This window comes from Oscillospiraceae bacterium (genome assembly GCA_015068525.1).
Lineage (GTDB): Bacteria > Bacillota > Clostridia > UMGS1840 > HGM11507 > SIG450.
Window position 1 is genome coordinate 1 of the sequence record SVKJ01000003.1, and the last position, 57,671, is coordinate 57,671.

Below are 57,671 nucleotides of genomic sequence, written 5' to 3' on the forward strand. Positions count from 1 at the left end.
TGTGGTTAGAGCCTTAAAAAAACCATCATGTGGTAGGAGAATTGAACTAATCCACAGTATCTAAAACAGTATAGCATATATCCGTAAAAACGGATATTTAAACTATAATTATATAATACAAGGAGAAAAATAAATGAAAATCGAAAAAATAAACAATCGAGTTAATTATATAAAAGTAAAAAACGATAAATTTAAAACATTTACTGTCAGTTTTTATTTTCACAATACGTTATCTAAAGAAACTGCCTCTTTAAATGCGCTGCTTCCTTATGTTATGAAAACAGGTTCAGGAAAATATAAAGATATGACTGAAATCTCAAATGCCCTTGAAGAATTATACGGCGGAATGTTTGATTGCAGTATCAGAAAAAAAGGCGAAGATCATATTATAGGTTTTAACTTTGAGTTTGTTTCTCATAAATATGTTAAAGAAGAGGGATATATCGATAAAGTCTTTGATTTTATTTTTGATGTTTTATTTAATCCTCTTACAGAAAACGGAGGATTTTCAAAAGACAACACCGAAAGGGAAAAAATTAATCTTATAAATTATATCGAAAGCCTTATTAACGATAAAAAAGAATATGCGTCATTAAGATGTACCGAAGAAATGTGTAAAGGCGATAACTATGCAGTATTTGAATACGGAGAGATTGACAGAATAAATAAAATAGATGAAAAGGGACTTTATAAGCATTATCTTGATGTGATAAAAAATTCAAGAATTGATATATTTGTAATGGGCAATATTGATTTTGACAGTATAGACGGTAAAATTTACAATATTCAATTTGAAGATGGTAATGTTTCCTATCCTTCATGCGACATTAAAAAAGAATCTAAAGATATAAAAGAGATTGAAGAATCGTTTGATGTTGCTCAGGGGAAAATCAGTATGGGATTTACAATTGGCGAATGTGACAGGTATGCACTTACAGTTTTTAACAGTGTTTACGGAAGCGGTGCTCATTCAAAACTATTTAATAATGTAAGAGAAAAATTAAGCCTTTGTTATTATGCTTATTCAAGAATTGATAATTTTAAAGGTATAATGAAAGTAAACTCAGGCGTTGAATTTAAAAACTTTAAAAAGGCTTATGATGAAATTTTACTTCAACTTGAAGATGTTAAAGACGGTAATATTTCGCCTGCACAACTTGATGCTTCCAAAAAATCAGTAATAAATTCACTTAAATCTTTAAATGACAGTTTGTTTTCAATGGAAAATTATATTTTAAACGGACTGATTAAAGGCGAAATAACGGAAATTTCTGAATATATAAAAGGTATAGAAAAAGTTACGGTTTCAGATATAGTAAAAGTAGCATCAAAAGTTAAACTTGATACAGTATATTATCTGACAGGTTCTAATGTTACGGGAGGCAAAAAATGAAATTTGAAAAAATAGAAAACTCATTTTTAAAAGAAACATTATATAAAGGCGTTCATAAGTCAGGGCTTAATGTTGCAGTTCTTCCTAAAAAAGGTTTTGATAAATATTATGCAGTTATTTCAACAAAGTACGGATCGGTAGATGTGTGCTTTAAAGATGATGAAAAAAATGAATTTAAAGAAGTTCCTGATGGCATTGCTCATTTTTTAGAACATAAAATGTTTGAGCAACCGGACGGAACAAATGCTTTTGATAAGTTTTCTTTATATGGTGCAAATGCAAATGCGTTTACATCTTTTAATAATACAGCATATCTTTTTCAGTCAACAGACTTTTTTTATGAAAATTTAGAGCATCTTTTAAATTATGTATTCTCCCCTTATTTTACAAAGGAAAATGTTGAAAAAGAGCAGGGGATTATAGGTCAGGAAATAAGAATGTATGATGATGATGCTGACTGGCGTGTTATGTTTAATATGTTGAAAGCGATGTATAATATACATCCTATAAGACGTGATATTGCAGGCACAGTTGAAAGCATAGCAGAAATTGATAAAGATTTACTTTATTATTGCTATAATATTTTTTATCATCCTGAAAATATGGTGCTTTTTGTAACAGGGGATATAGATATTGAAAGACTTCCTGAAATTTTGGACAAAAATGTTCCTGTAAAGGAAAAAGGCTTTAATGCTATTATTAAAGAATATAAAGAGCCTCATAACGTTTGCCAGAATGAAATTGAGGATAAATTAGAGGTTTCTATGCCTATTTTCTCAATGGGGTATAAAGATAACAGCGAGATTGTACTTGGAAAGGAACTTGCAAAGAAAAATCTTCTTACATCCATAATAGTAAAAATGTTTATAGGGGAAAGTTCTCCTCTTTACAAAGAACTGTATGATAAAGGGCTTATTAATGATACATTTTATGATGATATAACAATGAATAGAGATTATGCTTTTGTTCAGTTTTCAGGTGAATCAGAAGATCCGAAAAAAGTAAAAGAATATATATTAAAAGAAACTGAGAGAATAAAAAAAGAGGGACTTTGTAAAGACGCGTTTTTAAGAATAAAGAAAAATATGTATGGAAAGTATATTAAATCATTTAATAATATAGAATCCATAGGAAATTCATATAGCGCAAATTACTTCTTGGGAATTGAACTTTTTGATTTCCTTGATGTTTATGATGAAATAACTTATGAAGACGCTCAGGAAAGATTTAATGAACTGTTTGTTGATGATATGTTTGTTACGTCAATTGTAAGTCCGAAATAAATATCATTTAATAAGTGTCATAAGATTTGACACTTATTTTAATTATGTTGACATATAGTAAGACGCTTGGTATAATGTTTGTGTTCATTGTTTAATAGTAAAAAATGGAAATTGCAATATTGAATTATTTAATGTGTAAAAGAAATATAGAAAAGGGTTTAAGATATTTTGGGAGGTTATATACATATGAGTAATAAATCTAAAAACGGATATATGTTTATATTAGGTGTTGTAATTTGTGTAGGTGTATCAGTTCTGGCTATTATGATTGAAAAACTGATTCCGGGTGATATTCTTGGTGCCTCTATTATTGCATTGTTTTTGGGAACAATAATTAATAGTTTTTTTCATCCTGATTGGATAAAACCTGCTCTTAAATTTACATCCAAAAAGGTTTTGAAATTATCAATTATTTTGCTTGGCGCATCACTTTCAGTAAGTACCATTATGTCTGTCGGAAAAATGACTTTTTTCGTAATGCTTTTTACTTTTGCTATGTGTTTTGGCGGAGGATATTTTGTACGTAAATTATTTGGACTTAACTGGAAACTTAGTAATTTGATTTCTGCAGGAACAGGAATTTGCGGTGGCTCTGCTATTGCAGCAATTGCACCTGTTATTGATGCTGATGATAAAGATATAGCTTTTGCTTTGTCATCTACTTTTATATTTGATATGGTTATGGTTGCACTGTATCCGATTATGGGTAAACTTCTTGGAATGTCTGATATAGCTTATGGTATCTGGGCAGGAACTTCTGTAAATGATACAGCAAGTGTAGTTGCTTCAGGTTATGCATTTTCCGAACTTGCAGGTGACTTTGCAACAATGGTTAAACTTACACGTACTATTGCGATTATTCCTACTGTTTTGGTATTTGCATATATTGGTACACGTATAAAACAAAAAGAGTTGAAAAGTAAAAATAGTGACAAAAAGGTAAATATCATAAAGATTATTCCATGGTTTATCGGAGGATTTTTACTTCTTGCAATTTTAAACAGTATTGGATTTATTCCGGAAGAATTATCAGGTGTTATGAAGAATGTAAGTAAATTCCTGATGGTAACAGCACTTTCTGCTATCGGACTTGGAACCAGTATTACCGACTTTAAAAAAGCGGGACTTTCTCCAATGTTCTATGGTATAACTATTGATACATTAGTAACCTTGACAGCACTCGTTGTTATTTTCTTTATGGGACTTATGTGAATAGGAGTGTAAGGTTCGGCGTCCTTGACGAACCGCAAAACATATCGATTTTGTGATAACAAAAATATCGAGTAAACTTTAGTTTGCATATTGACATAACAGACTGGCATCCAGATTATACAGTCTATATATAAAGATTGTCGAAAGAGAGGATATATATGAATATTAAAATTGAACAATCGGACAATTTAAAGTATATAATTAGATTCCCGGATGGTTATAAGAATGGGGATAGGTTTCCTGTAATTATATTTCTTCATGGAGCAGGTAGCAGAGGAAATGATATTAATATTTTGAAAAACAATCCCTATTTTAATATTATTAATAAGCACGTGGAATTTCCGTTTATCACAGTTGCTCCCCAATGTTCACAGAATACATGGTTTGATATGTTTGAGCAACTAAAAAGATTTGTTTTTAAAATATATGATGAAAATTTTACTGACAAAAATAAAATTTATCTTATGGGAGCGAGTATGGGAGGATACGGAACATGGCAACTTGCTATGAGCTTACCGGAATTATTTGCAGCAATTGTTCCTATTTGTGGCGGTGGAATGTATTGGAATGCCTCCAGACTTGTAAATGTACCGGTTTGGGCGTTTCACGGAGCAAAAGATACTACTGTTTTTAAAGAAGAATCAATAAAGCTGATTGATGCCGTAAACGAATGTGGTGGAAAAGCTAAACTCACCATTTATCCTGAAAATGGACATGATGCATGGAGTGATACCTATAATAGTCATGAAGTTTTTCGCTGGTTGCTTTCAAATACAAATAAAAATAACGTACAGCTTATTGACAAGTACAAAGATGGTAATATATATGGGTAAAAATATTTTTTTAATTTGACACCAACTGTCGCTAAAAAATACTGGCATCAAGGTTATACAGTCTTTATATGCGGTGCGTTGCACCGCAGCGATATAAATCTCTTGCGAGATTTTCGATATATCATAAATGATTCGATATGTTGCAAGCAACTCGATATGTCGCTGAGGCGACGAGATTTATATCATATCGGGTTTTGCCGTAGGGTTCGACGATTTCCGACGAACCGTTAAACTGGTAAGACAATTAAAAAATCGAAATCAAAAAAACTTCCCCTTGAGGGGAAGGAGGGTTGCAAAGCAACTCGGATGAGGTGGCAAAATGGTAATATTAATTACAGGTGCATCGCATACCGGTAAAACAGTTCTGGCACAAAAACTACTTGAAAAATATAAATATCCTTATCTTTCAATAGATCATTTGAAAATGGGACTGATTCGCAGTGGCAACACTGAACTTACTGCAATGAGCGATGATACAAAACTTACCGGGTATTTATGGCCCATTGTTAAGGAGATAGTAAAAACTGTAATTGAAAACAATCAGAATTTGATTGTTGAGGGATGCTACATTCCTTTTGATTGGGAAAAAGATTTTGAAAATAGTTATCTTGAAAATATTAAATTTTATTGTCTTGTTATGAGTGAAAATTATATAAAAAACCATTTTGATGATATAAAAAAATATGCAAACGTGATTGAAAAGCGTCTTGATTACGAGTATGAAATGGAAAATGCTCTTAAAGAAAATTCTGATGTTTTGAAACTTGCAATAAAGCACAATTTGAACTATCTTTTTATTGATGATGAATATAGTGTCAATGCTGATTCGTAAAAAGGAGAAAAAATATGATTTTTGAAGTTAAAGGTAATCAGTTTTACAGGGATGGAAATCCTATAAAAATAATATCAGGTGCCGTTCATTATTTCCGTAATATGCCTGACACCTGGGGCGATATTTTCAAAAAAATGAAAGCGTTAGGTTGTAATTGTGTTGAAACATACTGCGTATGGAATATGCATGAAAAAAAGCAGGGGGAATTTGATTTTTCAGGCAACCTCAACATATCAGATTTTATCAAAAAAGCAGGGGAAGAAGGTCTTATGGTTATCGTACGCCCAGGACCGTATATCTGTGCAGAATGGGAATTCGGAGGATTGCCCTGGTGGATACAGACAAACGAAGAAATGGAAATACGTTGTTCCAATCCGCATTATATAAAGTGCTTTAGCAATTATCTTAAGCGTCTGTTTTATGAGATAAGACCATATCTTTGTACAAATGGCGGACCTGTTATAATGATGCAGTGTGAAAATGAATATGGTTACTATGGAGACGATAAGGAATATCTTAAATATTTGTATAATTTTTATCGAGAACAGGGAATAGATGTTCCGCTTTTTACTTCAGATGGAGTTTCAAAAGAAAATCTTTTAGACGGTATGATAGAAGGTTGCTTTACTACGCTTAATTTTGGAAGTCGTGTTGAAGAAAACTTTAAAGCACATGATGAACTTTTTCCTGATGCACCTAAAATGTGTATGGAAATGTGGTGTGGTTGGTTTGATGCATGGGGAGATGAAAAGCACCATTGCACATCTTACAAAGACTATGCAGAAACTGTTGATGCCATGCTTAAAAAAGGAAGCTTAAATATGTATATGTTCATAGGTGGAACGAATTTTGGTTTTACAAGTGGTGCCAATCATTGTGAAAAGTTTGCTCCTGACGTAACCAGCTATGATTATGATGCACTATTGTCTGAATGCGGAGATGTTACCAAAAAATATTATGCAGTTCGTGATGTAATAAAAAAATATGTCGATGGAAATCTTGCAGAAGTTCCTCCAAACAGACCAAAAAAAGCATACGGAAGAGTAAAACTTACAGAAAAAGCAGGTATCTTTGATAATCTTGAAAGACTTTCTACGCCAATACATTCAGAAGTTCCCAAATGTATGGAAAGTTACGGACAGGGATATGGATATATCGTCTATCGCACAAAGTTAAATCGTGATTATAACAGTGCAAAATTGGAGTTTGAAAGTCTTGGCGACAGAGCACAGATTTACATAAATAAAAAACTTACTGGAATTGTTTATATAAACGATGAAGAATTGAAAATTGAGATTACAGCCAAAAAAGGCGATGTGCTTACAGTTCTATGCGAAAATATGGGAAGAACAAATTTTGGACCAAAAATGAGTCGTAAGAAAGGTATAGCCGGTAGATGTATGTTAAATGATAAAATTCATTTTAACTGGGATGTGTATCCGTTGCCTATGGAAAATACAGATGAAGTTTTGTATTCTTCCAAAACCCCTGAAGAAGAATCTGCATTTTACAGGGGAACATTTGAAGTTGATAATCCTTGTGATACATTCTTAAATACGGAAAATTTTACTAAAGGCTTTGTATTGATAAATGGTTTTAATCTGGGAAGGTACTGGGATATAGGCCCTCAGAAAACATTGTATGTTCCTGCTTCATTGTTGAAACAGGGTGAAAATGAAATTGTTTTATTTGAATCAGATGGCATAAAAGGAGAACCGGAAATTTTATTTGTTGATAAACCTGATTTGGGTGATATATAAATAAATGTTATTTAAGTAATTCAACAGCAGATACATTTTTAAGTTTAACGATTATCATTATTGTCAATTATGATACTAAGAAGTTGTAAATATTTAAAATAAGGAGTTAATATGGAAAATATAGTTAAATTTCCTGCACTTAATCTTGAATTTAAAATAAGAAGAATTGCTTTTTCGTTGTTTAATATAGATATATATTGGTATGCGATTATTATTGCATGCGGAATTTTACTGGCTTTTATTTACTGTAGCAAAGAGGCAAAAAGGCAGGGAATGGATAACGAATTATTTATAGATATTCTACTTTGGGGAATTCCTTCCGGTGTTATTGGAGGACGGCTTTATTATGTTATTTTCAAATGGGAATACTACAGTAAGAATTTAGGTGAGATTTTTGCCATAAGAGATGGTGGACTTGCTATATACGGAGCAATAATATTTGCCGTTCTTGCGGTTTATATATATACGAAAAAAAACAAAATCAACACACTTAAAGTTTTTGATATCGGAGCAATAGGTCTTCTTATTGGTCAGGCTGTCGGAAGATGGGGAAATTTTTTTAATCAGGAGGCATTTGGCGGAAATACTTCTCTTTTATGGGGTATGACCAGCGAAAAAATTTGTGCATATCTTGAAATGCTTAAAAACAAAGGAATAAATGTTGACCCGACGCTTCCTGTCCATCCTACTTTTTTGTATGAGAGTTTGTGGAATTTAGCGGGAGTTATTATCTTTAATTATTTAATAAAAAGGAAAAAATTTGACGGTCAGATTTTCTTTTTATATATAATATGGTATGGTTTTGGGAGAATGTTAATAGAAGGGTTAAGAACTGACAGTTTATATTTTTTAGGCTTCAGGATTTCTCAAATAATAGGTGCTCTGTCAGTTGTATTTGGCACAGTACTTTACATTTTGCTTAGAAAAAAAGGTGTTAAAAATGGATAAACTTATATATTGGGTATGGTTATCACAAAGAGTAAGTCCGAATAATTTGTGTATAAGACAACTGATAAAAGAAGTTCCTGACCCTGAAATTATATATAATATGAATGAGGAGCATCTTTTGGTTTTACCATATCTTAATAAAGTGTCGATTCTTAAACTTTTAGATAAAGATTTGGAAGAAACTAAAAAAATTATTGAAAAATGTGAGAATAACAATTATAATATAATTTGTTATTCTGATGAATATTATCCTGAAAGGCTTAGAAATATTCCTGATTTTCCGATAGTTCTTTATCACAGAGGAGACAAATTTCTCTTCGATGAGTTATTATGTATATCCGTTGTTGGTACGAGAGAGCCTTCCGGTTATGGTATAAAAATGGCAAAGCAAATTGCAAGGGAACTTGCATATAATAATGCTCTTGTTATAAGTGGTATGGCATTTGGTATTGATGCCTCGGCACATCTTGGGGCAATGAGTGTTGATAAACCTACTGTTGCAGTGTTGGGCTCAGGGATAGATGATCCTACACCTAAAACAAATAAAAAACTTTATGAGTATATGCTCTATAATGGTTGTGTTATATCGGAATATCCGCCCGGTGCAAGAATATATCGATCAAATTATGCTGTAAGAAACAGAATAATAAGCGGTCTTTCTTTAGGAACTGTTGTTGTGGAAGCAGAAGAGATAAGTGGTTCTTTAATTACCGCAAGAAATGCTTTGAATCAGGGCAGAGATGTTTTTGCCGTTCCTAATCTGGCTGATAATAAAAAAGGTGACGGTACTAATAATCTTTTAAGAGATGGTGCAATACTTGTAACAAGTGCAAAGGATATTTTAGAAGAATATAAAGGCATGTTTGGAAGTATAGATATAATAAAATCATTTAACGAATCTTCGTATAATAAAAACTTCTTAAAAGAGGATTTTATTGATAAATTTGCTGATTTAGTGCCTATAGAAAAAGAAGTTGCACTTTCAGTTGAAGTTCAGCCTACAACAGCTGATGAAATTTCAAAAAAATCAAATATTCCTATGAATTATGTGTTGTCAACACTTACAATGCTTGAAATAAAAGGTGTTGTAAAATCAGTTGTAGGTAATAAATTTATGCTAAATATATAAAGAGGTGTAAAAATTGTCAAAAAATCTGGTTATTGTGGAATCTCCTGCGAAGGCTAAAACAATTGAAAAATATTTGGGGAAAGATTATAGTGTCCTTGCTTCTATGGGGCATTTAAGAGATTTGCCTGAAAAAACATTAGGGGTGGATGTAGAAAAGGATTTTACCCCTAAATATCAAACCATCAAAGGAAAAAGTGAACTTATAAAGAGTCTGAAAAAAGAAGCCCAGACTTGTAATAAAGTTTATCTTGCGACTGACCCTGACCGTGAAGGAGAAGCAATATCCTGGCATATTGCAAATATTTTAGGAATAAAAGAAGATGAAGTGTGCAGGGTAACCTTTAATGAGATAACCAAAAATGCAGTAACCGAAGCGATTGGCAATCCAAGAATAATAGATAAAGACCTTGTTGATGCACAACAGGCAAGGCGGGTTTTAGATAGAATTGTGGGATATAAGTTAAGTCCTCTTTTGTGGAAAAAAATAAGAAAAGGACTTAGCGCAGGACGTGTTCAGTCTGTTGCAACCAGAATTATATGTGACAGGGAGGAAGAAATTGAGAAATTTATTCCTGAAGAATACTGGACGATTAAAGCAGATTTAGAAACAACTGAAAAAAATATATTTACAGCAAAACTTGAAAAAAAAGACGGCAAGAAAATAACTGTAAACAATGAACAAGATGCAAGAGAAATATTGCAAAGTTTAAAAAATGCAGAATATTATGTAGAAAATATAAAGGAAACAAAAAAATTAAGAAAACCTTATCCTCCTTTTATAACAAGTACCTTGCAACAGGAAGCGTCAAGAAAACTTAACTTCACGTCTAAAAGAACAATGCAGACTGCTCAGAATTTGTACGAAGGTATAAATATTAAAGGAAGAGGTTTGGTTGGTCTTATAACATATATGAGAACTGACAGTTTGAGAATATCTGACGAGGCAAAAAAGAATGCAAAGAATTTCATACTTTCTAACTACGGGAGCGAATTTTGTCCAAAAGGGTATAATGAATATAAAATGAGAAAAGGGAATATTCAGGATGCCCACGAAGCAATAAGACCGTCAGATGTATATCTTACACCTGACCTTGTTAAAGACTCTTTGACAAACGACCAGTATAAACTTTATAAACTTATATGGGAAAGATTTGTTGCATCTCAAATGGTAAATGCAATATTTAACGCCACATCCGTTGATGTGAAGGCGGAAAACTTTACATTAAAAGCAACGGGTCTGCAAATGCTTTTTGAAGGATTTATGAAACTATATATTGAAAGTACAGACAGTGAAGACGAGGATGAAAATCAGAAACTGCCAAAACTTAACGAGGGTGAAAGTCTTAAACTTATAGAACTTAATGATAAGCAACATTTTACCAATCCTCCTTCGAGATACACAGAAGCGAGTTTAATTAAAACAATGGAAGAATATGGCATTGGAAGACCAAGTACCTATGCGCCTACTATCAGTACCATTCTTCAAAGAGAATATATAGTAAAAGAAGGTAAGTCCTTAGTACCTACCGAACTTGGAAAAGTTACAACCAATCTTATGAAAGATAATTTTAAAGATATAGTTGATGTTAAGTTTACGGCAGGTATGGAAGACAGTCTTGACAGTATAGAGCATGGAAATAATGACTGGGTACAGATTTTAAAAGAATTCTATAAAGACTTTGAAATATCTTTAACTAAAGCACAGGATATCGATAAGGTTAAAGTCAAAGAAGAAGAAACTGATGAAATTTGTGAAAAGTGTGGAAGAAAAATGGTAATTAAAACAGGTAAGTTCGGAAAATTTCTTGCTTGTCCCGGATTTCCTGAATGTAAAAATGCCAAACCGATAACAACCGAAGTTAAAGATATCAAATGTCCGTTGTGTCAGGGTAAAGTGCTCCAGAAAAAGAGTAAAAAAGGAAAAAAATACTTTGGTTGCGAAAACAATCCTGATTGTTCATTTATGACATGGGATGAACCTACCAATGAAAAATGTGAAAAATGCGGAAATGTTCTTGTGAAAAAGTATTATGGAAAAGGTTCAAAATTATATTGCTCAAATTCAGAGTGCGAAAATGCACCTAAAAAAAGAACAGTAAAAAAGAAATAGGTAAAAAGGAAAAAAGAATGAAAACAGTTAATGTTATAGGGGCAGGTCTTGCAGGATGCGAAGTAGCATACAGACTTGCAGAGCATAATGTAAAAGTTAATTTATATGAGCAAAAGCCTGAGAAAAAATCTCCTGCTCACTCTTCTGATAATTTTGCCGAACTTGTATGCAGTAATTCGCTAAGAGGGAATGTGCTTTCAAATGCAGTCGGGCTTTTAAAAGAAGAAATGAGAATGTTAGGTTCTCTTGTAATTGAAAGTGCATACGAAAACCAAGTTCCTGCTGGGGGAGCGTTAGCGGTTGACAGAGAAAAGTTTTCAAAATACATCACCGATAAAATAATAAATCATCCCAATATAAATGTTATAAACGAAGAATATACTGAAATTTCTGATGATGAATATACGGTTATTGCAACAGGGCCTTTAACAAGCGAAAAACTATTCGAAAATATTAAGAAACTTACAGGGGATGACGACTTGTATTTCTATGATGCAGCTGCACCTATTGTTTCTTATGACTCTATTGATATGACAAAAGCATTCAAAGCCTCAAGATATAATAAGGGTGATGCTGATTATATTAATTGCCCTATGACAAAAGAAGAGTATGATGCTTTTTATGATGCCCTTATAAATGCTGAATGTGCTAAAATGAAAGAATTTGAAGATGAAGTTGTTTTTGAAGGGTGTATGCCTGTTGAAACAATGGCAAAAAGAGGATATAATACTCTTTTGTTCGGACCATTAAAACCTGTCGGACTTCGAAGTGAGAGTATGGATAAAGATGCTTATGCAGTTGTCCAGTTGAGGCAGGATAACAAAGAGGGGACAATGTATAACATTGTTGGTTTTCAGACTCATCTTAAATTCGGAGAACAAAAAAGAGTATTTTCTATGATACCTGGTCTTTCAAATGCAGAGTTTTTAAGATACGGAGTTATGCATAGAAACACTTTTATAAATTCTCCTAAAGTTCTTAATAACCATTACAGATTAAAAAATAATGATAAAATATATTTTGCAGGTCAGATTACAGGGGTTGAAGGATATGTTGAGTCTGCAGCAAGCGGGCTTACTGTAGGAATTTATCTTTCAAAACTTTTAAACAAAGAGGAAATAAACGAATTTTCTAAAGATACGGCAATCGGTGCATTAGCCGCTTATGTATCTGACGAAACGGTTGAAAAATTCCAGCCTATGAATGTTAATTTTGGTATTATAAATCCTCTTGGTTACCGTGTGAAAGGTAAACAGGAAAAAAATCTTGAAATTGCCAAAAGAGCATTAAAAGAAATAGAGGAAAAATTCAAATAAAATATATAGACAGTTCGAAATCCATCCTGTCTTAAATCAAAACTAGGAGTGTTAAAAAAATGAAATTACAAAAGATTACTAAAACAGCAATTATTTCAGCGTTATATTGTGTGTTGACATTGGCGTTTGCACCTGTAAGTTACGGAGTAATTCAGTTAAGAGTTTCGGAGGTTTTGACAGTTTTACCCAAATTTTCAAAATCATCAATCTTAGGACTTACAATCGGATGTTTTCTTTCAAATTACATAGGTATGGCGTTTGTAGGAAGTACAGGAATTATTGATGTTGTATTCGGAACTCTGGCGACTTTTCTTGCAGGTATATGTTCTTATTTAACAAGAAAAAATAAATGGCTTGTTGCCTTGTTTCCTGTGCTTTTTAACGGTGTAATTGTAGGTGGTTATCTTCATTTTATTGCTTATACAAATATAAATATTTTTTTGTGTATGCTTTATGTAGCTATAGGGGAAGCGCTTGTAACATATGTACTGGGAATTCCTTTAATAAATTTTGTTTTAAAAACAAATAAAATAGGAGAAATACTTAATGATTAATATTGAAAAATACCTTGATAAAGTTGAAAAGCCGTCACGATACGTGGGCGGAGAATATAACAGTATAATTAAAGATAAAGAAAATGTGAATATAAGATTTGCATTCTGCTTTCCTGATACTTATGAAATCGGAATGTCGCATCTTGGATTAAGATGTATTTACCATACTCTTAATGAAATTTCTGATGTTTGGTGCGAAAGAAGTTTTATGCCATGGGTAGATATGGAAGAAATATTAAAGAGAAATAATATTCCTCTTTTTGCCTTGGAATCAAAAGATGCTCTTAATGAGTTTGATATGTTAGGCTTTACTTTGCAATATGAAATGAGTTATACTAATGTACTTGCAATGCTTGATATGTCAGGTATACCTTTTTTATCAAAAGAAAGAGATTATACTTGCCCGTTTATATGTGCAGGCGGTCCTTGTGCAGTTAATCCGGAACCTCTTTATGATATAATTGACTTTTTTATGATAGGCGAAGGGGAAGAAGTTCTTCCTGAAGTTATGGATGTTTACAGGGAATATAAAAAAAGCGGTTCTTGTAACAGAGATGATTTTTTATTTAAAGTGGCACAATTAAAAGGAGTATATGTTCCTAAATTCTATGATGTTTCCTATAATGAAGACGGAACAATTAAAGGAAGAACTCACGCTGACGGCGTTCCTGATACTATTGAGAAAAGAGTTATAGAAGATTTTGACAGTTTGCCTCATCCTGAAAAAATTATTGTACCCTATACTGAAATAGTGCATGACAGGGTTACGCTTGAAATATTCAGAGGATGCATAAGAGGATGCAGATTTTGTCAGGCAGGGTTTATATACCGTCCTGTAAGAGAAAGAACTCCTGATAAACTTGTTGATATTGCGGTTAAATCTTTAGAGGTAACAGGTTATGATGAAGTGTCATTATGTTCTTTAAGTACCAGTGACTATACACGTCTTAATGAACTTACCGATAAACTAATGGAATATACTATTGACAGGAAGATAAACTTTTGTCTGCCATCACTTCGAATTGATAATTTTAATTTACCTCTTGCCAACAAAGTGCAGAAAGTAAGAAAAACCTCTTTAACCTTTGCTCCTGAAGCGGGAACTCAAAGAATGAGAGATGTTATAAACAAAAATGTTTGTGAAGAAGATGTTTTAAAAACATCGCACCTTATTTTCACAAACGGATGGAACAGCGTTAAGTTTTATTTTATGATTGGCCTTCCTTATGAAACAAAGGAAGATGTTTTAGGTATTAAGGATTTAGCATTTAAAGTTCAGAATACTTATTATAAGATAGACAAGCCTTTAAGACCGAAAGGCGCAAGAATAACGGTGAGTACATCTTCATTTGTTCCTAAACCTTTTACACCGTTTATGTGGGCAAGGCAGGATACAATAGAAGAGTTAAGAGATAAACAAAATTTACTTAAAAATGAAATGAAATCCAAAATTATTAATTATAATTGGCATGATGCAGATTTGTCCATTTTGGAAGGTGTATTTGCAAGAGGGGACAGAAGACTTTCCAAAGTCCTTATTTCTGCGTATGATAAGGGATGCCGTCTTGATGGATGGAATGAACATTTTAAGTACGATAAATGGATGGAAGCATTTATAGAAAATAATATAGATTACACATTCTATACTCACAGAGAAAGAGAATATGAAGAAAATCTGCCATGGGATTTTATAGATGTGGGAGTAAGTAAAAAGTTTTTGATAAGCGAAAATGAAAAAGCAAAAATGGCGTCTACAACACCTAATTGCAGGCAAAATTGTGCGGGGTGTGGTATAACCAAGTTAGCAAAATGTAAGGAGCAGTTCAATGGAGTTAAGAGTTAAATTTAATAAAATAAGTGATGCGAAATATATTTCTCATCTTGATTTACTAAGGACTTTTAATCGAATGATAATGAGAAGCGATTTGAAACCTGCGTACTCACAAGGATATAACCCACATATTATAATGTCATTTTTGCAACCTTCTTCAGTGGGTATGGCAACTAAGTCAGATTGCCTTGATATAACTTTAGAAGGCGAATATGACCTTAATAAAGTTCTTTTAAACCTTCAGGAAGTTGCACCCAGAGGTATTGAGATAACAAGTGTGGAAGAAAATAACGGAAAGTTAAAGTTTAATACTCTTTCTTCGGCAGTGTATTCGGTTTTAATAGATACCAATGCGACTAAAGATGATATAATTAACTTTTTACGCCTTGATGAAATTTTTGTTGATAAAAAGACTAAAAAAGGGATAAAAGAAGTTGATATAAAACCTCTTCTTTTAAGTTATGAGGTGAAAGATGGCATAGAACTTATATTGCATTTAAAAGCAGGAAGCAGTGAAAACTTAAATCCATCGCTTTTACTGAAAGCAATGGAAAAATATATTGATAATATATACATAAACAATGTAAGAATTACAAGGGAATATTTGTTGTCGGAAAATGGCGAAATTTTCTAAATTTTGTATATTTTCAACAAAAAAATATAAGATTTATAATATTTTTTAATAAAAATAGAAAAAATGTTTGACAATATCATAACAAATGTGTATAATGATTGTATGGGTATTTTAAGTATTTGTTTGTAGGTGTTTAAGTGAAAGCATACGATATAAACGATGAAGAGATTATAAATGGTGCCAAAAGTGGAGATAATGATTGTCTCGAGATTATTTTTGATAGTTTCAGAGGATATATAAGAAGTCTCTCAAATAAGTATTATCTTGTTGGTGCTGATAAAGATGATCTTGTGCAGGAAGGAATGATCGGGCTTTTTAAAGCAATAAGAGATTATGACGAAAGCCAGGGCATTACTTTTGTTTCTTTTGCGTCAGTATGTATAAAAAGGCAGATTAAAACTGCGCTTAAACTATCTTTGAGAAAAAAGCATATACCTCTTAATTCTTCGGTGTCTTTGCAGGCGTCAATGTTTGATGATGAGAGTGACAGGGAACTCATCGAATATTTTGAAGATAAAAAAGAGATTAATCCCGAAGAGGTTTACATAAATAATGAAACCTTTACTCAACTTAATAAAATGCTTTATGAAACATTAAGTAAGTTGGAACTTAATATCCTTGTTTTATATAATCAGCATTTAAGTTATAAAGAAATTTCCGAAATTACGGGAAAAAGTGTTAAATCTATTGATAATGCCATTCAGAGAATTAAAAAGAAGATGGAGATTATCAAAAATCAATATATGTCCTTGTAGCTCATTGGCAGAGTGCTGTTTTTCGCGGGTATTTTTACTGTGTTTAATGGAGAAGACGGTTCGATTCCGGACGGTGGACTAATAATATTTCTATTTTTTAAGGAGAGAAAACTATGTACGAAGACAAAACACTTATCTGCAAAGATTGCGGAAACGAATTCATATTTACAGCAGGGGAACAAGAATTCTATGCTGAGAAAGGATTCGAAAACGAACCAGTTCGTTGCAAAGAATGCAGAGTGTCAAGAAAAGCAAGCATCCGCGAAAAGAGAGAACTTCATACTGCTGTATGTGCTGAATGCGGTCAGGAAGCAAAAGTTCCATTTATTCCAAGAGATGACAGACCTGTTTACTGTAGCGAATGTTTCAGTAAAAAAAGTGCTGAATAATTTTATATGAAATATAGCCCTGTCGGTAAATCCGTCAGGGCATTATTCTTTTTTATAATTAAAAAATAAAAATCTTGCATTTAGGGTGCAATATGTAGTATAATAATATATAATACATAAATGGAGTGATTTAAATGAAAATAACAAAAGATACAATTATTGCAGATGTTTTAAAAATAGATGCAGACTTAGCGCCTTTCTTTTTAGAAATCGGTATGCATTGTTTGGGTTGCCCTTCTGCCACAGGCGAAACAATTGCCGAAGCATGCGATGTTCACGGGGCGGATTGTGACCTTTTACTTGAAAAACTTAACAACTTCCTTGAAAAGGGGGAAAATTAAATTGCTTGAGAATATGATAACTTATAAAGAGAAACCGCTTTCAAGATGTGGTAATATGATATATTACGGAGATTTTTCGGATAAGTATATTTCTATTATTGAAGTACTTTCTGAAAAAGAGGAAAATGGAGCGGTAGTTCCTGATAAATTAAGTATAAAACTTAATCAGAATTGTGGTAATCTTAAATTTAAGCCAATTAAAAAAGCAGAACGAGAAAGTCTTTATGTTGCATTAGACCTTGCTGAATACTGGCTTAAAGAAGCATTGGAGATAGATCCGTGATAAGTCTTGATTATATTATAGGACTCCTTATATCACTTGTTGCTTTTTTCCTGTCGATATCCTGTCATGAATTTGCGCATGGTTATGTCGCTTATAAAATGGGAGATCCTACTGCAAAATTAAGCGGGCGTTTGACCTTAAATCCTGTGAAACACTTTGATTTGTTTTCAATACTTTTCTTTGTGATTTTTCACTTCGGGTGGGCAAAAGGTGTGCCTGTAGATTCAAGATATTTTAAAAATCAAAAGCACGGTATGGTATATACTGCTCTTGCAGGACCAGTTACAAATGTTTTATTGGCATTTATCTTTACCGTGATTTTAAATCTGTTATTTAAAATATCATTTAAAAGCGAACTCGTATTTGAAATTTTTACGTATATTGCAACTTTTTGTCAGTATATGATATCGGTAAATGCAATGCTTGCTATATTTAACCTTATACCTATTCCGCCACTTGATGGTTCTAAGATATTTTTCGCAGTTTTGCCTGAAAGATTATATTTTAAGGTTTTGTCTTATGACAGGTATATGATGATAATATCACTCGTACTTGTTTATGCAGGAGTTCTTGACAGAGTGGTGAATACCGGAGTTTCAAATCTTATTTCGTTACTTCAGAATTTAGTAGGAGTTTTTATATAAAATGGAACAAATTACTTTTAAGGCTCACGAATTTGAGGGACCTTTGGACTTGCTTTTGTTTCTTATAAAAGCAAATAAAGTAAATATATATGATATTCCGATTGTTGAAATATCTGAACAATATATGAAATATGTCAGCAAAATGAAAGAAATGAACCTTGATGAAACAAGTGAATTTCTTGTTATGGCGTCTGAACTTTTATATATTAAATCAAAAATGCTTCTTCCTGTAGAGAAAAATGAAGATGGCGAGATTATAGATCCGCGTACCGAACTTGTTGAAAAACTTTTGGAATATCAGAAATATAAAGAACTTTCCGAATTTTTAAAAGGCAGGGAAGATATAGGCAGATTTTCTTTTGTCAAGCCACGCGAGAAGGTAAAAGGAATAAGATACAGTAATGATGATCTGGATGTTTCTGTTCTTGATCTTGTGAATGCTTTTCATGATGTTATTGACAGGATTGAAAGAAAACTTCCGCCTCCTAAAACTTCATTTATCGGTATTGTAGCAAGAGAAGAAGTTAATTTGAAAGACAGGATTGATATTATAAAGAAATTTTTACTTGAAAATAAGAAGACGGAATTTGATGAACTGTTTATTAAAACCTGTACTACAAGACCACAGATTATTGTAACATTTTTAGGAGTTTTGGAACTTATTAAATTAAGTAAAATTGCAGTTAAAAAAACTAATGGTAATATGTATATAACATTAAAGGAAGAATAAGTAAATGTTAGGAATTGAAGATAAAGAGTTATACAATGCTATCGAAGCCTTGCTTTTTGTTGCAGGTGATCCTGTATCAATGGACAGGCTGTCGGAAGCACTTAATATCCCTATATCCGATTTGGAAGAATTTATGCCGAAAATGATGGATGAATATAACTATGAACGGCGTGGGATAAAACTTATAAAACTTGAAAATTCATATCAGTTAACTACCCGTTCAGAATATTTTGATGCGGTTGTAAGAATGGTCACTCATAAGCAGAAACAGGTTCTTTCTCCTGCAACTTTGGAGGTTTTATCCATTATTTCTTATAATCAACCAATAACCAAAGCGGCAATAGAAAAAGTAAGAGGCGTAGATTCTTCTCATTCTCTTACAAAATTATTAGAAAGAGAACTTATTGAGCAAAGAGGAAGGCTTAATGCTCCGGGAAGACCTGTTCTATACGGTACAACTGATGAGTTTTTAAGATGTTTTGGGCTTCAGTCTTTGGAAGAAATGCCAAATCTTGAAGATGATTTGTCGCAAGTTGGAATGGAAACTGATCCTAATAAAGATAACGTAACATTTGATGAACTTGAAAAAAGAATGGAAGACGGAGAATATGTGGAACAAACTGATCCGTCCTTTATATAATTTACATAAAAATACGGAGGTGCATAACAATGGCTGAACATCCAATTGAAGGAATAATGAGTACAGCACTTGGAAATATCAAAGAAATGGTAGATGTTAACACTATCGTAGGTAATCCTGTTACAACACCTGACGGTACTGTTATAATTCCAGTATCAAAAGTTGCTTTTGGCTTTTGTGCAGGCGGAACGGAATTCGGAAGCCCTGTTGTAAAAGAGGAAGGGCTTAAATCAAATTTTGGTGGCGGCAGCGGAGCAGGCGTTACTATAACTCCTGTTGCTTTCTTAGTTGTTAACGGAACTAATGTAAGAATGCTTTCTATGTCTTCGGCATCAACTGCTGCAGATAAAATAGTTGATATGATTCCTGAAATCTTAACGAAATTTAAAGAGATAGTAAATAAAGAAAAGAAAGACGATTCTATAAAATTTCAAAGTGATTTTTCCGATGAAATAGTTGTGGAATAAAAATATCTTACCCACTCATATACATAAAAGTAAGAATGTATGTGAGTGGGTGGTTTTTTGAAAAAAGTATTTTTCATTTTAATATTATCATTGTTTTACAGTACTGAAAGTTTTGCGTTTTCAGATATTTCGGCTAAATCTTATGTTGTAATGGAACAATCTACAAACTCTGTTATATTTTCTAAAAATATGAATGTCCGTATGAAACCTGCGAGCACAACTAAAATTCTTACCGCTATTTGTGCTGTTGAAAATGCTAGGCTTACTGATTTGGTTACAGTATCAAAAAATGCGGCATATCAGGAAGGATCTTCAATGTATCTTAAAGAGGGCGATAAAGTTACACTTGAAAATCTTGTATACGGTCTTATGTTAAATTCAGGAAATGATGCAGCGGTCGCAATAGCGGAACATATAGGCGGGAGCGTAGAAAAATTTTCAAATATAATGAACAATAAGGCAAAGGATATCGGTGCCGTAAATTCAAACTTTGAAAATCCGAACGGACTCGATTCGGATGAACATTATGTAACGGCTTACGACCTTGCTCTGATAACCTCATATTGTCTTAATAATGAAAAGTTTTCTGAGATTGTAGCAACAAAAAGTAAAGTTATAAAAGGTAATGACGGACTTAATAAATATTTGTCAAACCATAATAAAATGCTTCATACATATCCTGATTGTATTGGCGTTAAAACAGGATTTACCAAAAAATCAGGACGTACATTAGTTACCTCAGCAAAAAAAGACGGTATAAAAATTATTGTTGTAACACTTAATGCTCCTAACGATTGGAGTGATCATAAAAAACTTCTTGACAGAGGTTTTTTATCTGTCGAAAAAGAGAAAATAATTGATAACACAAAAGTTGTTGGCGAGGTTAATATAAAAGGCGGAACTAAAGAAAAGGTTTCTGTTAAATGCGAAGAAGAATTTTATGGTGTAAAAATAAAAGGAAACGATGAAACTTACGATGTAGTGTATAAATATGATAAATTAAAAGCACCTGTTATAAGTATGCAAAAAGCAGGGGAAGCCTTAGTTTATAAAAACGGAAAAGAAATATTTAAAACAAATCTTTTAACAACCGAAGATGTAGAAAAGAAAAAAGGTTTTTCAATTATAGAATTTATAAAAAGGATATTTAAATTATGATAAGACTGCAAAAATATATAAGTAATTCAGGAGTAACTTCAAGAAGAAAGGCGGAAGAATTGATTTCTCAGGGAAGAGTGAAGGTTAACGGAATTGTTGCAACTTTAGGTTGCAGCGTTGATGAAACAACGGATATTGTTGAAATTGATTCGAAAGTTATTTCAAGAGAAGAAAATAAAGTATATATAATGCTTAATAAACCAACAGGATACCTCTCAAGTGTAACTGATGACAGGGGCAGAAAAACTGTTGTTGATTTAATTGATATAAAAGAACGCATCTTTCCTGTGGGAAGGCTTGATTACGATACCGAAGGGCTTCTTTTATTAACTAATGATGGAGAGTTTACATATAAAATTACCCATCCTAAATTTGAGATAACTAAAACTTATGTTGCAACCCTTAACAAAAAGGTAAATTCCAAAGACTTAGAATGTTTATTAAAAGGTGTAAAAATAGAAGATTATATTGCGAAAGCAAAAGAAATCAGTTTAATAAATGAGGAAAAAAACGAGGTTTTAATTACCATATCACAGGGTAAAAACAGACAAGTAAGAAAAATGTTTGAAAAAATAGGATATAAAGTTGTAACTTTAAAAAGAATAAGTATAGGAAAACTTATGCTTGGAACACTAAAGACGGGCGAGTGGAAAACTTTATCTTTAAAAGAATTGGACAGGCTTATAAAATAATTTGGTTTATTTTGTCAAAAGGTATTGATTATTTGACAAAAATGGTATAAAATATTATATGTGGAAGAAATTGAATTTGTAATAGAATTTTTTTAATTTTATTGCAAATTTTAGTCTATAAAATGATTAGGAGGAGTAAAATGGATAATCTTGAAAAACTTAAAATCTTCCGTGAAAAATCTTCTCAGAAAGAAAGCGGAGGAAAAGCAAAGGAAAGACTTGAAATGCTGTTTGATGACGGTACTTTTATCGAAACAGATTCTTTCTTAAAAAACAGAAATGAACTTACCGGTAAAACAAACTATGCAGACGGAGTAATTGCAGGTTACGGTACAGTTATGGGTAAACTTGTTTATGCATATTCTCAGGACTATGCTGTTCTTAACGGTTCACTCAGTGAAATGAACTGTAAAAAAATTGCTAAAGTTTATGATATGGCATTAAAAACAGGAGCACCTGTAGTTTCAGTAATTGATTGTGGAGGTATCAGACTTGATGATGGTCTTGATGCACTTTCTTCATATAATGAAGTTATGAAAAAAGCAGTTGATGCTTCAGGACTTGTTCCTCAGATTTCTATGGTTTTAGGAGTTTGCGGAGGAAGTATGTCATTTATACCTGCTGTTTCTGATTTTGTAATTATGTCAGAAGATAAAGGCGAAATGTATATTACAAGTAAAGAAGTATTAAAAGGTGTTAATAACGAAACTTGCGATGATTTTGGTACTGCAGCTTTCAATGCTAAAAATGGATCTTGTAATTTTACTGCAAAAAATGACGAAGAAGCATTTCTTACTGTTAAAAATTTATTGAAATTCCTTCCTTCAAATTATTTTGAAGAAGCAGAAATTTTAGATACAGCGGATGACTTTAACAGAGCAACTTCTGATATAATAAATATTATTCCATCTGATGATAAATCTTTATTTGATATTAAAGATATTATTAAATCAGTTGCAGATAACTGTGAATTTTTGGAAGTGTCAGAAAACTATGCTAAAAATATGGTAACAGGTTTTGTAAAACTTGGTGGTATTTCTGTTGGTGTTGTTGCTAATCAGCCTAATGAAAACGGTGGGGTTATCGATAACCTTGGAGCGAAAAAAGCGGCAGATTTTGTTACTAAATGTGACAGTTTCAATATCCCTGTTCTTTCATTTACAGATTCAGAAGGCTTTGAAGTATCAATGGCTGACGAAAAATGGGGTATGATTAAGGATGTTGCCAAACTTGGTTTTGCATTTGCAAACGCATCTGTTGCAAAAGTTAATGTAGTTGTAAGAAAAGCATACGGTGCAGCATACCTGTATATGAATTCAAAACAAATGGGTGCAGACCTTTCTTATGCGTTACCGACTGCTATTATAACATCAACAACTCCTGAAGTTGCACTTAATATGTTATATGAAGAAGAAATTAAAAAATATGACGATCCTAAATTAGGAAGAGAAGAAATTATGGCAAAATACAGAGATGAAGTTGCATCACCTTATGAAGCTGCAAAGAGAGGTTATATTGATGATGTTGTTGATCCTGAATATTTAAGACCTGTTTTAGTAAGTGCTTTTGATGTTCTTCTTACAAAAAGAGAAGATATAATTGATAAAAAGCATGGCAATCTTCCAGTATAATGCGGGGTGAGAAGTATGGATAAAATGGGCGAAGGTGTTGTAACTTTAGTTATAGGTATGACGATAGTTTTTTCAGTACTAATACTTCTTTGGTTAATTCTTCTTGGATTTGAAAAGGTTTTTTATACAATACCAATGAAGAAAAAAGAAAAAGAAAAAGTAAAAGTAAAAGAAACTAAAAGCGAAGTTTTAAATGTTGCACCTGTAGCAAATAACTCTACTATGGAAGACGATACAGAACTTATAGCAGTAATTACTGCAGCAATATGTTCTCTTACAGGTCAGAGTGCATCTAAATTTAATATTAAATCAATAAAAAGAATAAGTAATTGGAATAAATAGACGGAGGATAAAAAAATGAAAAGTTATATAATCAGTGTAAACGGAAAATCTTACGATGTAACAGTTGAAGAAGTTGGTGCAGCTATATCTGCTCCTCAGGTTGCTGTTTCTGCTCCTGTTGTTTCTGCTCCGAAAGCAGCACCTCAGGCAGCACCGGTTAGTTCTGCTAACGGAAAAAAAGTTGAAGCGCCTATGCCAGGTACAATTTTGAAATTAAATGTAGGTGTTGGAGATACAGTTTCTGAAGGTCAGGCAATTGCAGTTTTAGAAGCAATGAAAATGGAAAATGATATTCCTGCTCCTTGTGCAGGTAAAGTGCTTTCAATTGATGTTGCAGTAGGTGGAACTGTTGAAACCGGAACTGTTATTGCTGTTATTGGTTAATGTGCAAAAAATATAACAGTTAATAATAAGGGAGGTTATGTTCATGAATATTGGCTCAAGTTTAATAGATTTTTTAAGCAGTATGGGCATACTTTCTATAACATGGCAACAGGCACTTATGATAGTTATATCCTGTGTGCTTTTATATCTTGCTATTGTAAAAGAATATGAACCAATGCTTTTATTACCGATTGCTTTCGGTATGTTACTTACAAATATTCCGAATTCCGGAGTATATCATCCTGAATTCTTTCAACTTCAGGAAGATGGCTCGTCAATGGTGCCTTTTAGTCAGTTGGTTAAAAAAGGTGGCTTGTTTGACTTTTTATATCTTGGGGTTAAATTTGGTATATATCCGCCGCTTATCTTTATGGGCGTTGGAGCAATGACCGATTTCGGTCCTTTAATCTCGAACCCTAAAAGTTTATTCTTAGGTGCAGCGGCACAACTTGGAGTTTTTGTTACTTTCTTTGGCTCTTTGCTTTTAGGTTTTACAGTCGAAGAAGCAGCATCTATTGGTATTATAGGTGGAGCTGACGGCCCTACTGCTATCTTTGTTACAAAAACTTTAGCACCACATCTTCTTTCTGCTATTGCAGTTGCAGCTTATTCATATATGGCGCTTATTCCTATTATTCAACCGCCAATTATGAAAGCGCTTACAACTAAGAAAGAAAGAGAAATTGTTATGGAACAGTTAAGACCTGTTTCTAAAACGGAAAAAATTATTTTCCCTATAGCAGTAACAATTGTTATTACACTTATTTTACCTGATGCAACACCACTTGTTGGTATGCTTATGCTTGGTAACTTAATGAAAGAATGTGGCGTGGTTGACAGATTATCTAAAACTGCTCAGAACGAACTTATGAATATAGTAACAATTTGTCTTGGTACAAGCGTTGGCGCAACAGCAGTTGCATCGAACTTTTTAAGTTTTGGTACTATTAAAATAATTGTTATGGGACTTGTTGCATTTGCAATAAGTACAGCAGGAGGACTACTGCTTGGTAAACTTATGTGTAAACTATCAGGCGGTAAAATCAATCCGCTTATCGGTTCTGCGGGTGTATCTGCAGTTCCAATGGCAGCGCGTATGTCACAAAAAGTCGGACAGGAAGCAAATCCTAAAAACTTCCTTCTTATGCACGCTATGGGTCCGAACGTTGCGGGTGTTATAGGTTCTGCAGTTGCTGCAGGCGTATTCTTATCAATGTATGCTAAATAAAGGAGAATAGATTATGAGTAAAGTTGGAATTACCGAAACTATCCTAAGAGATGCTCATCAGTCACAAATCGCTACAAGAATGACAACGGATCAAATCTTACCGATAGTTGAAAAATTAGATAAAATAGGTTATCATTCCTTAGAATGTTGGGGGGGAGCAACTTTTGACTCCTGCTTAAGATTTTTAAATGAAGATCCATGGGAAAGGCTTAGAAAAATTAAATCAAAAGCACCTAATACAAAACTTCAGATGTTATTCAGGGGTCAGAATGTTTTAGGTTACAGACACTATGCTGACGATGTTGTTGAATATTTTGTTCAAAAATCAATTGCCAACGGTATTGATATTTTAAGAATATTTGACGCTCTTAACGATGTAAGAAATCTTCAGACTGCAATTAAAGCAGCCCAAAAAGAAAAAGGTCACGTTCAGGCAACAGTATGTTATACTATAAGCCCTGTTCATAACGTTGAATCTTTTGTTAAAATGGCAAAAGAATTAGAAGAAATGGGAGCAAACTCAATCTGTATCAAAGATATGGCAGGTCTTCTTACACCTTACGCTGCTTATGATTTAGTAAAAGCAATGAAAGAAGAGGTTAAAATTCCTCTTCAACTTCACACTCACTATACATCAGGTGTTGCTTCTATGACATACTTAAAAGCAATTGAAGCAGGTATTGACGTTGTTGATACTGCTATGTCACCATTTGCTTTAGGTACAAGCCAGCCTGCAACTGAACCAATGGTTGCTACACTTCAGGGCACAGAATATGATACAGGTATTGACCTTGATAAATTATCAGAAATTACTGATTATTTCAGTGCTTTAAGAGAAAAGGCACTTGCATCAGGTCTTTTAGATCCAAAAGTTTTAAAAGTTGATATAAATACTTTAAAATATCAGGTTCCTGGCGGAATGTTATCAAACCTTGTTTCTCAACTTAAACAGGCAGGTAAAGAAGATAAGTTTGACGAAGTTTTAAAAGAAGTTCCAAGAGTAAGAGAAGAATTAGGATTCCCTCCTCTTGTTACTCCTACAAGCCAGATTGTAGGTACTCAGGCAGTTCTTAATGTAATCAGCGGAGAAAGATATAAAATGATTTCCAATGAAACAAAAGGTCTGGTAAGAGGCGAATATGGTAAAACACCTGTTGAAATTAAACCTGAAATCATTGAAAAAATTATCGGTTCTGAAGAAAGAATTACATGCCGTCCTGCTGACAAAATTGCACCTGAACTTGATAAACTAAGAAATGATGCAAAACAGTATATCGAACAGGACGAAGATGTACTATCTTATGCATTATTCGATAAGGTTGCAGTTAAATTCTTTGAACAAAGAAAAGCAGAAAAGTATAAAATGGATGTTGCACATATGGATAACACCAATAAGATTCATACTGTTTAATAGTGAAGATATAAAAAAGAGGATGCAAATGCATCCTCTATTTTTGTCTTAAATTATTTACACAATTGTAATATATTTGTATTTGTTTTTTGTCGAAAAATATTGTATAATGTAAATGTGTAATTGTATCCAAAAAATAAAAAGGAGGACAAAATGAAAAAGAAAAATTTTATAGCACTTCTTTTAGTAATATTTTTTCTTGTAAATATAATTGCAATACTTATCCCTGTATTTGTAAGAGCAGAAGATGAAATTAAAATATATTTTAATGATAATAGAATTACAAGCGATGTTTCTCCCGTTATTTTTAATGACAGGGTTTTAGTTCCTGTCAGAATGATTTTTGAAGCGATAGATGCAAAAGTATCATGGGATGGTGTAAATAAAAGAGTAACAATAATAAATAAAGATGATGTTTTTAAATTTACGATAAATAGTGATATGGCATATATAAATAACAAAAAGTTTCAACTTGATACATCTGCAAAACTGATTTCGGACCGTACGTTTATACCTTTAAGATTTTTAGCAGAAAACAGTGGATTGAAAGTAGAATGGAAAGATAGTGAGCGTTCGGTATATCTTTACGGAAAAAAAGAGGAAGAGAAAGAAGAGGTAGATACAGAATATAATTATATAACTGATGCCGATGCTGAAAGTTCCTCTGTAATTTTTACTTTTAAAAATGAAAAAATAACTTATAAAAAAAGTGTATTAGAAGACCCTGTTCGTCTTGTTTTAGATATTGAAAACTGCATAAAAGATGTTAATAAGGAATTTGAAATTGATAGTGAATATTATAATGCACTAAGATATTCTCAGTTTTCCAACGACCCGATGGTTTCAAGAATAGTGGTTGAACTTGTGGATAAAACAGAATATGAAATTGAAGTTTCAGATAACGAACTTAAAATAAATTTCTTCTTTGAGGGCGAAGAAAAAGAAGATGATGAGATTAAATATGAAGAACCTGAAATAAATAAAAAATATAAAACTGTCGTTATAGATGCAGGGCATGGAGGAAAAGATCCCGGCGCTCTTGGTATGGACGGAAAAAAAATAGTTTTAAAAGAAAAAGATGTTAATCTTGATATTGCATTAAGAGTGTATAATAAACTAAAAAAAGAAAAAGTTAATGTATATATGACCCGTTCTACCGATGAATTTTTAGAACTTTCAGAAATTGTAGAATTTGCAAACAGTAAGAATGCAGATTTGCTTGTCAGTTGCCATAATAATGCAGCAGAGAATACTGATTTGAGCGGAACTATGGTAATGTATGCCTATGATGAACCTAAAGACGGTCATGAACTTTCAGGATATGATGTTGCAAAAACTGTTCAGAAACATCTTGTTAAAGCAACGAAAGCGTATGATTTCGGGCCAAGAAAAAATTCTGCACTCTATATTATAAGAAAAGCGAATATGCCCGCAATAATTACTGAGTCGCTTTTTATAACAAATGAAGATGACCTTAAAAAACTTATGGACGAAAAATATATAGAAAATATTGCAGATGCAATATATAAAGGTATATGTGAAGTATTGGAGTTATAAAAATGAAAATAGGAATTTTGGGAGGAACATTTGACCCTGTTCACAAAGCGCATATAGAAATTGCTAAATTAAGTTATGAAAAGTTAGGACTTGATAAAGTAATTTTTATACCAAACGGTATTCCTCCTCATAAAAATAAAAGTTTAATATCCAAAGAAGATAAACTTAATATGTTAAATCTTGCAATAAAAGATTATCCTTATTTTTCGGTTGATACTTTTGAGATTGACAAAGAGGGAACATCTTTCCTTTATTTAACATTGGAATATCTTAATAAGAAATATCCGTCAGCAGACCTTTATTTTATAGCAGGGTCGGATAATCTTAAAACAATAACAACCTGGAAAAATCCACATATAATTTTTAAACTTTCAAATATCGTATTTGTTAAAAGGCCAAAATATAAATTGGATTTAAAATTTGCTGATCTTTTAAAAGAAAAGTATAATGGCAAAATATCTTTTATAGATTTTTCGGGAATAGATATTTCATCAACAACTATAAGAGAAAAGTTTGAAAAATGCGAAGAGGTAAGTGAGTATTTAAGTTATGATGTGTATTCTTATATAGTAAAGAATTCTCTTTATCCATTTAATCTTAGAAAAAAATTAGAAAAAATGCTTGATGAAAAAAGATTTATACACAGTAAAAATGTTGCAAAAGAAAGTTATAATCTTGCGTGTCATTATGGAGAAAACTATGAAAAAGCATATTACGCAGGACTTCTTCATGACTGTGCTAAAAAATTAGATTATGACGCGCAAATTAATATTATAAATAAGTATAATGATTATGAACTTATGGAAAATGAACTTTCTTACCCTAAAGTTATTCATGCACTTACAGGAGCGTTGATTGCTAAATATGAATTTGGAATTTCGAATACTGAGATTTTAAATGCTATAAGATATCACACTCTTGGCAGTGTGAAAATGTCAACACTCGATAAGATAGTTTATATTGCAGATTTAATTTCGGAGGACAGAATTTATAAAGGTGTTGAAATTTTAAAAGATATGGCTTATAATAATATAGATAAGGCTATTTTAATGTCAATTGAGAATACGCTAAATTATCTTGACGATAAAAGAATTCAGCCCGATGTATTAAAATTAAAAGAGATGTTAAGGCGATTATAAGCCTAATATTATAAGGAGAAGAATGATGGATGCATTAACTAAAGCAAAGCGAATAGTTGAAATTGCTGATTTGAAAAAGGCGCACGATATTGACCTTATTGAAATTAAGGATGTATCGTCAATTACCGATTATTTTGTAATTTGTACTGCGAACTCTGAACTTCAGGTTAAAGCGGTAGCAGATGAAATTGAGTTCAAATTAAAAGAAGAGGAAATATATCCTACGCATATCGAAGGGTATCAGACTGCAGGATGGGTACTTCTTGATTATAATGATGTTGTATGCCATATATTTAATAAAGAGTCAAGAGCTTTTTACAGTTTGGAAAGATTATGGCAGGATGCAAAAAGAGTGGATATTTCCGATATTATAAAAGAAGATTAGAAAGAGGGTTTTTAAAGTGGATTATAATTTTAAGGATATAGAAAAGAAGTGGCAAAAAATATGGGACGAGAAGGAAACTTTTAAAACAAGCACAGATTATACAAAGAAAAAATTCTACGCACTTGTTGAATTTCCTTATCCGTCAGGTCAGGGACTTCATGTTGGCCATCCCCGTTCATATACTGCACTTGACATAGTATCAAGAAAGAAAAGGCTTGAAGGATATAATGTTCTTTACCCAATGGGATGGGATGCTTTCGGGCTTCCTACTGAAAACTTTGCCATAAAAAATAAAATTCATCCTAAAATTGTAACAAAAAATAATGTTGCAAGATTTAAAGAGCAACTTAAATCATTAGGTTTTTCATTTGACTGGTCAAAAGAAATAAATACTACCGACCCTGAATATTACAAATGGACTCAGTGGATTTTCTTAAAACTTTTTGAAAAAGGATTAGCATATAAAAAAGAAATGGCAGTTAACTGGTGCACATCCTGTAAAGTAGTTTTAGCAAACGAAGAAGTTGTTAACGGTGTTTGCGAAAGATGTCAGAGTGAAGTTGTAAGAAAAGTTAAAAGCCAATGGATGCTTAAAATTACAGAATATGCTGAAAGACTTATTGAGGACCTTGACGAAGTTGACTATGTTGAAAGAGTAAAAACCCAGCAGAAAAACTGGATTGGTAAATCAACAGGCGCAGAGGTTGATTTTAATACTACAGTTGATTATAAATTAAGAGTTTATACAACACGTCCTGATACTCTTTTCGGTGCTACATATATGGTAGTATCTCCCGAACATCCTTTTATAGAACAGTTCAGTGATAAAATTTCAAATATTGACGATATTTTAAAATACAGAGAAGAAGCAAATAAAAAATCAGATTTTGAAAGAACTGAACTTGTTAAAGACAAAACGGGAGTAAGAATTGAAGGAATTTGTGCAATAAACCCTGTAACAAATAAAGAAATCCCTATTTATGTTTCCGACTATGTTCTTATGACTTACGGAACAGGTGCAATTATGGCTGTTCCTGCTCACGATACAAGAGACTGGGAATTTGCTAAAAAGTTCAATCTTCCTATAATTGAAGTTGTTAAAGGCGGAGAAGATGTTCAAAGTAAAGCATATACAGAAACATCAACGGGTGAACTTATCAATAGTGATTTCTTAAATGGTTTGGAAGTAGAAAAAGCAAAAGAAAAAATAATAGAATATTTAGAAAAAGAAGGAATCGGAGAGAAAAAAGTTAACTATAAATTAAGAGACTGGGTATTCTCACGCCAAAGATATTGGGGAGAACCTATTCCAATTGTTCACTGCGAACATTGTGGATATGTTCCTGTTCCTGAAAGTGAATTACCTTTAATGCTTCCTGAGGTTGATTCTTATGAACCTACCGATAACGGAGATTCTCCACTTTCTGCTATGGAAAGTTTTGTTAATACTACATGTCCTAAATGCGGCAGACCTGCTAAAAGAGAAACTGATACAATGCCTCAATGGGCAGGCTCTTCATGGTATTTCTTAAGATATATTGACCCTGATAATAAAGATTTCTTAGCATCTAAAGAAGCACTTGAATACTGGACTCCTGTTGACTGGTATAACGGAGGTATGGAGCATACAACACTTCACTTATTATACTCAAGATTCTGGCATAAGTTCCTTTATGATATCGGAGTAGTTCCAACAAAAGAACCTTATGCAAAGAGAACTTCTCATGGTATGATTTTAGGCGAAAACGGAGAAAAGATGAGTAAATCAAGAGGTAATGTAGTAAACCCTGATGATATTGTAAATGAATTCGGGGCGGATACAATGCGTCTTTACGAAATGTTTATAGGCGACTTTGAAAAATCTGCACCTTGGTCTGCTCAAGGTATTAAAGGATGTTCAAGATTTATAGAAAGAGTATGGAACTTAAACAACGCAGTTTGTGATGGTGACACATACAGTGAAAAATTAGAAAAATCAATGCATAAAACCATTAAAAAAGTATCGATAGATATTGAAAATCTTAAGTTTAACACAGCAATTGCAGCGATTATGGCATTCTTAAATGATGTTTATAAAGTTGGTAAGATAAATAAAAAAGAACTTAAAACACTTCTTATTTTATTAAATCCGTTTGCACCTCACATGACAGAAGAAATGTGGGAATTAAACGGTTTTTCAGGAATGTTAAATCAGGCAAAATGGCCGGAGTTTGACGAAGAAAAATGTGTTGATAATGAAATTGAAATCGTAGTTCAGATAAACGGTAAAACAAGAGATAAACTTGTTATCCCTTCTGATTTACCAAAAGAAGAATACGAAATAAAAGCGAAAGAACTTGACAATATAAAAGCAAATATAGAAGGAAAAACTATTGTAAAAGTAATAGCAGTTCCCGGAAAACTTGTTAATATAGTTGTCAGATAGGGTTTTTTATGAAAGTAATGGGACTTGACTTGGGCGATGCGAGAACAGGAGTTTCCTTGTCAGATGAACTTAAATTTCTTGCTCAGTCGTATGGTACATTATATAACAAAGATAAAGAAGATTTAATAAACCAGTTAGAGCCAATAATTAAAAATAACAATGTTGAAACGGTTGTTATAGGTCTTCCTAAAAATATGAACGGTACTATTGGCGAAAGAGGAGAAATGGCTAAAGAATTTTCTGAAATTTTAGAAGAAAAATTTAATGTTAAAACAGTTTTGTGGGATGAAAGGCTTACAACTGTAAGTGCTCACAGAGTTTTATCCGAAGCAAATGTACGAGGCAAAAAAAGAAAAAAGGTAGTTGATACAGTAAGTGCTGTATTTATATTACAAGGATATTTAGATAGTTTGTAGGGAGGTATTATTATGGCAGAATATAATGAAGAAATCAATGTTGTAACATTATATGACGAGAATGAAAATGCACAGGATTATGAGATTGTTGACGTGTTTGAACTTAATGATAATGTTTATGCAGCAGTTACACCTTATCAGGATGAATATGATGAAAATATTCCTTTAGAGGTTACAATGCTAAAAGTTACTGAAGTTGACGGTGAAGAAATCTTCTCAATTTTAGAAACAGAGGAAGAAGAACTTGAAGCTTATAATGAACTTTTAAGACGCGAAGAAGAATATAGTGACGACTAATTTTAAAAAATGATTTTAAAAAATACAACTAATTGATTTTAGTTGTATTTTTTTTATTTATTTAGTAAAGACTTTAGATAGAACAAAAATTAAAAGTAAAGAGAAAGGAAAAATAAAAAATGAAAAAGAAAATCATATCAATAATAATGTTATTTGTTTTATGTATGTCTTTTATGGGATGCAGTGCAGTGGAAGATAATCTTCCCAAAATAGGAGTTGCAATTTATAAGTATGATGATACTTATATTTCAACAGTAAAAAATTCTCTAATAAAAGAAGCACAAAGTACAGCGCAACTTTTACTCAATGATGGTAAAGGAGATCAGGGAACGCAAAATGACCAGATAGATTTGCTTATTGAAAAAGGTGTTGATGTACTTCTTGTTAATATAGTTGACGTTGGTGCTGCTCAGACAATAGTAAACAAAGCCAAAAATGCAGATATTCCAATCATTTTCTTTAACAGAGAACCATCATTAGATGTTTTAAAATCTTATGATAAAGCCAGATTTATAGGCACTAACGCAAAAGATGCAGGTGTAATTCAGGGTGAAATAATTGCAGAGATTTGGGAAGATGACGTCTTTGATAAAAATAAAGATGGCGTTATGCAATATGTAATGTTCAAAGGCGAACCTGATAATCCTGAAGCAGTTGCAAGAACTGAATGGTCAATTAAAAGAGCAGAAGAACTTGGTGTTAAAACTGAAGAACTCGGACTTCAGGTTGCAAACTGGGATGCAGAACTTGCAAACAGAGCGATGGAAGCGTGGATTTCAAAATTCGGGGATAAAATAGAATTTGTTGTAGCAAATAATGATGGTATGGCTCAGGGCGCTATTTCAGCACTTCAGGCAGCAAATTATAACAAAGGGGATAAGGAAAAATTTATTCCTGTAGTAGGTGTTGATGCAACTGATGCAGCAAAAGACCTTATAAGCAAAGAATATATGTCAGGAACAGTAGTTCAGGATGGAGAAGAAATGGGAAAAGCACTTTTTAGGGCGGCAATTAATATATACGAAGGAAAAGATATAACTGACGGAACAGACTATAAGTATGACGAAACGGGAATTTCAGTAAGAATTCCGTACAAACCATATACTTCAGACATCGGAGACTAACTAAATAATGTGTGGTGAATTTAATTGAATAGTAACGATTATATCTTAAGAATGATAGACATTACAAAAACTTTCCCGGGTGTTGTGGCACTTGATAAAGCAAAACTTGAAGTAAGAGAAGGCAGTGTTCATTCACTTATGGGGGAGAACGGTGCAGGTAAATCAACTTTGATGAAATGCTTGTTTGGTGTCTATATCGAAGATAGCGGAAATATTTATATTTCGGGAGAAAAAGTGAATTTCAAAAATTCCAAACAAGCACTTGAAAATGGTGTTGCAATGGTGCATCAGGAACTTAATCAAGTTTTAGAGCAAACTGTAATGGATAATATCTGGCTTGGAAGATTTCCGACAACAGGCGGAATAATAAATAAAAAGAAAATGTATGAAGATACCAAAAAAATATTTGAAGAACTTAATTTAAATATAAAGCCTGATGAAAAAATATCAAAATTATCCGTTTCTCAAAGACAAATGATAGAAATTGCAAAAGCCTATTCTTATAATGCAAAAATTCTCGTGCTCGACGAACCAACTTCTTCTTTAACAGAAGAAGAGGTAAAACGGCTTTTTGAAATTATAGATAAATTAAAGAAAAAAGGTTGCGGAATAATTTATATATCTCATAAAATGGAAGAAATTTTAAAAATTTCAGACGATGTAACCATAATGAGAGATGGTAAATGGATAGCAACCGAAAAGGCAGAAAATTTAGATATAGATAAAATTATAAAACTTATGGTCGGAAGAGATATGACTCACCGTTTTCCTGATAAAATAAACAAGCCGAAAGATACAATTTTAGATGTAAGAAATCTTACCTCATTTTATGCACCAGGTATAACTAATGTAAGTTTTGATTTACGAAAAGGCGAAATCTTGGGTGTGGCAGGACTTGTAGGCTCAGGAAGAACTGAACTATTAGAAACTTTATTTGGTATAAAAAAGATAAAAAGCGGAGAAATAACTCTTCATTCAAGAAAAATAGAAAATAGTAATCCAAGACAGGCTATAAGAAACGGATTTGCACTGCTTACTGAAGAAAGAAGAAGTACAGGTATATTCGGAGGACTTAGCATAAAATTCAATTCCGTAATTTCAAATATAAAAGGTTACAGTAAATTCGGTTATTTAAATGATCAAAAAATGGAAAAAGATACAAAATGGGTAATAGACAGTATGAATGTTAAAACGCCAAGTCAGAAAACCCAAATAAAAACTTTGTCCGGAGGTAACCAGCAAAAAGTAATTTTAGGAAGATGGTTACTTACTGATCCTGAAATTCTTATGCTTGATGAACCAACAAGAGGAATTGATGTCGGTGCAAAGTTTGAAATATATCAGCTTATTTTAGAACTTGCCTCCCGTGATAAAGCAGTTATTATGGTTTCTTCAGAGATGACCGAACTTTTGGGAATTTGTGATAGAATTGCGGTTATGTCAAACGGACAAATGGCAGGAATTATAGAAAATGATGAAAATATAACTCAGGAAGAAATTTTAAAACTTGCATCAAAATATTTGTAGGAGGTGAAATTAATGAAAAGAAAAATAAGTGATGTCCTTTTGGACTACTCGTTATATATTGTTCTGGGAGTAATGATTATTGCAGTAATAATTCACGATCCGACATTTATTTCGTTTAAGAATATAACCAATATATTAAGTCAGGCATCGACAAGAGGTATTTTAGCATTAGGTGTTGCAGGTCTTATCGTTCTTCAGGGTACAGACCTTTCTGCCGGCCGTATTTTAGGACTTACTGCAATTATTTCAGCATCACTTTTGCAATCAGTAAATTATGCATCAAGAATGTATCCCTCGTTACCTCAACTTCCGCTTTTTTTACCGCTTATTATAGCAGTAATAGTGGGTGCAATATTCGGTGCAATTAATGGGTTTGGGGTAAGTAAACTCCATCTTCATGCATTTATTGTAACGCTTGGTACTCAACTTATTGCTTATGGTCTATCTGCAATTTATATTGACAGACCGCCTCTTGGCGCTCAACCAATAGCAAATTTTGATGAAAGATATGTTGACTTTGTTACCGGGTATTTTAAAATAGGTAATTTAGAACTTCCTTATCTTGTTTTCTACCTTGCAATAATTGCGGTTATTATGTGGTTTATATGGAATAAAACAACACTGGGTAAAAATATGTTTGCAATAGGTGGAAATCCTGAAGCCGCTGCAGTTTCCGGTGTAAACTTGTTTAAAAACATTATGACAATATATATTATCTCAGGAATCCTTTATGGTATAGCAGGTTTCTTGGAAGCGGGAAGAGTTGGATCTGCTACAAGTAATACAGGAATAAACTATGAACTTGATGCCATAAGTGCCTGTGTCGTAGGGGGAGTATCTTTCTCCGGTGGTGTAGGTACAATACCTGGTGTAATAATTGGTACGATTATTCTACAGTTTATTAATTACGGACTGAATTTCGTAGGAATAAGTCCATATTATCAGTATATAATCAAAGGTCTTATTATAATCCTTGCAGTATCAATTGACGTAAGAAAATATTTAGTAAAAAAATAAAGCCGTAAGGCTTTATTTTTTTTTACTTTTATTATATAATTATTTAGTAAAACACTTTTGGAGGTAAATGTTATGATAAAAGACGGAGTGGATAAAAAAGAAAAAATTATATCATTTTTAATGCTTGGTCAGTCTAATATGGCAGGCAGAGGAGAATTTAAAGATGTTGAACCGATAGATAATGAAAAATGTTATATGTTAAGAATGGGAAGATGGCAAAAAATGAGTGAGCCGATAAATCCTGACAGAGCAATCTGGGGGATAAGATTTCATAGTGGTGTAAGTTTAGGTGCAAGTTTTGCCGATTCTTTTTCTAAAGAGTTTAACTGCTCTGTAGGACTTATACCTTGTGCTGACGGTGGGACAACTTTGTCCCAGTGGATGCCTGAAGAATTGCTTTTTGACCATGCTGTTATGATGGCGAGCCTTGCCAAACGAACATCTGAAATCGGAGGAATTTTATGGCATCAGGGAGAAAGTGACTGCATAAATTTAGATAGTAAGAAGTATAAAGAAAATTTTATAAAAATGATTACCAAATTAAGGGAGGAACTTGGCGACTTAAATCTTCCTGTTATTATAGGGGAACTGTCAGAAGACATCTCTTTGGAATGGGTAGATGAAGGAAGTGTTAAAATACTTAATAACACTTTTTACGAAATTTCAAAAGAGATAAAAAATTGCATAGTAGTTTCTTCCAAAGGCATAACTTTAAAAGATGATAATCTTCATTTTGATTCAAAGGGATTAAGAGAATTCGGCATAAGATACTTTAATAAATATAAAGAGTTGGGAGTATTTAATGGTTAAGAAAATTATTTTATGGATAATTACTATTTTCTGGGCAATAATGATTTTTATGTTTTCTTCTGAACCGTCCGATATGTCAAATAAAACAAGTATTGGCTTTACAGAAAACATTATTACAATACTTGTAAAAGCAGATTTAATTGATATTCCTGTTTCGTCATTAGGAGCAGAAGAGTTTATACATAAGATAGCAGAAAAGATAAATCATTATATAAGAAAACTTGCCCATTTTAGTGCTTATTTAGTATTAGGCGTTTTAGTATATAATCTTTTACTTTGTTATTTTAACAGTAAAAAATCTATATTATATGCACTTCTTATATGTTTACTCTATGCCATAAGTGATGAAATTCATCAACTTTTTGTCCCTGGCAGAGCAGGACAGGTAAGAGATGTTTTGATTGACTTTTCGGGTACAACACTTGGCGTTATTTCGGTTTGGTTAATTGATAGAATAAAAAATGTAATAAATAATGAAAAAAAGAATATTTTATAGGGGAGGGGTTTCGTCCCATCCTGTAACAAAAAAACTTGGAGTTATGCCGAGTGCCCCTAAGGACACTCGGCAGTTTTATTCGCCTTTGGTCGAGTGGTATTTGCTTTGCAAGTGATATTGCTACGCAGTGGTATTGCCTTCGGCAGTTTATTGGCGAATAAAATACCACTAAAACCAAAGGTTTTAATAACACTTTTGACTTATCAAAAATATCACTCTGTACGAAGTACAGAATATCACTTGAAAAAAAAGTAAAATTACAGTATAATAATCGCAGAGGTGATATCGATGGCAGCCAGTGTATTAAGGGAGAAAGCAAAACAGTTTGCAAAAGATATGGTTTTCTTATGCAGAGAAATTAAATCAAGCCACAAAGAAGCGGTATTAGTAAATCAATTATTGCGTTCAGCAACTTCGATAGGTGCTAATCTTCACGAAGCACAATATGCTCAAAGCAAGAATGTGGCGCTATTCGCAGAATGTTAATTTCATCACTAAAAACAATTAAATCTAAATAATAGTAAGCCTGAAACGATAATTCTCGTTTCAGGCTTTTATAATAAGGTTTTAGGATATCCTAAATATTCGGAGGATGGTATACATTTTCCCTGCTTGTTACAGTACCGGACAAGATTTTTATTAAAAAACTTAACAAATTCCACCAAAACTATTGATAAAACATAAAAATCGCAGTATAATAGTAAATGCGAAACCAATTTAATATATTATACAGTGTTGAGGTATATTTTCTTTTGGGATAATATACTTATCTTTACATATGCTGATGTTTGAATTTGATAAAAACGCAAATTTCAGTTATCAGTGTATGTGTATATCTCATGCTGTATAAATTGGTTTCGCGACTATCGGAGTTTGCGTTTTTTATGCGTCTGCTTCGGTAGGCGCATTTTTTAATTTATAATTTTAGGGGGAGTATTTTTATGGCAACTATAGCAATGTGGATATGTATTATCTTAGCATTTGGACTAGGCATTCCATTACTAGAGGCAGATATGGAGCTTTTAGGTACTTTATGCTTGGGTGGTTTTGCGTTATTGGGACTGTTTTTAGAATCTAAATTAACAACACCAGAAGAAAAAAGAGCGGAGGAAGATTATAAAAAAGAACAAGAATTTAAAAAAATGAATTGCGGTTATAAGTGCCCTAATTGCGGTGCAAAGGCAGGACATAAAATAAGTGCAATATCTAAAAGTTTTTCTATCAGCACCTTTGGAATTGCTTCTAGTAAAATTGGTAAAACATATAAATGTGAAAAATGTGGTTACCTGTGGTGAGGTGCGACTTTGATGAAATCAAAATAATACTATATGTATAAGTGTGTTTCTATAACTTAAAATAAGAAATTTATAAGGGAAAATATCTATATCTCCTTATTATTAAGAACATATGTCATAGTAGAGTTTCTACAGCCTCTCGCGGTAAATAAAAAACTTGGAGTTATTTCTCCAAGTTTTTTATATGAAATATTAAACTGTTAAAATTTCTTTTTCTTTTTCTTTTGCAATATCGTCAATATTTTTAACGAATTTATCAGTAATTTTCTGGATTTTATCTTCTGCTTCTTTTACATCGTCTTCAGTAATTTTGTTATCTTTCTTTAAAGCCTTGATTTTGTCGATTCCGTCTCTTCTTATGTTTCTAACTGAAACTTTTGAGTTTTCAGCAATTTTTGAAACATCTTTAACAAGTGCTTTTCTTCTTTCTTCTGTAAGAGGAGGGAAGTTAAGTCTTATAACTTTTCCGTCGTTTGTAGGATTGATGCCTATATCTGATTTCTGGATTTCTTTTTCAATTTCTTTTAAAACTGATGCGTCCCATGGCTGAATAAGTAAAGTTCTTGCTTCAGGTACTGAAACATTACCAAGTTGATTTATAGGGGTAGGAGTGCCGTAATATTCAACCTTTATTTTATCTAAGATTGCAGGATTTGCTCTGCCTGCACGGATTGATGCATACTCATTGTTAAGTGCATCAATTGATTTTTGCATTTTAACTTCAATATTTGCAATTGTTTCTTTCATAATAATCTATATCCTTTCATAAAAATTACTCGCCAACGTAAGTTCCTATTTTTTCGCCTTTTACAACTTTTATTATATTCTCAGGAATATCAAGACCAAATACTTCAATAGGAATATTATTATCCATACATAGTGAAATAGCAGTTGAGTCCATAACTTTTAAACCTTTGTTAAGAACATCAATATATTTAATTGAGTCAAATTTAATTGCGCTTTTATCTATATTAGGATCTGCAGTATAAACACCGTCAACATTTTTAGCAAGAAGTATTACATCTGCTTCTATTTCCGCTGCTCTTAAAGATGCAGCAGTATCAGTAGAGAAGAATGGGTTGCCTGTTCCACAACCGAAAACAACAACTCTGCCTTTTTCTAAATGCCTTATTGCTTTGTTTCTTATATAAGGTTCTGCAATTTGCTTCATTTCAATACCTGTCTGAACTCTTGCCTGAACTCCAACAGATTCTAAAGTGTCAAGTATAGCAAGAGCGTTTATTGTTGTAGCAAGCATCCCCATGTGGTCGGCTCTTGTTCTGTCCATATTATCTCCGCTTCTGCCTCTCCAGAAATTACCTCCGCCAACTACTATTGCAACCTGAATGTTCATTTCGGTAAGAATTTTAATCTGTTCGCAAACTTCCTTAATCTTTTTAAAATTAAGACCAAATCCACCTTCATTTGATAATGCTTCTCCGCTTAATTTTAAAAGAATTCTTTTGTACTTGCAGTCCATAAAATCATCCTTTCACTATGTAATTATATATAATCAATTTATATTATATCATATATATTTAAAATTTTAAAGAATTATTTTTAAAAAACTTAAGAAAATCAACCTTACCTTTTATTGACTATAAAAAAATATAATGATATAATTTACAGGGGGGATATAAGTGCTAAAAATATTTAGGGATTTTTCATCTGAAAATAATAAAAAAGATTTTATTCTTGCAAGGCGTATAATTGAAATAATTTTATATTTAACAGCATCAATTCAACTTTTTCAGGAGTTTTCCGACAGCAGATATTTTGACCAGTTTATGATTATACTCTCATGCTTGGGTATGTATGTGTTTTATTTTGGTGCATTGAAAAAAATGTTCTATATCATAGAAAATTTTGAAACCGAATATTATATTGGGCAGAAAGAAATGATGGATTTTCATAATAACTTTATTGCCAGCATGTTTATTCCTATGATATTTTTATTTAAAACTGATGAAAGAATATTTACGGGAACTTCTTTGTGGGACCTTGATTCTATGAAAAAAATTATTCTTTTGATAACTTTTTGTTCGCTGATTTACTATCGTTTTTTAGTATTTTATGCCAAAAGATATTCTGAGAAAATTAAAATCAATGAAGAATACGAAGGCTCTGATAACGTAAGTCGATATTATAACGGACTTTTATATTTATCGATATTTGGCTTTCTGTTAGATTTTTGCTTGTGTATTTTAAATATCGAACTCTTTAGTAGTATGGAGTGGAAAAATAATTTTTTTGCCAATACTACGTTGGATATATCTTCCTTTCTTCTTTTGTGTGTTCTTGTGCTTTTCTTTATTAATGATAAAAAGCGTATAGTTTTAAGTGTACTTCTTACAATTACTGTTTCATATATTAGTTACAGTTCATATATGCAGTTTAGTGAGGTTAAAACATATAACTTTGGAACAGCTGATTATACCGATTATTTGATTTTTGATAAAGAAACCAATAAATATGCTGATGTTATCTGTCATTTTGGAGTAGATGAGAATAATAACGGGATATTTAAATATTATATTCTTCTTTTAGAAAAAACTGAAGAAGGATATAAAATTATCGAAGAAGCATTTGCAAGCGGTAATTATGAGTCAACCGAATATAAAAACACTTTTTCGGAGTGGCAGGACAGAGATTCTGATACTTATTTTCGAAAAAAAGATTTGGAAAAAGGAGAAAAACCTGTTTCATTTAAAATTACCAATGAAAAAGTTAAATGTGAAAAGGGTGGTTTGTTAGAAGAATATATAGACAGCAAACAATATGTAAAAGTGAATTTTTACGATGAAAAAACAGATAGTGTTATTGTAGGAGACGGATATATAAATTTCAGAGGTAATATACTTGAAAAATCAGATAGATTAGATGGATATTTAGACAAAATGTTTGAAAGAGCTAAAATATAACAACTATTGAAATTTTTGTGTATTTGTTGTATAATAGATTTAAATTAAGTTAAATCTATTCAGCTGAATTTGCCTTTCGCGAGCTAAATGTGCTGACGCACGCTAAATTACTTCGTAGCTAAATTTACCTACGCTAAGCTATATAAGCGAATTTAATTTAGCTACTCCAAAGGAGTTATTTAGTTATGGAACAAAGTGGAATAATTTAGCTTTGCAACTTGTTGAAAAATTTAGCTAAAAAGTTTGGTATCTAAAATGTTTACTAATTGTATAATAAATGGGGGTCATACTATGAAAAAGAAACTTTATAAATCAAAAGAAGATAAAAAACTTTGTGGTGTTTGCGGAGGGATAGCCGAGTACTTTGAACTGGATTCCACATTAGTTCGATTAGCGTGGATCGTTTTTACTCTTATGGGTGGTTCAGGGATTATCGGATATATTATTGCAGCACTTGTTATGCCTGAATTGAAAGAAGAATAACTATTACTGTTAAAAATTTATAACATTAAAAGGAGAGATAGTATATGAAAAGAATAATAACTGTCTTAATTACGATTATTGTTTTTATGACAACCACAGTATTTGCTGATGTAAATATTCCAAAAGAATTTATGGCATATCCGCAAAATTACACTGCATCATACAGTTTGTCAATGCAGATTGACGATAATACTGATATACGTGCTCTGTTTGATGAGATTTTTACAACAGATGATGCTATTTCAAATGCAATCGGAACTGACTTTATGTCTTTCTTATCTGCTATGTTTGAATATGATGGTAATATATATCTTCAGGCAGATATGAGCAAGGACTTTAAAAAAATAAAATTATCAATGACTAATTCAACTAAGTTTTCTTCGGTAGTTTCGACTAATCTGAATTATACAGTTAATTCCAATGTAGGCATTTGGATGGACATGGATTTTTCTGATGAAACCAAACCTAAACTCGATTTAATTTTACAGTCACCTACATCAGATAAATACTACTCTATAAATGTAGGAAATTATATTACAAAGGAAGATATAGATTCTTTTTTGAATGTTTTTAATGCTGAATATATTAAAAAGTTTTATGAAGATCTTGCAGTTGCTTTTTATGAGAATGCGACTGTAAACAAAACAAACTATGGATGCAAGATTTCTATGGATAATGAAGGTTTTGTCCGCTATTTAGATGAAGTTGTTACACGAATTTCTGATGAGCAAATTACAGAAGATGAAGAGATTTCTTTTTCATTTAAAGATATGAACTTTTTGGGAAAAGACGGTATACAAGCTGATTATAGATTTAAAAACGGATATATTTACTTTTCTCAGGTAAGTGCAGATATAATGCTTGATATTTCAAGCATTACAAAGGCAATCGGAGAAGAATGGCCATATAAATCATCTGGGAAAATAAATATTAAGATAAATGAAAAGATTGATTATACAAAAATAGATAAAACAGTGGTTGAGTATCCGTATATTAATGACGGCAACAGCATTTCTTTGAATAATTTATTTGAGGATGAAATGAACTCAAATGAATACGAAGATTATGAGTTTGAGTATCCTTATTGGACTGCGAGTGCTTATTGTACTACTCTTCCTGTAATTGATGGCCAGTACTATGTTCCTCTTCGTGCCATTTTGGAGGACGGATATGCAGAATCGGTTTTGATTGATTATAATAACGATGTAATCACAGCCACAAGTGAGTATTTTGATGGATTTAATACTCTTACGATGACCATTGGTTCAGATAAAGTTTATTTAGATTCTGTTGAGCATACTATAGGTAAAGTGATTTTGATAGATGATGTTACATACGTAAATTCACGTTTGTTTACCGATGTGTTTGGATGGCAACTTACAGATATAACTCATGAATTGATAAGCGATACTTATTCTGTTACTTTTTATACTGAATAGTATGTTGGAGTATTAAAAATACAATATAAAAACAAAAGATAAATTATGAATAACAAAAACTTATTTTTACCACTTACAACTGAAGAGATGAAACAAAGAGGGTGGAATGAGGTTGATTTTGTTCTGATATCAGCCGATGCCTATGTTGACCACCCTTCTTTTGCAAACGCAATAATTGGACGTGTTGTTTCCGATTTAGGCTTTAAAGTAGGAATTATTTCTCAACCTGACTGGAACAATGATAACGCATTTAAAATATTCGGAAAACCCAAGTATGCATTTTTGATTTCAGGCGGTAACATTGACTCTATGGTTAATCACTATACGGTTAATAAGAAAAAAAGGAGTACCGATTCTTATTCGCCGGGAGGAAAAGCGGGGTTAAGACCTGATCGTCCTACAATTGTTTACTCAAACAAGATAAGGGGTATATATAAAGATGTCCCAGTTATTGTAGGCGGGATTGAGGCGTCCTTAAGAAGATTTGCTCATTACGATTACTGGCAGGATAAGATAAAAAGGTCGGTGCTTTGTGACTCTCAGGCAGACCTTCTCATATATGGAATGGGAGAAAGAAGTATTAAAGAAATTGTTACCCGTCTTGGTAATGGCGAGAAGATTGAAAGTATAACCGATGTTAAAGGAACTTGCTATTTAACGAAGGATATATCAGGAATTGAAAATTATATAATGCTTCCTTCGTTTAATGAGGTTTGTGAGAGTAAAACAAAATATGCCAAATCAGTTAAACTTCAGTATGAAGAACATAATGCATATATAGGAAAAATTTTAATAGAGAAACAAAATGACAATCTTTATCTTGTTGAGAATCCACCGCAGAAAGTTCTTTCAAGGCAGGAACTTGATAAAGTATACTCACTTCCTTACCAAAGGAAATGGCATCCGTTATATGATAAAATGGGCGGAGTGCCTGCAATAGATGAGGTTAAGTTTTCTGTTATTTCCGAGCGGGGATGTTTTGGTGGGTGTAATTTTTGCTCACTTGCTTTCCATCAGGGGAGAGTTGTTTCTTCAAGGAGCGAAAAATCAATTATAAGTGAAGTCAAAAAGATAGTATATGACGAAGATTTTAAGGGATATATTCATGATGTCGGAGGTCCGACAGCAAATTTCAGATTTCCTGCCTGTGAAAAGCAATTGGAAAAGGGTGCATGTAAAAACAGGCAATGTTTAGCACCTACACCTTGTAAGAACTTAAAAGTATCTCACACTGAGTATTTAAACCTTCTTCGTAAGATAAAAGAAATTGACGGTGTAAAAAAGGTGTTTATCCGTTCCGGAATTCGTTTTGATTATCTTATTTATGACAAGAATAACGAATTCTTTAAAGAACTTGTTTCAGACCATGTTTCGGGGCAACTTAAAGTAGCACCTGAACATTGTTCGAAAAATGTTTTGAATCTTATGGGTAAACCTGAAATTAAAGTATTTAATAAATTCAGGGAAAGGTTTTTTGATTATTCAAAAAAAGCAGGAAAAGAACAGTATATTGTTCCTTATCTTATGTCTTCTCATCCGGGAAGCAGTTTAAAAGATGCAATAATGCTTGCTGAGTATTTAAGGGATATAAATTATCAGCCTGAACAGGTTCAGGATTTCTATCCAACACCTGGTACAATTTCTACCTGTATGTACTACACAGGGCTTAATCCTCTTAATATGGAAAAAGTATATGTTCCAAAATCATATAAAGAAAAAAACATGCAACGAGCACTCCTTCAATACAGAAAAAAAGAAAATTATGAAATTGTTAAGGAAGCGCTTACAATAGCAGGGCGAAAAGACCTTATCGGTTTTGATAAAAAATGCTTAATAAAGCCAAGAATTACAAATAATAAAAATGATATGAGGAGAAAAAAAGAAAATGAAAGCACAAATAATAAACGGAAAACAAGTCTCACAAAACATCAAAGAAAGAATAAAAAAAGAGGTAAGTGAACTTAAGGATAAAGGCATAGTTCCTGGACTTGCAGTTGTAATAGTTGGAGATGATCCCGCATCAAGAGTATATGTTAATTCCAAGAAAAAAGCCTGCGAAGAACTTGGAATGTATTCAGTAGAATATGCACTATCAAGTGATACCACTCAAAAAGAACTGATTGATTTAGTAAATAAATTAAATGATGACGAAAAAATAAACGGAATTTTAGTTCAACTGCCATTGCCGAAACATCTTGATGAAAAACTTGTTATAAATACTATCAAGCCTGAAAAAGATGTAGATGCATTTCATCCTGTAAATGTTGGTAAAATTATGATAGGAGATTTTAATTTTCTTCCATGCACACCTGCCGGAGTAATGGAACTTATTAAAGAAACTGGTATTGAGATTGCCGGTAAAGAGTGTGTTATAATAGGCAGAAGTAATATTGTCGGAAAACCACAGGCTATGCTTATGCTTCATAAAAATGCAACAGTAACTATTTGCCATTCCAAAACAAAAGATTTAAAAGAAGTGGTTAAAAGAGCAGATATAGTTGTTGCAGCAGTTGGTGTTGCCAATATGGTAACAAAAGACATGATAAAAGAAGGTGCAGTTGTAATAGATGTCGGAATGAACAGACTTGAAAACGGCAAACTTTGCGGTGACGTTGATTTTGAAGGCGTAAGTGAAGTAGCATCGTTTATAACTCCTGTTCCGGGCGGAGTTGGTCCTATGACTATTGCAATGCTTATGGAAAATACTCTTACTTCAGCAAAACTGAAAGCAGGTCTTATATGAGAATAGATAAATATTTAAAAGTATCACGTCTTATAAAGAGGAGAACGGTTGCAAACGAAGCATGTGAACAGGGAAGAATAACTGTTAATGATAAAATAGTTAAACCATCATATGATGTTAAAATAGGTGATGTTCTTTCTATTCGTTTTGGTGACAGGGTTGTAACAGTCCGTGTCACAGCAATTTCAGAACATGTTAAAAAAGATGAGGCTTCAAATATGTTTGAAGCAGTGCAGTAAATATATCATAAAAAATCACTTCCTTAAATATACATTATTTAGGAGGTGCTTTTTTATGGCAGAGGAAATGCAAAAACAAAATATATCTTTAGAATCAAGAAGAAAACTAAGCATTACAGGTGTAAAAGAGGTAGAAAATTTTGATGATAATACAATAACATTGATTACTGATTTGGGAACACTTTCTGTAAAGGGTAGTGAAATAAAAATCGAGAAACTTAATCTGGACTCAGGCGAGGTATCTGCAACAGGGGATTTTTACGCTTTTGAGTACATATCGGATGAAAACACAAAACGCACATTTTTCTCAAGAATGTTCAGGTAAAAAGTATGGAGTTTACAGTTTTAGAACAGACAATAGCTTTTCTTTATTCTTCTTTAACCGGTTTTACAGTGGGATTTATTTATGATTTTATAAGATGTTTTAAAAAGACATTTTTTAAAAGTAAGGTTATATGGGATATTCTTGATGTAGTATTTGTGCTGATTTGTGCAGTTTTTTTGTTTTTCTCGTTTTATTCTATTTGTGGCTTAAGTTTCAGATTTTATCACATTTTAGGACTTGTTTTAGGCGGAATTGTATATTTTACATCAATAAATAGAATTATTTATAAGATTTTTGAAAAAATTTTAATTATTTTAAGAGAAATTTTAAAAATACTCTTGTATCCTGTGAAATTTTTTAGTAAAATAGTATCAGGAATATTTTGTTGGATTATAAAAATAATAAAAATTCCGTTAAAGCATCTTAAATGTTTTATAATAAAATTTATATTAAACGTCAAGAATATAATTAAGAGAAAAAAGAAGGTATAAAGAAAATGAAAATAAATGTTAAAAGATTTTCAGTGTTTCTTATTGTAATTGCAACAATTTATGTAGGCGTTATGCACTATCAGGCTACTGTTGACAGTATAAATATAAAAAATGAAAAAGAGAAATATACATCTTTGATCGAAGAAGAAACTAAAAAAAATGAAGAGTATAAGAAGATTGAAGAAAATCTAAATACTGCAGATTCTTATGAGGCGATAGCCCGTGATGACCTTGGTATGTTAAAATCTGACGAAACTGTCTATATCAATCCTGAAACAAATTAAAAAATTTGGAAAAAGTTGTTGACAAACATATATTTTTATGTTATTATATTCGAGTAGTCAATTTTGACTGCATTTTGCCGGAGTGGCGGAACTGGCAGACGCCCAGGACTTAAAATCCTGTGGGAGGTGACTCCCGTACCGGTTCGATTCCGGTTTCCGGCACCAGAAAAAAGACTTGTCATTTGACAAGTCTTTTTTCAGTTAAATCCGTTTAGCGACGGAATAAATCTGCTTTGCAGATGAAATCACTTTGTGATGAAATCCGACTTTATCGGAATAAAAGACGGATTAAATTTTTTTTAAATCCGTCAGGTTTTGATTTCATCCAAACTTGTTTGGATTTCATCGTGCCTTGCACGATTTCGTTATGATATACCATTATATTTAAACTGTCACAAAAGTGACGGCTTTTTTAAGTTAATTTTATTTATTTTTTCTTATTTTAATCTATTGAAATTTTATCGTATTTATGTTATTATATATTATGATATATAATGCCATAAATATTTTTTAAAAATAAAAGGGGAAGAATTATGAACAAAAATCCAAAAGTTGCTCTTATAATGGGCAGTGATTCAGATTATGAAGTATTAAAACCCGCAATTTCTTTCTTAAAAGAAAACGGTGTTATGGTTGAGTGCAACGTGATGAGTGCTCACAGAACTCCTGATTTAGCAAAAGATTTTGCAAAGAATGCAGAAGATAACGGAATTGAGGTTATACTTGCAGCGGCTGGTATGGCAGCACATCTTCCGGGAGTGCTTGCTGCTTTTACAACCGTTCCTGTTATAGGTATTCCTGTTAAAGGGAAAGTTTTAGACGGTATGGATGCTCTTTACAGTATCGTTCAGATGCCGTCAGGAATTCCTGTTGCAACAGTTGGAATTGATAATTCGAAAAATGCGGCAATACTTGCAGTTCAGATTCTTTCTTTAAAATATCCTTATCTTAAAGAAAATTTAAGAAAATTCAAAGAAGATATGAAAAACGAAGTAATTATGAAGAACGAAAGATTACAGGAAAAAATCAAAGCAGAATGATGAAGGGATAATACGAATGAATACTTTTAATGCTAATGAATTTAATAAAATAAAAGAAGAATGCGGTGTTTTCGGTATATATTCAGGAGAAAAGGAACTTGATGTTGCCAGAATAACAAATTTTGCCCTTTTTGCTTTGCAACACAGAGGGCAGGATAGTTGTGGTATTGCAGTAAATGATAACGGAACAATAGTTTATCATAAAAATGTCGGAACAGTTCCTGAAGTTTTTGATGATGTTATTTTAAATCATCTGTCAGGTCAGATCGCAGTGGGGCACGTTAGAGCCGCTACTGCTGACAGTAATTCAAGAGAAAACGCACAACCGCTTGTAACAAAATATGTTAAGGGTACGTTAACACTTGCTCATAACGGGACACTTGTCAACGCCCGTTCTTTAAGAGAAGAATTAGAACAGTCGGGAGCACTTTTCCAAAGCACAACTGATACTGAAATTATCGCATATCTTATTGCAAAAGAAAGATTGTTTACTCATTCGGTAGAGGATGCAATAAAAAATATGCTTTCTAAAATTATAGGTGCATATGCCTTTGTTGTAATGTCTCCGTCAAAACTTATAGCGGTAAGAGACCCTCACGGTATGAAACCTCTGTGTCTTGGAAAATTGGGTAAATCTTATGTTGTAGCATCTGAAACAGTTGCATTTGATGCTATCGGTGCAGAATATGTAAGAGATGTCGAACCGGGCGAAATTGTTGTTATTACAAAAGACGGTGTTGATTCTATAAAACCTCTGAAAAAATGTGATACAAGCCTTTGTATATTTGAACATGTATATTTTGCAAGACCTGACAGTGTTATTGATGGTGCAAGTGTATATGCTTCAAGGAAAGAAGCGGGTAAATATCTTGCAAGGCAAAATCCTGTTGAAGCTGATGTCGTTATTGCTGCACCCGACTCGGGAATTTCTGCTGCAATCGGTTACTCTCAGGAATCGGGAATACCATACGAAGTAGGTCTTATGAAGAATAGATATATTGCAAGAACATTTATTCAGCCTACTCAGGCGATGAGAGAAAATGCAGTAAGAATAAAACTTAACGCCATAAAAGAAGTTGTATCAGGAAAGAGAGTTATTTTGATTGACGACTCAATCGTAAGAGGGACAACCTCTAAAAGAGTTGTTGCTCTACTAAGAGAAGCAGGAGCAAAAGAAGTTCATATGAGAATAAGTTCACCACCATTTTTGTATCCTTGCTATTTTGGAACAGATGTTGGTTCTCAGGATGTTCTTGTTGCGGTTGACAAAACTTATGAAGAGATAAACGAACTTATCGGTACTGATTCTTTAGACTACTTAAGTTTAGAAAATCTATTAAAAACTCCGATTGGTTCAAAATGTGGTTTCTGTACTGCTTGTTTTAATGGAAACTATCCTCTTGATATAAGCGAAGTGTCAAAAGAATCAGATTTTAAAGATGTTCATTTTATTAAAAAATTGCATATTGAAAAATAGAATTAAAGGAGATATATTATGAGTAATGCGTATAAAGATGCCGGTGTTGATGTAACAGCCGGTTACGAAGCGGTTAACCTTATGAAAAAGCACGTTAAGAAAACTTTTACTGAGGGTGTTATGACAGATCTTGGCGGTTTTGGCGGCCTTTTTGAAATTGGTACAGGTTATAAAAATCCTGTGTTGGTTTCAGGTACTGATGGTGTCGGAACTAAACTTAAAATTGCTTTCTTAACTGATAAGCATAACACAATCGGTCAGGATTGTGTTGCTATGTGTGCAAATGATATTGCATGTTCAGGTGCTAAGCCCTTGTTTTTCCTTGACTATCTTGCTGTAGGTAAAAACGTTCCTGAAAAAATTGCTGATATAGTTTCAGGCGTTGCAGACGGATGTGTACTTTCAGGCTGTGCATTAATAGGCGGAGAAACTGCTGAAATGCCCGGATTTTATGATGTAGACGAATATGACCTTGCAGGTTTTTGTGTAGGGATTGTTGATAAAGAAAATATAATTGACGGTAAAAATATTAAAGTTGGAGATACTTTGATTGGTGTTGCATCAAGCGGTGTTCATTCAAATGGTTATTCTTTGGTAAGAAAAGTATTTGATTTAAATTGTGAAGATTCTTTAGCGAAAGAAAAACTTTCAAAATATTATGATGAACTTGGAAAAACTCTTGGTGAAGAACTTATCACTCCAACTAAAATATATGTAAAAACAATTTTGGAACTTAATGAAAAAATTAAAATAAAAGGTATTTCTCATATAACAGGCGGAGGTTTTTACGAAAATATTCCAAGAATGTTAATGGACGGTCAGTCTGCTAAAGTTTATAAAGATTCTTTTGAAATTTTACCTATATTCAAACTTATGGCTGAAACTGGCAATATTCCTGAAAAGGATATGTTCAATACCTTTAATATGGGTATTGGATTAGTTATGGCAGTTGATAAAGAAGATGCAAAAAAAGCAGTTGAAATGCTAAATGCAATGGGCGAAAAAGCATACATATTAGGCGAAGTTATTCCTGGTAACAAGGAAGTGGAAATATGCTAAATATTGCAGTTTTAGTGTCTGGCTCAGGCAGTAATCTTCAGGCTATAATTGACGAAATGAAAAAAGGGGAAATCGATGGTAAAATTGTTACTGTTGTTTCAAATAAGCCTGACGTTTATGCACTAAAAAGAGCAGAGGAGAATAATATTCCATCAAAAGTTATTGTAAGTAAGGGAAATGAAAATTTTGAAAAAGAACTTTTATCCCACCTTAAAGAAAACAATGTTGACTTAATTGTACTTGCAGGCTTTTTATGTATATTAAAAGGGGATATTTTAAAAGAGTATTCCAATAAAATTATAAATGTTCATCCGTCACTTATTCCGTCTTTTTGCGGAGATGGTTTTTATGGGCTTAAAGTTCACGAAGCGGCTCTTAATTACGGTGTTAAAGTAACGGGTGCAACAGTTCATTTTGTGAATGAAATTACTGACGGCGGTAAAATAATAATTCAGAAAGCAGTTTATATTAAAGAGGGAGATACTCCCGAAATTCTGCAAAGACGCGTTATGGAAGAGGCAGAATGGAAGATATTACCTCAGGCTATTAAACTTATATGTAACGGAGGATTATAATGAGTATACTTAATTTATCAGAAGAATTAAAGAATAATACATATCCGGGCAGAGGAATTGTTATCGGTAAAAGTGAAGACGGAGAAAAAATGGTTATCGCTTACTTTATTATGGGAAGAAGTGAAAACAGCCGTAACAGAGTTTTTGTAGAAGATAGTGAAGGTATTAAAACAAAAGCATTCTGCGAAGAAAAGTTAGTTGATCCAAGCCTTATTATATACTCTCCTGTAAGAGTAATTGATAATAAAACAATTGTTACAAACGGTGACCAGACTGATACAGTATATGACTTTATAAAGGAAGGTAAAACTTTTGAAGAAGCATTAAGAACCAGACAGTTTGAACCTGATGCACCAAACTTCACACCAAGAATTTCAGGGATTGTTGAAGGCGATTTTTATAAACTTTCTATTTTAAAAAGTGCAGACGGAGATCCGTCAGGCGACCACAGATATTTTTACGAATATTCAAATACAGGAAATGGTATCGGCCATTTTATCCATACATATAAATGTGACGGTAATCCTATCCCTTCATTTTATGGCGAACCTGAATGTGTTGAATTAAAAGGTGACATTGATACGTTTACAAAAAATGTATGGGAAAGTTTAAACAGTGATAATAAAGTATCTTTATTTGTAAGATTTATTGATATTAAAACAGGTAAATTTGATACAAGAATTGTAAATAAGAATGTTTAAGGTGGAGTGAAAATGAAAGAAATAGAATTAAAATACGGATGTAATCCTAATCAGAAACCTGCAAGAATTTTTATAAAAGAAGGAGATTTACCGTTAAAAGTTTTAAATGGTAAACCTGGTTATATAAACTTTCTTGATGCTTTTAACAGTTTCCAACTTGTAAAAGAATTAAAGAAAGCAACAGGACTTCCTGCTGCAGCATCTTTTAAACATGTAAGTCCTGCAGGTGCGGCAGTTTACAGAGAACTTTCAGATACGCTTAAAAAAATATATTTTGTTGACGATTTGGAACTATCTCCTTTAGCATCAGCGTATGCAGCAGCAAGAGGGGCTGACAGAATGTCTTCTTACGGAGATTTTATTGCACTTTCTGAAATCTGTGATGTTCCTACTGCTAAACTTATAGCACGTGAAGTATCTGATGGTGTAATAGCACCCGGATATGAAAGTGAAGCACTTGAAATATTAAAATCAAAAAGAAAAGGTACATATAATATTATCGAAATGGATATAAATTATATTCCTGAAGAAATTGAGAGAAAAGATTGTTTCGGTATTACATTTGAGCAGGGCAGAAATAATGTTGAAATAAATGAAGATGCTCTTTCAAATATTGTAACAGATAATAAAGTATTATCCGAAAATGCTAAAATTGACTTAATGATTGCGCTTATAACATTAAAATATACACAATCAAATTCAGTATGCTATGTTAAAGACGGACAGGCTATCGGTATCGGTGCAGGTCAGCAATCAAGAATTCACTGTACCCGTCTTGCAGGAAATAAAGCAGATGTATGGTATTTAAGACAGCACGAAAAAGTTCTTAATCTTCCTTTTAAAGAAGATATAAGACGTGCTGACAGAGATAACACAATTGATGTATATATTTCCGAAGATTATATGGATGTTTTAGCTGATGGCGTATGGGAAAACTTCTTTACTAAAAAACCTGAACCTCTGACAACCACCGAAAAGAAAGAATGGTTAAAAACATTAACTGATGTTTCTTTAGGCTCTGATGCATTCTTCCCATTCGGAGATAATATTGAAAGAGCGTATAAGAGTGGTGTTAAATATATTGCGCAGCCCGGCGGTTCAATCCGTGACGATAATGTTATTGAAACATGTAATAAGTATAATATGGTTATGTCATTTAACGGAATAAGACTGTTCCACCATTAAAATTCAGGAAAATTAAGGCATAAGAGAATTCTCTTATGCCTGAAATATTATAATTTGTGAGGATATTTATATGAATATATTAGTTGTTGGCGGCGGTGGCAGAGAACATGCCATTGTTAAAAAAATAAGTGAAAGCAAAAGAGTAGAAAAAATTTACTGTGCCCCCGGTAACGGAGGTATATCTGATATTGCAGAATGTGTGCCGATCAAAGTTATGGAATTTGATAAACTTATCACTTTTGCTAAGGAAAAGAATGTTGATTTAACTGTTATCGGCCCTGATGATCCGTTAGTTTTTGGTATTTCAGATGCTTTTATCAAAGCAGGATTAAAGGTGTTTGGTCCGACTAAAGATGGCGCGCAGATTGAGGGAAGTAAAGTTTTTTCTAAAGAACTTATGAAAAAATATAATATTCCTACTGCAAAATATGAAGTTTTTTCAGATTATAATGATGCACTTTCGTATATAACAAAGGAAAATACTTTCCCGACTGTTATAAAAGCAGAAGGTCTTGCGCTTGGTAAAGGCGTTATTATTGCAAATGATTTAAAAGAAGCAGAAGATGCCTTAAAAGAAATAATGATAGATAAAGTTTTCGGGGATTCAGGTAACAGAATTGTTATCGAAGAATTTTTAACAGGCCCTGAAATTTCTGTTCTGTCATTCTGTGATGGTGAAACTATTGTTCCAATGGTTTCAGCACAGGACCATAAAAGAGCTTTTGATAATGATAAAGGCCCTAATACAGGTGGTATGGGAACATTCTCACCAAGCAGAATTTATAATGAAAAATTACAGGAAGAATGTATGAATAATATATTTATTCCTACTGTTAAAGCGTTAAAGAGTGAGGGGATAACATATAAAGGCGTTATTTTCTTTGGTCTTATGTCAACAAAAAACGGAGTAAAAGTTATTGAATATAATGCACGTTTCGGAGACCCTGAAACTCAGGTTGTTCTTCCAAGACTTAAAACTGACATTGTTGATATCTTTGAAGCAGTTTGTGACGGAACTTTAAAAGATATAAATGTTGAGTGGGAAGACAATGCTTGCGTTTGTGTTGTTGAAGCATCAGGTGGATATCCTAAAAAATATCAGACAGGATATGAAATTTCAGGACTTTCTGATATAGAAGAAAATATCTATGTTTACCACGCAGGAACAAAAAAGGAAGATGGTAAATATTATACCGCAGGCGGAAGAGTTTTAGGTATAACTGCTAAATCTAAAGACCTTGATACTGCAATTTCCGATGCTTACAACGCTGTAAAGAACATCAACTTTACAGACGTTCACTATAGAAAGGATATTGGCATAAAATGATAAATCAAAATATTGCCAAAGTTAAATTGTTCTTACAGGGACTATGTGTAAGGCTTAGTGAAAACCGTGATATATTTAAAAATATTCTTGTTACCTATAAGTCAGGTGTTAAGGAATATTATTTGAAAATATATTTTGAAGATAGTCTTTATGCAGACTATCTTGGCGAGAAAAAGAAAATAGAAATAAGTGAAATTCCGTCTTGTATAACTAAAGACTTAGAGAAGTATGACAGTGTTATCATAGACTATAATGACCGTATTTCAACTTTTGAAATTATTGCTGATAATAAAAATGTTTCTTCAAAGAATAAACCTTATGTTGAAAAAGAAAATGATGTTAAAAGTGCAACTGTAGGCGGAAGAGAATATATTATTAAAGAAAGCAATGCCAAAGATTTATTAAAAGCAATAGGTATTATGGCGGAAAACGGAAAAATAAAAAACGATATGATAAGAAAATATAATCAGATTGATCGTTTTGTTGAACTTATTTCAGATTTGAATTTCGGAGATAATCCTAACGTTTTAGACTGTGCCTGTGGCAAAAGTTATCTCTCTTTTGTTGTAAATTATTACTTAACTGAAATTTTAAAGAAAAAATGTTTTGTATACGGAATTGACTATAATGAAGACGTTATAAATGCTTCGAATAAAATAAAAAGTAAGTTAAAGTATAATAATATGCAGTTTATAAATGCCGATTTAAAAGAATTTACATTAAATAAAAAAATAGACCTTGTTGTATCTCTTCACGCTTGTGATGTTGCAACAGATTATGCTCTATATTCAGGAATAAAGCATAAAGCAAAAGCGATAATATGTGTTCCTTGCTGTCATAAGGAACTCTCAACACAGATTGAATATGAGCCTTTTTTTGAAATTTTAAAGCATGGAATATTTAATAGAAGGTTTTGTGATATTTTAACTGATGCCTTAAGAACACTTCTTCTTGAAGCAAACGGATATAAAGTGTCAGTTATAGAATATACATCTCCCTTAGATACTCCGAAAAATATAATGTTAAAGGCAGTAAAGGTATCTGACAAAAATGAAAAGGCAATGGAAAAATATTATGCCTTAAAAGAGCAGTTTAAAGTTAATCCGACTTTAGAAGCACTTCTTAATACTTGCGAGGTGGAAATGTGAAACAATGTGTCCTATATGACAGAGAATGTATAAATTGTAACGAATGTAATATTTGCGACTTAGACCCTAATAAAATCTGCGACAACTGCGAAAAGTGTCTTCACCTTTCTGATGCAGACTATAAAGGTGTTGTAATAGACGAAATATTATCTGAAAAGGATTATACAAAAAATGATGACGAATAATAAATACAGTTTAGCAAAAATTGCAAGTTATATTACGGGTGGCTCAATGGCGATATGTGCAAACTTATCGCCGATTTTATTTATTACTTTTAAAGATTTATATAATATTTCTTATACATTGCTTGGATTTATTGTAGTGATAAATTTTTTAACGCAACTTGTAATTGACCTGGCATTTTCTTTTTTTACTAAATATTTTAATATACATAAATGTGTGAGAATGACACCGCTTATCGTTTTTATAGGTCTTTTATTATATGGCATTATGCCAATGCTTTTTCCCAAAATGGCATATTTATGGATAATAATAAGTACAATTATATTTTCTGTTGCATCAGGTCTTAGTGAAGTTCTTTTAAGCCCTGTTATAGCAGAAATACCGAGCGAAAATCCTGAGGCAGAAATGAGCAAACTTCACTCTATGTATGCTTGGGGTGTTGTCGTTGTTGTTTTAATAAGCACTCTTTATTTAAATATATTCGGTACTGAAAATTGGATGTATCTTGCTTTTTTATGGGCGCTTGTTCCTTTTAGTGCATTTCTCATCTTCTTAAAAGCAGAACTTCCTCAAATGAGTAATACTGATAAAAAAAGTACAAATAATAAATTCTTAAGTAAGGGAATGTTACTT

At 32.4% G+C, this 57,671-nt stretch carries 62 protein-coding genes and 1 tRNA gene (1 of these 63 running past the window's edge); 61 read left to right on the forward strand and 2 right to left on the reverse strand.

Annotated features, from left to right (window positions below; translation table 11 throughout):
• The first annotated feature begins 133 nt into the window (after window positions 1-133).
• The 41 genes from E7419_01340 (at window position 134) to E7419_01540 (ending at window position 39,418) form a co-directional block, all read left to right on the forward strand.
• Window positions 134-1,393 (forward strand): insulinase family protein, encoded by a 1,260-nt coding sequence (locus E7419_01340; GenBank protein ID MBE7013833.1) that lies wholly within the window; start codon window positions 134-136, stop codon window positions 1,391-1,393.
• Window positions 1,390-2,676: an insulinase family protein gene (locus E7419_01345; protein ID MBE7013834.1), complete on the forward strand. Its 1,287-nt coding sequence runs from the start codon at window positions 1,390-1,392 to the stop codon at window positions 2,674-2,676. Before E7419_01340 ends, E7419_01345 begins: the two co-directional genes overlap by 4 nt.
• A gap of 213 nt (window positions 2,677-2,889) precedes the next feature.
• Complete coding sequence (locus tag E7419_01350) at window positions 2,890-3,888, forward strand: putative sulfate exporter family transporter (protein ID MBE7013835.1); 999 nt, start codon at window positions 2,890-2,892, stop codon at window positions 3,886-3,888.
• Between the two features lie 158 nt (window positions 3,889-4,046).
• Entirely contained in the window at window positions 4,047-4,721 is a 675-nt protein-coding gene (locus tag E7419_01355) for a phospholipase (protein MBE7013836.1), read from the forward strand.
• 319 nt (window positions 4,722-5,040) lie between these two features.
• Window positions 5,041-5,553 carry an adenylate kinase gene (locus tag E7419_01360; GenBank protein ID MBE7013837.1) on the forward strand — a complete coding sequence of 171 codons (513 nt, stop codon included), beginning with the start codon at window positions 5,041-5,043 and terminating at the stop codon, window positions 5,551-5,553.
• A gap of 14 nt (window positions 5,554-5,567) precedes the next feature.
• Window positions 5,568-7,313 (forward strand): beta-galactosidase, encoded by a 1,746-nt coding sequence (locus E7419_01365; protein MBE7013838.1) that lies wholly within the window; start codon window positions 5,568-5,570, stop codon window positions 7,311-7,313.
• A gap of 111 nt (window positions 7,314-7,424) precedes the next feature.
• On the forward strand, window positions 7,425-8,261 hold the full coding sequence (locus E7419_01370) for a prolipoprotein diacylglyceryl transferase (GenBank protein MBE7013839.1): 837 nt from the start codon (window positions 7,425-7,427) through the stop codon (window positions 8,259-8,261).
• On the forward strand, window positions 8,254-9,390 hold the full coding sequence (gene dprA / locus E7419_01375; protein MBE7013840.1) for a DNA-protecting protein DprA: 1,137 nt from the start codon (window positions 8,254-8,256) through the stop codon (window positions 9,388-9,390). The genes E7419_01370 and dprA overlap by 8 nt, the downstream gene beginning before the upstream one ends.
• Window positions 9,391-9,403: 13 nt before the next feature.
• Window positions 9,404-11,500, forward strand: coding sequence for a type I DNA topoisomerase (gene topA, locus E7419_01380; protein ID MBE7013841.1), 2,097 nt, complete (start codon window positions 9,404-9,406; stop codon window positions 11,498-11,500).
• 17 nt (window positions 11,501-11,517) lie between these two features.
• Window positions 11,518-12,816: a methylenetetrahydrofolate--tRNA-(uracil(54)-C(5))-methyltransferase (FADH(2)-oxidizing) TrmFO gene (locus E7419_01385; GenBank protein MBE7013842.1), complete on the forward strand. Its 1,299-nt coding sequence runs from the start codon at window positions 11,518-11,520 to the stop codon at window positions 12,814-12,816.
• 59 nt (window positions 12,817-12,875) lie between these two features.
• Window positions 12,876-13,370 (forward strand): QueT transporter family protein, encoded by a 495-nt coding sequence (locus tag E7419_01390; GenBank protein ID MBE7013843.1) that lies wholly within the window; start codon window positions 12,876-12,878, stop codon window positions 13,368-13,370.
• Entirely contained in the window at window positions 13,363-15,213 is a 1,851-nt protein-coding gene (locus E7419_01395) for a TIGR03960 family B12-binding radical SAM protein (GenBank protein ID MBE7013844.1), read from the forward strand. The genes E7419_01390 and E7419_01395 overlap by 8 nt, the downstream gene beginning before the upstream one ends.
• The gene (locus E7419_01400) at window positions 15,197-15,835 is read left to right on the forward strand and encodes a DUF2344 domain-containing protein (GenBank protein ID MBE7013845.1); all 639 of its coding nucleotides are present in this window, start codon (window positions 15,197-15,199) and stop codon (window positions 15,833-15,835) included. Before E7419_01395 ends, E7419_01400 begins: the two co-directional genes overlap by 17 nt.
• 137 nt (window positions 15,836-15,972) lie before the next feature.
• On the forward strand, window positions 15,973-16,590 hold the full coding sequence (sigH, locus tag E7419_01405; GenBank protein MBE7013846.1) for an RNA polymerase sporulation sigma factor SigH: 618 nt from the start codon (window positions 15,973-15,975) through the stop codon (window positions 16,588-16,590).
• A gap of 113 nt (window positions 16,591-16,703) precedes the next feature.
• The gene (locus E7419_01410) at window positions 16,704-16,979 is read left to right on the forward strand and encodes a zinc-binding protein (GenBank protein MBE7013847.1); all 276 of its coding nucleotides are present in this window, start codon (window positions 16,704-16,706) and stop codon (window positions 16,977-16,979) included.
• Window positions 16,980-17,113: 134 nt separating this feature from the next.
• Window positions 17,114-17,320 carry a DUF1858 domain-containing protein gene (locus E7419_01415; protein MBE7013848.1) on the forward strand — a complete coding sequence of 69 codons (207 nt, stop codon included), beginning with the start codon at window positions 17,114-17,116 and terminating at the stop codon, window positions 17,318-17,320.
• Window position 17,321: 1 nt separating this feature from the next.
• Entirely contained in the window at window positions 17,322-17,603 is a 282-nt protein-coding gene (locus tag E7419_01420) for a hypothetical protein (GenBank protein ID MBE7013849.1), read from the forward strand.
• Window positions 17,600-18,247 carry a site-2 protease family protein gene (locus E7419_01425; protein MBE7013850.1) on the forward strand — a complete coding sequence of 216 codons (648 nt, stop codon included), beginning with the start codon at window positions 17,600-17,602 and terminating at the stop codon, window positions 18,245-18,247. The genes E7419_01420 and E7419_01425 overlap by 4 nt, the downstream gene beginning before the upstream one ends.
• Before the next feature lies 1 nt (window position 18,248).
• Window positions 18,249-18,977: a segregation/condensation protein A gene (locus tag E7419_01430; GenBank protein MBE7013851.1), complete on the forward strand. Its 729-nt coding sequence runs from the start codon at window positions 18,249-18,251 to the stop codon at window positions 18,975-18,977.
• A gap of 4 nt (window positions 18,978-18,981) precedes the next feature.
• On the forward strand, window positions 18,982-19,617 hold the full coding sequence (gene scpB / locus E7419_01435) for an SMC-Scp complex subunit ScpB (GenBank protein ID MBE7013852.1): 636 nt from the start codon (window positions 18,982-18,984) through the stop codon (window positions 19,615-19,617).
• Window positions 19,618-19,646: 29 nt separating this feature from the next.
• On the forward strand, window positions 19,647-20,084 hold the full coding sequence (gene ytfJ / locus E7419_01440) for a sporulation protein YtfJ (GenBank protein MBE7013853.1): 438 nt from the start codon (window positions 19,647-19,649) through the stop codon (window positions 20,082-20,084).
• A gap of 57 nt (window positions 20,085-20,141) precedes the next feature.
• On the forward strand, window positions 20,142-21,242 hold the full coding sequence (locus tag E7419_01445) for a D-alanyl-D-alanine carboxypeptidase (protein MBE7013854.1): 1,101 nt from the start codon (window positions 20,142-20,144) through the stop codon (window positions 21,240-21,242).
• Window positions 21,239-21,934 (forward strand): rRNA pseudouridine synthase, encoded by a 696-nt coding sequence (locus tag E7419_01450; GenBank protein MBE7013855.1) that lies wholly within the window; start codon window positions 21,239-21,241, stop codon window positions 21,932-21,934. Before E7419_01445 ends, E7419_01450 begins: the two co-directional genes overlap by 4 nt.
• A 122-nt stretch (window positions 21,935-22,056) precedes the next feature.
• Complete coding sequence (locus tag E7419_01455) at window positions 22,057-23,565, forward strand: methylmalonyl-CoA carboxyltransferase (protein MBE7013856.1); 1,509 nt, start codon at window positions 22,057-22,059, stop codon at window positions 23,563-23,565.
• Window positions 23,566-23,580: 15 nt separating this feature from the next.
• Window positions 23,581-23,907: a hypothetical protein gene (locus tag E7419_01460; GenBank protein MBE7013857.1), complete on the forward strand. Its 327-nt coding sequence runs from the start codon at window positions 23,581-23,583 to the stop codon at window positions 23,905-23,907.
• Between the two features lie 15 nt (window positions 23,908-23,922).
• Window positions 23,923-24,291 carry a biotin/lipoyl-binding protein gene (locus E7419_01465; protein MBE7013858.1) on the forward strand — a complete coding sequence of 123 codons (369 nt, stop codon included), beginning with the start codon at window positions 23,923-23,925 and terminating at the stop codon, window positions 24,289-24,291.
• Window positions 24,292-24,409: 118 nt separating this feature from the next.
• Window positions 24,410-25,519, forward strand: a complete 1,110-nt coding sequence (locus E7419_01470) for a sodium ion-translocating decarboxylase subunit beta (GenBank protein MBE7013859.1) — start codon at window positions 24,410-24,412, stop codon at window positions 25,517-25,519.
• A gap of 13 nt (window positions 25,520-25,532) precedes the next feature.
• Window positions 25,533-26,930: an oxaloacetate decarboxylase subunit alpha gene (locus E7419_01475; GenBank protein ID MBE7013860.1), complete on the forward strand. Its 1,398-nt coding sequence runs from the start codon at window positions 25,533-25,535 to the stop codon at window positions 26,928-26,930.
• A gap of 153 nt (window positions 26,931-27,083) precedes the next feature.
• Window positions 27,084-28,487 carry an AMIN domain-containing protein gene (locus E7419_01480; protein MBE7013861.1) on the forward strand — a complete coding sequence of 468 codons (1,404 nt, stop codon included), beginning with the start codon at window positions 27,084-27,086 and terminating at the stop codon, window positions 28,485-28,487.
• 2 nt (window positions 28,488-28,489) lie between these two features.
• Entirely contained in the window at window positions 28,490-29,626 is a 1,137-nt protein-coding gene (locus tag E7419_01485; protein MBE7013862.1) for a nicotinate-nucleotide adenylyltransferase, read from the forward strand.
• Window positions 29,627-29,651: 25 nt separating this feature from the next.
• The gene (gene rsfS, locus E7419_01490; GenBank protein MBE7013863.1) at window positions 29,652-30,011 is read left to right on the forward strand and encodes a ribosome silencing factor; all 360 of its coding nucleotides are present in this window, start codon (window positions 29,652-29,654) and stop codon (window positions 30,009-30,011) included.
• A 16-nt stretch (window positions 30,012-30,027) separates the two neighbouring features.
• Window positions 30,028-32,436, forward strand: a complete 2,409-nt coding sequence (locus tag E7419_01495; protein MBE7013864.1) for a leucine--tRNA ligase — start codon at window positions 30,028-30,030, stop codon at window positions 32,434-32,436.
• An 8-nt stretch (window positions 32,437-32,444) separates the two neighbouring features.
• Window positions 32,445-32,852 carry a Holliday junction resolvase RuvX gene (ruvX, locus tag E7419_01500; GenBank protein ID MBE7013865.1) on the forward strand — a complete coding sequence of 136 codons (408 nt, stop codon included), beginning with the start codon at window positions 32,445-32,447 and terminating at the stop codon, window positions 32,850-32,852.
• A 12-nt stretch (window positions 32,853-32,864) separates the two neighbouring features.
• The gene (locus E7419_01505) at window positions 32,865-33,149 is read left to right on the forward strand and encodes a DUF1292 domain-containing protein (protein ID MBE7013866.1); all 285 of its coding nucleotides are present in this window, start codon (window positions 32,865-32,867) and stop codon (window positions 33,147-33,149) included.
• A 119-nt stretch (window positions 33,150-33,268) separates the two neighbouring features.
• A complete protein-coding gene (locus E7419_01510; GenBank protein ID MBE7013867.1) occupies window positions 33,269-34,273 on the forward strand; it encodes a galactose ABC transporter substrate-binding protein in 1,005 nt (334 codons plus the stop codon).
• Between the two features lie 51 nt (window positions 34,274-34,324).
• Window positions 34,325-35,800 carry a galactose/methyl galactoside ABC transporter ATP-binding protein MglA gene (mglA, locus tag E7419_01515; GenBank protein MBE7013868.1) on the forward strand — a complete coding sequence of 492 codons (1,476 nt, stop codon included), beginning with the start codon at window positions 34,325-34,327 and terminating at the stop codon, window positions 35,798-35,800.
• Window positions 35,801-35,812: 12 nt separating this feature from the next.
• Complete coding sequence (mglC, locus tag E7419_01520; GenBank protein ID MBE7013869.1) at window positions 35,813-36,817, forward strand: galactose/methyl galactoside ABC transporter permease MglC; 1,005 nt, start codon at window positions 35,813-35,815, stop codon at window positions 36,815-36,817.
• A gap of 72 nt (window positions 36,818-36,889) precedes the next feature.
• Window positions 36,890-37,627 (forward strand): sialate O-acetylesterase, encoded by a 738-nt coding sequence (locus E7419_01525; GenBank protein MBE7013870.1) that lies wholly within the window; start codon window positions 36,890-36,892, stop codon window positions 37,625-37,627.
• Entirely contained in the window at window positions 37,620-38,123 is a 504-nt protein-coding gene (locus tag E7419_01530) for a VanZ family protein (protein ID MBE7013871.1), read from the forward strand. The genes E7419_01525 and E7419_01530 overlap by 8 nt, the downstream gene beginning before the upstream one ends.
• Before the next feature lie 288 nt (window positions 38,124-38,411).
• A complete protein-coding gene (locus E7419_01535) occupies window positions 38,412-38,609 on the forward strand; it encodes a four helix bundle protein (GenBank protein ID MBE7013872.1) in 198 nt (65 codons plus the stop codon).
• Between the two features lie 455 nt (window positions 38,610-39,064).
• Window positions 39,065-39,418, forward strand: coding sequence for a hypothetical protein (locus tag E7419_01540; protein ID MBE7013873.1), 354 nt, complete (start codon window positions 39,065-39,067; stop codon window positions 39,416-39,418).
• Between the two features lie 192 nt (window positions 39,419-39,610).
• Here E7419_01540 and E7419_01545 read toward each other — a convergent pair whose 3' ends face one another.
• Together E7419_01545 and E7419_01550 are read right to left on the reverse strand one after the other, a co-directional pair.
• The gene (locus E7419_01545) at window positions 39,611-40,165 is read right to left on the reverse strand and encodes a ribosome recycling factor (protein MBE7013874.1); all 555 of its coding nucleotides are present in this window, start codon (window positions 40,163-40,165) and stop codon (window positions 39,611-39,613) included.
• A gap of 25 nt (window positions 40,166-40,190) precedes the next feature.
• A complete protein-coding gene (locus E7419_01550; protein ID MBE7013875.1) occupies window positions 40,191-40,898 on the reverse strand; it encodes a UMP kinase in 708 nt (235 codons plus the stop codon).
• 160 nt (window positions 40,899-41,058) lie between these two features.
• Here E7419_01550 and E7419_01555 point away from each other — a divergent pair, with 160 nt between their 5' ends.
• The 20 genes from E7419_01555 to E7419_01650 all read left to right on the forward strand — a co-directional run.
• Window positions 41,059-42,339, forward strand: coding sequence for a hypothetical protein (locus E7419_01555; protein MBE7013876.1), 1,281 nt, complete (start codon window positions 41,059-41,061; stop codon window positions 42,337-42,339).
• 291 nt (window positions 42,340-42,630) lie between these two features.
• Window positions 42,631-42,822, forward strand: a complete 192-nt coding sequence (locus tag E7419_01560; protein ID MBE7013877.1) for a PspC domain-containing protein — start codon at window positions 42,631-42,633, stop codon at window positions 42,820-42,822.
• A gap of 44 nt (window positions 42,823-42,866) precedes the next feature.
• Window positions 42,867-44,261 carry a hypothetical protein gene (locus tag E7419_01565; GenBank protein MBE7013878.1) on the forward strand — a complete coding sequence of 465 codons (1,395 nt, stop codon included), beginning with the start codon at window positions 42,867-42,869 and terminating at the stop codon, window positions 44,259-44,261.
• 45 nt (window positions 44,262-44,306) lie between these two features.
• On the forward strand, window positions 44,307-46,220 hold the full coding sequence (locus E7419_01570; GenBank protein MBE7013879.1) for a YgiQ family radical SAM protein: 1,914 nt from the start codon (window positions 44,307-44,309) through the stop codon (window positions 46,218-46,220).
• A complete protein-coding gene (folD, locus tag E7419_01575) occupies window positions 46,147-47,004 on the forward strand; it encodes a bifunctional methylenetetrahydrofolate dehydrogenase/methenyltetrahydrofolate cyclohydrolase FolD (protein MBE7013880.1) in 858 nt (285 codons plus the stop codon). The genes E7419_01570 and folD overlap by 74 nt, the downstream gene beginning before the upstream one ends.
• A complete protein-coding gene (locus tag E7419_01580) occupies window positions 47,001-47,243 on the forward strand; it encodes an RNA-binding S4 domain-containing protein (GenBank protein ID MBE7013881.1) in 243 nt (80 codons plus the stop codon). Before folD ends, E7419_01580 begins: the two co-directional genes overlap by 4 nt.
• A complete protein-coding gene (gene yabP, locus E7419_01585) occupies window positions 47,197-47,568 on the forward strand; it encodes a sporulation protein YabP (GenBank protein MBE7013882.1) in 372 nt (123 codons plus the stop codon). The genes E7419_01580 and yabP overlap by 47 nt, the downstream gene beginning before the upstream one ends.
• 5 nt (window positions 47,569-47,573) lie before the next feature.
• On the forward strand, window positions 47,574-48,059 hold the full coding sequence (locus E7419_01590) for a hypothetical protein (GenBank protein ID MBE7013883.1): 486 nt from the start codon (window positions 47,574-47,576) through the stop codon (window positions 48,057-48,059).
• Between the two features lie 5 nt (window positions 48,060-48,064).
• Window positions 48,065-48,343 carry a hypothetical protein gene (locus tag E7419_01595; GenBank protein MBE7013884.1) on the forward strand — a complete coding sequence of 93 codons (279 nt, stop codon included), beginning with the start codon at window positions 48,065-48,067 and terminating at the stop codon, window positions 48,341-48,343.
• Between the two features lie 76 nt (window positions 48,344-48,419).
• Window positions 48,420-48,508, forward strand: a tRNA-Leu gene (locus E7419_01600).
• Between the two features lie 368 nt (window positions 48,509-48,876).
• Window positions 48,877-49,383, forward strand: a complete 507-nt coding sequence (gene purE / locus E7419_01605; GenBank protein ID MBE7013885.1) for a 5-(carboxyamino)imidazole ribonucleotide mutase — start codon at window positions 48,877-48,879, stop codon at window positions 49,381-49,383.
• 16 nt (window positions 49,384-49,399) lie between these two features.
• Window positions 49,400-50,860: an amidophosphoribosyltransferase gene (locus tag E7419_01610; protein ID MBE7013886.1), complete on the forward strand. Its 1,461-nt coding sequence runs from the start codon at window positions 49,400-49,402 to the stop codon at window positions 50,858-50,860.
• An 18-nt stretch (window positions 50,861-50,878) separates the two neighbouring features.
• Window positions 50,879-51,919: a phosphoribosylformylglycinamidine cyclo-ligase gene (locus tag E7419_01615; GenBank protein MBE7013887.1), complete on the forward strand. Its 1,041-nt coding sequence runs from the start codon at window positions 50,879-50,881 to the stop codon at window positions 51,917-51,919.
• Window positions 51,913-52,494, forward strand: a complete 582-nt coding sequence (locus E7419_01620; GenBank protein MBE7013888.1) for a phosphoribosylglycinamide formyltransferase — start codon at window positions 51,913-51,915, stop codon at window positions 52,492-52,494. Before E7419_01615 ends, E7419_01620 begins: the two co-directional genes overlap by 7 nt.
• On the forward strand, window positions 52,494-53,195 hold the full coding sequence (locus tag E7419_01625) for an inosine monophosphate cyclohydrolase (GenBank protein MBE7013889.1): 702 nt from the start codon (window positions 52,494-52,496) through the stop codon (window positions 53,193-53,195). The genes E7419_01620 and E7419_01625 overlap by 1 nt, the downstream gene beginning before the upstream one ends.
• A gap of 12 nt (window positions 53,196-53,207) precedes the next feature.
• Window positions 53,208-54,380 (forward strand): phosphoribosylaminoimidazolecarboxamide formyltransferase, encoded by a 1,173-nt coding sequence (locus E7419_01630; protein ID MBE7013890.1) that lies wholly within the window; start codon window positions 53,208-53,210, stop codon window positions 54,378-54,380.
• Window positions 54,381-54,450: 70 nt separating this feature from the next.
• The gene (gene purD, locus E7419_01635) at window positions 54,451-55,707 is read left to right on the forward strand and encodes a phosphoribosylamine--glycine ligase (protein MBE7013891.1); all 1,257 of its coding nucleotides are present in this window, start codon (window positions 54,451-54,453) and stop codon (window positions 55,705-55,707) included.
• Window positions 55,704-56,855: an SAM-dependent methyltransferase gene (locus E7419_01640; GenBank protein MBE7013892.1), complete on the forward strand. Its 1,152-nt coding sequence runs from the start codon at window positions 55,704-55,706 to the stop codon at window positions 56,853-56,855. Before purD ends, E7419_01640 begins: the two co-directional genes overlap by 4 nt.
• The gene (locus E7419_01645) at window positions 56,852-57,040 is read left to right on the forward strand and encodes a hypothetical protein (GenBank protein MBE7013893.1); all 189 of its coding nucleotides are present in this window, start codon (window positions 56,852-56,854) and stop codon (window positions 57,038-57,040) included. The genes E7419_01640 and E7419_01645 overlap by 4 nt, the downstream gene beginning before the upstream one ends.
• On the forward strand, window positions 57,027-57,671 hold the 5' portion of the coding sequence (locus E7419_01650) for an MFS transporter (protein ID MBE7013894.1). 603 nt of this gene lie beyond the right edge of the window; only the first 645 of its 1,248 coding nucleotides appear in the window; its start codon is at window positions 57,027-57,029; the stop codon falls past the right edge of the window. Before E7419_01645 ends, E7419_01650 begins: the two co-directional genes overlap by 14 nt.

Excerpts from the sequence above, each read along its gene's own strand:
- E7419_01450 (MBE7013855.1), top strand. The coding sequence starts at position 21,239 with ATGATAAGACTGCAAAAATATATAAGTAATTCAGGAGTAACTTCAAGA.
- mglC (MBE7013869.1), top strand. The coding sequence starts at position 35,813 with ATGAAAAGAAAAATAAGTGATGTCCTTTTGGACTACTCGTTATATATT.
- E7419_01565 (MBE7013878.1), top strand. The coding sequence starts at position 42,867 with ATGAAAAGAATAATAACTGTCTTAATTACGATTATTGTTTTTATGACA.
- scpB (MBE7013852.1), top strand. The coding sequence starts at position 18,982 with ATGTTAGGAATTGAAGATAAAGAGTTATACAATGCTATCGAAGCCTTG.
- purE (MBE7013885.1), top strand. The coding sequence starts at position 48,877 with ATGAACAAAAATCCAAAAGTTGCTCTTATAATGGGCAGTGATTCAGAT.
- E7419_01360 (MBE7013837.1), top strand. The coding sequence starts at position 5,041 with ATGGTAATATTAATTACAGGTGCATCGCATACCGGTAAAACAGTTCTG.
- E7419_01550 (MBE7013875.1), bottom strand. The coding sequence starts at position 40,898 with ATGGACTGCAAGTACAAAAGAATTCTTTTAAAATTAAGCGGAGAAGCA.
- E7419_01430 (MBE7013851.1), top strand. The coding sequence starts at position 18,249 with ATGGAACAAATTACTTTTAAGGCTCACGAATTTGAGGGACCTTTGGAC.
- E7419_01385 (MBE7013842.1), top strand. The coding sequence starts at position 11,518 with ATGAAAACAGTTAATGTTATAGGGGCAGGTCTTGCAGGATGCGAAGTA.
- E7419_01460 (MBE7013857.1), top strand. The coding sequence starts at position 23,581 with ATGGATAAAATGGGCGAAGGTGTTGTAACTTTAGTTATAGGTATGACG.
- E7419_01400 (MBE7013845.1), top strand. The coding sequence starts at position 15,197 with ATGGAGTTAAGAGTTAAATTTAATAAAATAAGTGATGCGAAATATATT.
- dprA (MBE7013840.1), top strand. The coding sequence starts at position 8,254 with ATGGATAAACTTATATATTGGGTATGGTTATCACAAAGAGTAAGTCCG.
- E7419_01590 (MBE7013883.1), top strand. The coding sequence starts at position 47,574 with ATGGAGTTTACAGTTTTAGAACAGACAATAGCTTTTCTTTATTCTTCT.
- E7419_01540 (MBE7013873.1), top strand. The coding sequence starts at position 39,065 with ATGGCAACTATAGCAATGTGGATATGTATTATCTTAGCATTTGGACTA.
- E7419_01580 (MBE7013881.1), top strand. The coding sequence starts at position 47,001 with ATGAGAATAGATAAATATTTAAAAGTATCACGTCTTATAAAGAGGAGA.
- E7419_01530 (MBE7013871.1), top strand. The coding sequence starts at position 37,620 with ATGGTTAAGAAAATTATTTTATGGATAATTACTATTTTCTGGGCAATA.
- E7419_01465 (MBE7013858.1), top strand. The coding sequence starts at position 23,923 with ATGAAAAGTTATATAATCAGTGTAAACGGAAAATCTTACGATGTAACA.
- folD (MBE7013880.1), top strand. The coding sequence starts at position 46,147 with ATGAAAGCACAAATAATAAACGGAAAACAAGTCTCACAAAACATCAAA.
- E7419_01395 (MBE7013844.1), top strand. The coding sequence starts at position 13,363 with ATGATTAATATTGAAAAATACCTTGATAAAGTTGAAAAGCCGTCACGA.
- E7419_01480 (MBE7013861.1), top strand. The coding sequence starts at position 27,084 with ATGAAAAAGAAAAATTTTATAGCACTTCTTTTAGTAATATTTTTTCTT.
- E7419_01505 (MBE7013866.1), top strand. The coding sequence starts at position 32,865 with ATGGCAGAATATAATGAAGAAATCAATGTTGTAACATTATATGACGAG.
- E7419_01630 (MBE7013890.1), top strand. The coding sequence starts at position 53,208 with ATGAAAGAAATAGAATTAAAATACGGATGTAATCCTAATCAGAAACCT.
- E7419_01625 (MBE7013889.1), top strand. The coding sequence starts at position 52,494 with ATGAGTATACTTAATTTATCAGAAGAATTAAAGAATAATACATATCCG.
- E7419_01610 (MBE7013886.1), top strand. The coding sequence starts at position 49,400 with ATGAATACTTTTAATGCTAATGAATTTAATAAAATAAAAGAAGAATGC.
- E7419_01560 (MBE7013877.1), top strand. The coding sequence starts at position 42,631 with ATGAAAAAGAAACTTTATAAATCAAAAGAAGATAAAAAACTTTGTGGT.
- rsfS (MBE7013863.1), top strand. The coding sequence starts at position 29,652 with ATGGATGCATTAACTAAAGCAAAGCGAATAGTTGAAATTGCTGATTTG.
- E7419_01345 (MBE7013834.1), top strand. The coding sequence starts at position 1,390 with ATGAAATTTGAAAAAATAGAAAACTCATTTTTAAAAGAAACATTATAT.
- ruvX (MBE7013865.1), top strand. The coding sequence starts at position 32,445 with ATGAAAGTAATGGGACTTGACTTGGGCGATGCGAGAACAGGAGTTTCC.
- E7419_01410 (MBE7013847.1), top strand. The coding sequence starts at position 16,704 with ATGTACGAAGACAAAACACTTATCTGCAAAGATTGCGGAAACGAATTC.
- E7419_01455 (MBE7013856.1), top strand. The coding sequence starts at position 22,057 with ATGATTAGGAGGAGTAAAATGGATAATCTTGAAAAACTTAAAATCTTC.
- E7419_01640 (MBE7013892.1), top strand. The coding sequence starts at position 55,704 with ATGATAAATCAAAATATTGCCAAAGTTAAATTGTTCTTACAGGGACTA.
- E7419_01340 (MBE7013833.1), top strand. The coding sequence starts at position 134 with ATGAAAATCGAAAAAATAAACAATCGAGTTAATTATATAAAAGTAAAA.
- mglA (MBE7013868.1), top strand. The coding sequence starts at position 34,325 with ATGATAGACATTACAAAAACTTTCCCGGGTGTTGTGGCACTTGATAAA.
- E7419_01470 (MBE7013859.1), top strand. The coding sequence starts at position 24,410 with ATGATAGTTATATCCTGTGTGCTTTTATATCTTGCTATTGTAAAAGAA.
- E7419_01485 (MBE7013862.1), top strand. The coding sequence starts at position 28,490 with ATGAAAATAGGAATTTTGGGAGGAACATTTGACCCTGTTCACAAAGCG.
- E7419_01525 (MBE7013870.1), top strand. The coding sequence starts at position 36,890 with ATGATAAAAGACGGAGTGGATAAAAAAGAAAAAATTATATCATTTTTA.
- E7419_01595 (MBE7013884.1), top strand. The coding sequence starts at position 48,065 with ATGAAAATAAATGTTAAAAGATTTTCAGTGTTTCTTATTGTAATTGCA.
- E7419_01355 (MBE7013836.1), top strand. The coding sequence starts at position 4,047 with ATGAATATTAAAATTGAACAATCGGACAATTTAAAGTATATAATTAGA.
- E7419_01620 (MBE7013888.1), top strand. The coding sequence starts at position 51,913 with ATGCTAAATATTGCAGTTTTAGTGTCTGGCTCAGGCAGTAATCTTCAG.
- E7419_01350 (MBE7013835.1), top strand. The coding sequence starts at position 2,890 with ATGTTTATATTAGGTGTTGTAATTTGTGTAGGTGTATCAGTTCTGGCT.
- E7419_01510 (MBE7013867.1), top strand. The coding sequence starts at position 33,269 with ATGAAAAAGAAAATCATATCAATAATAATGTTATTTGTTTTATGTATG.
- E7419_01365 (MBE7013838.1), top strand. The coding sequence starts at position 5,568 with ATGATTTTTGAAGTTAAAGGTAATCAGTTTTACAGGGATGGAAATCCT.
- E7419_01545 (MBE7013874.1), bottom strand. The coding sequence starts at position 40,165 with ATGAAAGAAACAATTGCAAATATTGAAGTTAAAATGCAAAAATCAATT.
- E7419_01475 (MBE7013860.1), top strand. The coding sequence starts at position 25,533 with ATGAGTAAAGTTGGAATTACCGAAACTATCCTAAGAGATGCTCATCAG.
- E7419_01370 (MBE7013839.1), top strand. The coding sequence starts at position 7,425 with ATGGAAAATATAGTTAAATTTCCTGCACTTAATCTTGAATTTAAAATA.
- ytfJ (MBE7013853.1), top strand. The coding sequence starts at position 19,647 with ATGGCTGAACATCCAATTGAAGGAATAATGAGTACAGCACTTGGAAAT.
- E7419_01570 (MBE7013879.1), top strand. The coding sequence starts at position 44,307 with ATGAATAACAAAAACTTATTTTTACCACTTACAACTGAAGAGATGAAA.
- yabP (MBE7013882.1), top strand. The coding sequence starts at position 47,197 with ATGTTAAAAAAGATGAGGCTTCAAATATGTTTGAAGCAGTGCAGTAAA.
- E7419_01390 (MBE7013843.1), top strand. The coding sequence starts at position 12,876 with ATGAAATTACAAAAGATTACTAAAACAGCAATTATTTCAGCGTTATAT.
- purD (MBE7013891.1), top strand. The coding sequence starts at position 54,451 with ATGAATATATTAGTTGTTGGCGGCGGTGGCAGAGAACATGCCATTGTT.
- E7419_01535 (MBE7013872.1), top strand. The coding sequence starts at position 38,412 with ATGGCAGCCAGTGTATTAAGGGAGAAAGCAAAACAGTTTGCAAAAGAT.
- E7419_01615 (MBE7013887.1), top strand. The coding sequence starts at position 50,879 with ATGAGTAATGCGTATAAAGATGCCGGTGTTGATGTAACAGCCGGTTAC.
- E7419_01415 (MBE7013848.1), top strand. The coding sequence starts at position 17,114 with ATGAAAATAACAAAAGATACAATTATTGCAGATGTTTTAAAAATAGAT.